The following is a 57,671-nucleotide window of genomic DNA, read 5'->3' on the forward strand; positions in this document are numbered from 1 at the left end:
CAGCGGCAAGTTGCTGACGCTGGACATCGTGGAGCTAAACCCGAAACTCGATAGCGATAACCGCACGGCCAAACTGGGCGCCTCCCTGCTTTACCATGTGGTGCAGCAGTGGAGCCAGGTATAAATATCCGTTGCCGCAGGTTTAGTATAGCCTAACTTGTGGCTGAAATTGATGCCAGCTTGCAACTGGCTTTCTGCGCGGGCAGAAAAGTATTTGTTGCCTGATCTATACTTTAAAAATGTCGCTACCAAAGTATAAACCAGTGCCTTCATATTTATACTTGCTTTTTCAAAGCAAAGCTGGTTAAGATCTTGCTGCCATGCACAGCCACAAGCTACGCTAAAGCTTGTCTTACGGCAGGAAAACACAGCGGCCTTGCTCAGGTGGAGCAAGGCCGCTGTGTTTTCTTTTACTTTCCAATCTTAAACTTGGTCCAGTAGGTGGTGTCGCTGGTTTTCACTTCGATCAGGTACGTGTCGGGCTTTAGCTTGCCGAGCTGGTAGCGCCACGCGCTGCGGTTGTTCTCCACGCTGACGGGTTTCTGGTACACCATCTTTCCAACTGAGTTCTTCACCTCCAGCACGGCATTCTCGTCCAGCGCCTGCGAGAAATCAAGCTGAAAGGTGCCTTTGCCGCTAGGGGTCATGTTGATGCCGGAAAGGGTTTCTTTACGGGCGGTAGAATCATCGGCTTTCACAAGGATATGGCTTTTCTCCTGCGCTGGCAGCGGCGAAGTTTGCGCGTTGGAAGTGGCGGTGGTGAGGCCAGCCAGAGGCAGGCACAGGGCCAGTGCTAGGGCGTATGTTTGTTTCAGTTTCATGAGCATGCTGCTTAAAGTATAAGTATAACACATGCTATTGCATTTTTAATGCCAAACCTTTTTAGCCGTTCCTGCGGAGAGCGCTTTTCTCATAGTCGAAGCAGTAGGGGCAGCTTCCGTTCACTTCCACTCCGCCCAGCCAGCGATGCTTCGGCGTGAAGGAGGCGTAGCCCTCCAGCACACGTTCCCCGAAAAAACTCAGCGACAGCGGCTCCTTTGCCTGCACCAGGTCGGGTTGCAGCCGGGACAGGATATGCTGCAGCTGCACATCCCCAAAACCATAGCCCGGGTCCTGCTGCCAGAACTGCTGCATCAGCTCGTTTATACTGGTGGTACCGGAGTTTATAAGCTGCAGCAGCAGGCGCTCGGTTTGGCTCAGGCCATCGGCGCAGCCCGGGAAGCGGCGCAGGTGCAGCTGTAAAGCTCGTTCCAGGAAAGGCAGGGGCACCGGCACCGGCATCTGCTGGAGGTAGAGCTGCAGGTGCAGCAGGTCTGAGCCGGCGTAGAGCTGCCAGAGTTTCGCGGCCTCCTCCAGTTGCTCCCCGCTGAGTTGCTGCCTTCGGTCAAACAGTTGCCCGAGCTCCTCCGGCTTTAGGAGGCCAATGTTTTTGCCCCGTGCCGGGGTGCACACCGACAGCAGCCTGGGGTTGCTCTGGTGCAGGTGCTGCAGCAGGTAGAGCAGGTTCACCTGGCACATCAGGTCGGTATCAAACCAGAGCACCACCTCAAAAAAAGCCCCTGTCCCCTCAAGCTTCTGTACCTCGTCCAGCACTTTCGCTTTATACTTTTCCGGGACTTCGCCGTAGGTGGAGGTGATGAACTCCTGCCGCTTCTGCCAGAACTCGCGCGCAGGTAGCGCACAAAACACGGGGCCTTCTGACAGCACCTCGCGCCAGACCAGCACCTGGCCGGGCAACCCGGCGGCAGAGAAGGCGGCCACGGAGGCATCGCCGTTGAGGATATGGAGGGTGGGCAGTTTTTTCATCAGCCTGCAGTATGATACTCTGAAAATGAGAAGGCAACTAACACGTAACGGTGTAGCTGCCTTGCCTCAAACATTATAACGGTATAAGTAGCTAACGGATTTACCTGGCCCTTAGTCTATAAGCCACCACTCTATTATCCTTAAAAGTTGGCACGAGCAGCAAACCGGGCTGTGCGGCGTAGCTGATGTCGGCGGCGTTTACGTTCTTGCTCTTCGTGTCCAGAACGCGCCATTTCTTGCCCTCCTGGTTTACGTAGTATACTTCGCCGTCCCAGCTGGAGATCAGGTAATTGCCGTCCTCCAGCCTGGCTATGCCGTCGGCCGATTTGATGCCATCGGTCCAGTCGGTGAAGTCCTTGGTGCCGGGGTCAACCAGTCGAATTCTGCCGCTGCTGAAAAAGGCCACGATCATGCGGTCGCCATCTATAAAGATGCCGTTCGGTTTCTCGCGTTTGGTGTTCTCTATCCAGGTGCTGATGCGGCCGTTGCGCAGCTGGTAAATGCGCTTCTGCTCCGAGTCGGTGATGTATACCGTGCCGTCCTCGTCCACAGCCACATCGTTCAGGAATTTGGCCTTCTCGGCTTTGTACCTGCCCAGCACCGCCCCCGACTGCGTGGCAATGGCCACCACCTCCTCGGTATCGGCCACGTAGAGCACGTTGTTGTGCAGCGCCATGCCCGCCGGGTTGTTCAGGCCCGTTACCCAGTACAGTTCCTCAATATCCCCCTCCGTATCCAGCCTTGAGATAAAGCCGTCGCCGTCGTTATTCCCGGAAGTGCTGTTCATGTTGGTCACGTAAATGACGTTGCGTTGCGGATCAAAAAGGGCAGACTCCGGGGTTTTGAGCGTGTTGTCGGAGGCCCATGCCAGCTCCAGTTCCACGGGGCCACGGCTGGTGAACAGGCCGCTGCTGCAGCTGCCCAGGGTAAGTATAAAAAGTGCCGTGCAAGCACCTGTCCATATACTTCTTTTCATATAGATCGGGTTTGATTTATACTTAGTACGGGTAAGTGCACGGGCCGTTCGGGATTTATACTTAATCGGTGTGGAGACCCAGTTTTTGGAGGGTGCGCTGCCGCGATATTTTTCCGGTGGCCGTTTCGGAGAAGGCGCGGCTGTAGTATACTTCCTTGGGCATCTCGAATTTTCTGAGCAGGGGGCGCAGGCGCTCAAACAGCTGCTCCTCCTCTTCCTCCGGCAGTTTCTCGCCTTCCAGTACAAGTATGACCTTCTCGCCCAGCACCTCGTCGGGTTGCGGCGCCACGAAAAAGCGCGGGGAGTCGATGTTGTCGATAAACGTCTCGGCGATGGCCAGCTCTACCTTCTCGGTCTGCACCTTCACGCCGCCGGTGTTAATGGTGTTGTCGGCGCGGCCGATCCAGCGGAAGCGGGTAGGGGTAAGCAGTTCTACAATATCGTTGGTAACCAGCAGCTCGTTATTCGTCACGTCGCCTTTGATGGTGAGGCAGCCGCGCTTGTCCAGGCCCACGGCGATGTCCTCCAGCACGTCATAGTAATCGGCGGCATCAGGTCCGTTGAGTTTGCGCAGGGCAATGTGCGAGGCCGTTTCCGTCATGCCATATGTGTGGTAGATTGGCGCGAGGATCCGCTGCAACTCCCGCTGCTGGGTAGGGGTAACGGGCGCTCCGCCCACCAGGATGCCTTTCATGTGGTTGAGCTGCCCCACGCGCTCCGGCGCTTCCTGCAGGATGGTGTGCAGCTGCATGGGCACAAAGGAACTGAAGGCGATATTCTCCTCAGGGCTTACGAGCGTGAGCGGGTTGCTGATAGGCTCCACGATCATCATCTTCAGATCAGCCTCAAAACCGCGCACCAGCATCATCATACCGGCAATATACTCTGTGTTGAGGCACACCAGGGTACAGTCGCCAGGCTGCAGGTTTAGCATGTCTATAGTGCGGCGTGCGCTGGCCTCCAGTTGCCTGCGGGTTAAGGTGATGGTTTTCGGGACGCCGGTGGAGCCGGATGTCTGGATCGGGAACTCCTGCACGCCATTCAGCCAGCTGCGGCAGAATTCGAGCGTGTTGCTCTCGTAGCCATTCAGCGGGATGCTGTTGCGGAAGGAATAGGAGGCGATTTCGTCGTAGTAGAACTTTTTGCCGTTCAGGCTCAGGGACTTGTCTGTCATGTAGCAATTATCGTTGTGCTTTCCCGGGTTCACGTTGCCCAGAAGAGGCGGTGCCCCATCGGTTTATACGTTAGCACGTACGTGCTGCTGCAAAATTGGGGCAAAGCGCCATTAAAACAAACAAGGTGGGCAAAGGTTTTTCCGGCTGCTGCCGCTTTTGGGCATTAGCCTGGGGCAGGGCATACTTAAGGCAGGAGCCCGTGACACACAGCGCCCGTTTTTTTAATAGAGCCAGTCTCTTTCCGGCTTTCGGATAAGTTGATCCACGGAGAAGCGGCCTGAGCCGAAAACGAGGAAGAAGATAAGCAGCAGCAGCACCACGATGGAGGACCAGAGCTCGGTGTTCTCCGAGTAAAATCCCCTATTGGGGTTGATGAAGAAAACGGCCCCGATCAGGATCGGTAACTGGAACAGGATGGCTACCCGTGTTACCAGGCCCATTGCGATCAGCAGGCCGCCTACCAGGTGGGCAAAGGCCACATAATGCGCCAGGCCGACGGTGACCCACGCAAACTGGCTTTTCTGCATAATGCTGAACAGCGCGGCAGTATCCTGGATGAACATGAAGCCCTTCACCATCAGGAATACACCCAGGCCAATCCTGAGGAAATCGAGCCACATGGGGTGATGCGTATCAGCCCAGTGCTCCACGCGGTACATGTCGTTAGTAAGGTTCATGGCTTTGCAGATTTAAAGTGAAACATATTGATTCTCACTTTATTAAACGTAATTCGCCACGTACCGGATAATTTTGAGTACAAATTACATTATTGCCTTTTCCTCCGGTTCCAGAAAGTATAAAGCAGGCCGCTGAAACCTGTTCTATTTCTGGTTTCGCAGTACCTTGTTGTCAACGGAATAGCGGCCGGGGCCTACGATCATGAAGAACAACAGCAGCCCCACCACTGCCCCGGACATCCAAAGCTCGGTGTTGCTGAGGTTTATGCCTTGTTGCGGGTTCACGATGAGCAGGGCGCCCAGCATGACGGGGAACTGCAGCAGCAGCGCCAGCCGGGTAAGGAAACCGAAGGCGATCATCAACCCGCCAATAATGTGTACCGCACTGGTAAACATCGAGGCTTTGTGCATGCCGATAAAGTCCTGGCTCTGGCTGAAAACATAGAAAAGGTCGCTGCTGTGCTCCAGAAACAGGATGCCTTTGATGAAGAGGAACAAGCCGAGCAGGATCCGAAGACCATCCATCCAAACGGGGTTGCTGGCGCTGTTCCGGGGAGTGGCGTGGTTTAATTCGTGTGCAACGTTCATGGCGCAGAAGGTTTAGGTAAAACATGCTTCTTTTTATATATACGCCCTGGTATCTTTATCGGACAAGAATGAGGAAAGTAAATGGCAAAAGGGCCGCGGTTCTGGCTGGCACAGATAGACGTTTCGCGGTAATCGGAACACGATTCAACCCATGTTCCAGGTCTGAGTTGTTTAGTTTACTTTATGCCGATGTCCGGCTGGCGCAGGAAGTTTTAAGTCCGGTTTAAACCTATGTTAGCTACATACTTGCGGTACGCCCACCACAAGCCGGAAGCCTGCGGAAATCCTATAAACTTTGGCAGGCAGAAGTGATGCGTAACGCTTTATACTTGAACCAGCCTCTGGTAAATCTCAAATCAAATAAGTCGGAGACTCAACATGACGAAAAGGCACGAATCAGGAGATTCGCGGCAGCTTTGATGAAAGTTATACTTTACAACAACTTTAGCCCGCGTACCGCTTGCCTGTACTTTTCAAACGCCTCGGCATTGGCCGTGCTGTCGGTAAAGATTTCCAGGATGCCTGCCCCAGCCTCCGCGGCGAAAAAGCCTGGAAGCGCCGCCTCCAACTCCTCCATAAGTTGCACGGAAGTATAAGCCATGCCAAAATCCCGGGCTGTGTTCTCCGCGTTCAGCGCCTGGTGCGTCTCAAAGTATGGCGCCAGCTCGGGTTGTTGCCTTGGCCCATCTAACAGCCGGAAGATGCCGCCGGCGTGGTTGTTGAGCAGCACGATGCGCAGGTTCTGCGGCAGGTAGTTGTGCCAAAGGCCGTTGCGGTCGTAGAAAAAGGCCAGATCGCCGGTGAGCAAGGTAGTGATGCCGGGGCTGGTGAGGGCGCAGCCAACGGCCGTGCTGGTGCTGCCGTCTATGCCGCTGGTGCCGCGGTTGGCGTAAACCTCCACCTGCTGCCTGGGCTGCAGGCCGGTGATGTTGGCGTAGCGCACCGACATAGAGTTGGCCAGGTGCAGGCTGCTCTGGCGCGGCAGCTGCTGCAGCACCCGCGCCACGATCGGCAGTTCGCTGTAAGGAGCCTCTGAAGTATACTTTTGCAGGAAAACCGAGGCAGCTTTAGTAGCGGCAGTCCAGGCGGACGCAAAGTCGTTGTCGGACCGCGTGCTGCCGGCCATGGCGGTAAAAAAGCTGTGCGGCGCGCAGCGCACGATCTTCGTCAGGGACTGGAACGTATCCGCTACCTGGCCGGCGGGCTGCAGGTGCCAGTGGGCCTTTGGTTTATACTTGCGCAGGTATAGTTTCAGGGCCTTGGAGATGGTGGACTTCCCGCAGGTGATGAGCAGGTCGGGCTGCAGTCTGGCCAGTTGCTCCAGGTCGGCGTTCGCGAAAATCACATCCTGGTGGCGCACCGCCTTAGGCAACGTATGGATGTTGCTGATGATGTCGCCTACAATGACAGCACCGGTGGTATCGGCAAAGGATCCTATACTTTTGAGGAGGGCCTCGTGGCGCTGCGCGTGGCCGGCCAGCACCAGCACCTTTCTATACTTGAGGATCTCCTGCTGCAGCTTCAGCGCCTGCCCCTCACTCAGGGCATAGGTTGGCGCCTCCTCCTCTATCACTTTTACCTTGCCGTACGTCAGTTCCTCGCCGGGAGCCGGGTAGAAGGGCTCGCGCAGCGGCACATTAATGTGCACCGGTCCGGCAGGGAAGCTTGCCGCTTCGTTCAGTGCCTCGGATACCATGCGCTCGCTGTGCCACACGGCATCGGGGTGGGAGAAATCAGCCGGAAAAGTATAGCTGTGCTTGATGTGGTTGCCGTAAATATGCTGCTGCCGTATCGTCTGCCCGTCCAGTTGGTCGATCCACTCGGGTGGCCGGTCGGCGCTGAGAATGAGCAGCGGCACCTGCTGAAAGTAGGCCTCGGCCACGGCAGGCGCGTAGTTGAGCGCGGCCGTGCCCGAAGTACACACGAGGACCGTTGGCTTGCCGGTTGTCAGCGCAATGCCCAGCGCGATGAAGGCGGCCGCGCGCTCGTCGCTCACGGTGTGCACCTTAATCCTGGGGTGTCGGGCAAAGGCTATGGTCAGCGGCGCACAGCGCGAGCCCGGCGACACAACTACCTGCTCTACCCCCTTCCGGGCGCAGATCTCAGCAATATTTACAACAGGCGCTAAAATCATAATGAGTGAGTTAGTGAATGAGCGGATGAGTGAATGAGGAATGAAAGAGTAAAAATTCACTCAATCACGCATTCACTCAATCAAAATTAAAAATCCGACAGGATTTTCCCCATCGTCTGCATTTTGTGCTGAGTTTCCTGCCACTCCTTTTGCGGGTCGGAGCCCTCGGTAACGCCGGCGCCTGCGTAAAGAATGGCATCATGCCGGAGCAGCTGCATGCAGCGCAGGTTCACGTACAGGTGCGAGCCGCCCGTTCCGTTCACCGGACCTAAAAAGCCGCTATAGTAGCTGCGGTTATAGCCTTCGTGGGCAAGTATGAAAGCAAGCGCCGGCTCCTTGGGCAGGCCGCAAACGGCCGAGGTCGGGTGCAGCAGCTCCAGCATGTCGGTGCCCAGCGTCGGGAAGTGCACCTCCCGCAGGTTTACCTTAAAGTCAGTACGCAGGTGCATCAGGTTGCCGGCCACGATGGTTCTGGGGCCCACCTCGGTGTACTCGCGAAGGCGCAGTTTCTTAAAGCAGCTCAGGATATAACGCTCCACCATGGCCTGCTCCTCGATCTCCTTCTGCCGCCAGATGGCATCGGCCATGTTCTCCACGGCCGTTTGCGTGCCGGCCAGCGCCACCGTATGGAACACCTGCTGCTCGTTTATACTTACCAGGATCTCAGGTGAGGCACCCATCCAGGTTCCCACACCCGGCACCGACACCAGCGACACGAACGCCCGCGGGTAGGCGGCTGCCATTGCCCGGAAAGCGGCGACCGGCGAGAAGTTCTCCGGCAGCGGCTCCCGGCTGTTCCGCGACAGCACCACCTTCTCCATTTCCTCCGCCTTTATCCGTTCCACCGCCATTTTTACTGCGGATGTAAAACCCGCTTCGGTCTGGAAAGTATGAGTGACAGTGTTTGCAGAAGTATGCCAGCTGTTCATGCTTTGTGGCTCCTGCAGCAACGTATAAAACGCCTGCACCTGTGGCTGCGGCGCATCGGGTGCACTTGCCAGGTTTTTCCCGTCGAAGTATAAATCGCCTTTTATAAAGAGGTTCCGGTCCTGGGCTGACACCTGAAAAGGGCAGCAGAAAAAGCCGAAGGGGCTGGTCTCCAGTTGCGGTTGGCCGGTGGTGAACTGCTGCCCCAGCTGCACGCAGGCCTGCAGTTCGTCGGAAAGGGGCAGGCGCCAGACAGCCACCGCCTTTTGCCCGGCGATGGCTGCCCCTACGATCTGCTCTAAAGTATAATCCTGGGTTTGCTCACCCGTCATAGTCGCTCCTTTTGGCAAGTATAGCCAGTTTTATTTCTTATCGATCACGGCCACGGTCATGCGGCTGATGCACACAAGCGCACCATCCTCATCCGTTATCCTGGTTTCCCATACCTGCGTGCTGCGGCCTACATGGATCGGGGTGGCCCTGCCGTACACCCAGCCGCCGCGGGCGCTGCGCAGGTGGTTGGCGTTTATCTCTAAACCAACGCAGGCCTTTTTTGTTAGATCCACCTGCAGGGCCGCCCCCATACTTGCCAGCGACTCGGCCAGCACCACAGAGGCCCCGCCGTGCAGCAGGCCCATCGGCTGGTGCGTGCGCTGGTCCACAGGCATTTTGCCGCCCACAAAATCGGGGCCCGCCTCGGTTATTTCGATGCCCAGGTGGTCGATCATGGTGTTTTTGCACCACTGTTTTAGCTGCTCTACCGTATCTGTATTTTTATCCATACGCCACAATGCCTAAATTCGCGCTGATTTATGTAAGAAGGCAAAAGTAGAAGAATTTTGAGTATTAAGAAAGTATACCTTATCCGCCACGGGCAGACAGATTATAACCTGCAGAGTATCGTGCAGGGCAGCGGCGTGGACTCGGTGCTGAATGCGGAGGGGCAGCGGCAGGCAGACCTGTTTTTTGACAAGTATAAGGACGTGGCGTTCGACAGGGTGTATACCTCCACGCTGCAGCGCAGCATCCAATCGGTGCAGGGTTTTCTGGACCTGGGCTTACCGCACGAGCAGCACGCCGGTCTGAACGAGATAAACTGGGGCACCCGCGAAGGCACCCGCATCACGCCCGAGGAAGACGCCTACTACCACGGCATCCTGCAAACCTGGAGCGAGGGCAACACCGGCATCTGCATAGAAGGAGGGGAGAGCCCCCAGTTGGTATACGAGCGGCAGAAGCCCTTTATAGAGTTAATGCTGAGCCGCCCGGAGGAGGAAACCATCCTGGTGTGCATGCATGGCCGGGCCATGCGCATCCTGCTGTGCCAGCTGCTGCGCTACCCGCTGCGCTGCATGGACGAGTTCAGGCACCAGAACCTCTGCCTCTACCGGCTGGACTACACCGGCAGCATGTTTGCCGTTAAAAAGTACTGCGACGTGGCACACCTGCAGCAGCCCGCCGAAGACATAAAGCAGAAGTAGGGGACGAAACTTTAGATATTAAGCTTGTTTGCGTAACTTGCTTCCCGGAGCGGCAGGCAGACAAAAAATGGGACAGATAAAATAGTCTGTGGCCGTATAATCATTTGTATGCCTACTTAGTTTGAATAAAATATTTTTAAATCTAATTTTGGGCGGATCATACAAGACCTATTGGGCGAATAAACAACACGAAATTTATGGCTGAAGTTATAAAAATGCCCAAGATGAGCGACACGATGACGGAGGGGGTGATTGCATCTTGGTTGAAGAAAGAGGGCGATAAGGTAAGCGCCGGCGATATTCTGGCAGAAGTGGAGACCGACAAGGCCACTATGGAGCTGGAGTCCTACGAAGACGGAACACTGCTGTACATCGGCCCCAAAAAGGGTGACTCTGTACCGGTAAATGCCGTTATCGCTATTATTGGCAAGGAAGGCGAGGACATCTCCGGCCTGCTGAGCGAGGTAAAGGGCGGAGGCGCACCGGCTGCAAAAGCGGAGGTGAAAGAGGAAAAACCTGAGCCGAAGAAAGAGGAAGCCAAGCCTGCAGCTGCCAAAGCAGAGGCACCCGCCAAAACCGCTGTTGACACGAGCAACATCAAGGCTTCTGTTATCCGCATGCCCAAAATGAGCGACACCATGACCGAGGGGGTACTGGTGAGCTGGCTGAAAAAGCAGGGCGACAAAGTAAAGTCGGGCGATGTGCTGGCAGAAGTGGAGACCGACAAGGCCACCATGGAGCTGGAGTCCTACGAAGACGGCACGCTGTTGTACACAGGCGTGAAGGAAGGCGACTCCGTGGCCATCGACGCCATCATCGCCATTATCGGAGAGGAAGGCGCAGACTACAAGGCGCTGTTGGAAGCGTCTTCATCCAACACGGAAGTGCGCGAGGAGAACGCCCAGACAGACGAGGCCATTGAAGCCAGCGTCGACGCCACTACCTCAGAGAAAGTACAGGAAACAAAAGTAACCGATACAGCCGGCCAGGAAACTGCCGCTGGCTCTGAGAATGGCCGTATCAAGGCCTCGCCGCTGGCTAAGCGCGTGGCCAAAGAGAAGGGCTTTAACCTGAGCCAGATCAAGGGCTCTGGTGAGGGTGGCCGCATTGTGCTGCGCGACGTGGAGAACTTCACGCCGTCTGCCGCACCGCAGAAAGCCGCTTCGCCACAGGCTGCACCTGCTTCATCTGCTATCCCAGGCGCACCAGCCGAGGCTTACGAAGAAGTAGCTGTGTCGCAGATGCGCAAAGTGATTGCCCGCCGTCTGGCCGAGAGCAAGTTTTCCGCACCGCACTTCTACCTGACCATGGAAATCGACATGGACAAGGCCATTGAGGCGCGTGCAAGTATAAATGAGGTATCCCCGGTGAAGGTATCGTTTAACGACCTGGTGATCAAGGCAGCTGCTGCGGCGCTGCGTCAGCACCCGGCGGTTAACTCCTCCTGGCTGGGCGATAAGATCCGCTATAACAAGCACATCAACATTGGCGTGGCCGTGGCGGTTGAGGAAGGCCTGCTGGTGCCGGTTGTCCGTAACGCGGATTACAAGTCGCTTTCTGCTATCGCTGCTGAGGTGAAAGACCTGGGTGGCAGAGCAAAGAGCAAAAAGCTGCAGCCAGCGGAGTGGGAGGGCAACACCTTCACTGTCTCCAACCTGGGCATGTTCGGCATCGAGGAGTTTACGGCCATCATCAACCCGCCGGATGCCTGCATCATGGCGGTAGGTGGCATCAAGCAGACGCCTGTTGTGAAGAACGGCAACATCCAGATCGGCAACGTGATGAAAGTAACCCTGTCCTGCGACCACCGCGTAGTGGACGGCGCGGTAGGCTCGGCTTTCCTGCAGACGTTCAAGAACCTGCTGGAGAACCCGGTGAGAATCCTGGTGTAGCCACACAAAGTATAGCGTATAAAAAAAGCCCTTCCGGAAACGGAGGGGCTTTTCTTTTTTTCAGGGACTCAAGAGTGCCTTATAAACTTACGAGCATCTAAATATTACAGGAGATCCCCTTCTGAGAAACATAATGTGAGAAAATACGCTCCCGGATCATTGCCCTCGCTCGCCTCTGGCGAGTGTGTGCTATGAAGTGGCGTCCCGCCATGTTACGCACAAGTAGTTCTACATAACAAGTATAAAACAAAAGTTGTGATCAACCCACCAAGACAATAAACTAAGTTACAAAGTATAAACCGAGGAGGCCAGAGGCCGTGGCATAACGCACACTCGCCAGAGGCGAGCGAGGGCGGCGCTATACTTTCATCGGTTGAAAGCATGCCCCATATACGCCTCGATCTTTCAGCTCGCGGCTTTGCCAGACTCAGTTACTACTCCTGCACCAGCTTCTCTGCCCTAAATAAATCATCCGCAGCCTGCAGGATCTTCGCTTTCAATTTGGGGTTGTAGTCTGGGTTTGCAGCCAGAAAATTCCTGACAACTTCTGCCGCCTCGGCTGTCTGGTAGGAGCCAAAGGTGGCGCGGAGCCAGTTAAAAGGAAAAAAGATATCGCCGGTGCGCTGGATTTCGGCCAGCAGCTCCAGGCTTTGTGGCAGGTAATCCGCAGATGTCTGGGCCCGCAGCGGGTGGTGCAGGTAACCCAGGGCTGAGGCTACCCAGGCCTCTTTCTCACGGTTCTCCGCCTCCTTTAAGGAAGCAAAAAAAGCATTACGCACCTGCGCATCAGAAGATAATGCCGGCATCAGGAATTCCAGCCTTTTTTTACGGTCCGGGTTTTGGATGCGGGTTAGCTGCTCCCCAAGTATACGTTGGTCGGGATAATCTCTGACGGCCAGGGCAAGCGCCAGCGAAGTATAATCGTCCTCGTTCAGCTTTACACCGGTTGGTGGCTGTTGCTTTTGCCATACCTGGTAGAGCCTGTCCTGCGCATCTTTGGAGGTGGCTATACTTTGGTAGGTTTTAAAGAGCAGCTTTTTTACGTTTGGTGCCTGCTGCTGCTGCAGTGCCTGCCATACTTCCTGCTCCAGTTGCGCGGCCAGCTGCCGGCGCTGCGCCGGGGAGATAAACGTCCAGTAAACATCGCTTAGTTGGCCTGATATCAGCTTGATGTTCAGTTCTTCCTGCTCCTGTGCCAGCCCTTTTTGATAGAAACGGATGAGTTGCGCCGGTGTCAGGTTGCGGCCGTTTAGCATGTTCTCGTAAAGGTTGATGTAGGCTGAGGCGCGCTGCACTGGGTCCTGCAAGGTATACAGCCGCTCCAACATCGCCTCCTCCACCGGAAACACGCCGTAGCCCTGCCCCGTGGAATTGAAAAGTATAAACTGCGGCACCTCCTTGCTAGCGGCCTTCCCGACCACTACCTCTTTGTTGGTCATGTCCACGGTAAGTTCCTCCAGCCGGTCCGGGTATACCAGGGCAATCTCAAAAAACTGAGACCACACTCGCTCAGAGCCGTCTTCGCCTTGCTGCATTACGCGCAGCTGCTCTATTTTTCCGTTACTGGTTTTTAGCTCATGCGAGAACACCGGGCGGCCCGGTTCGTTCACCCACACCTGGTTCCATTCTTCCAGGTCCACAGGCGTGCGGGCATCGAGAATGTTGATCAGATCGGGCCAGGTGGCGTTTTGGTAGGCGTAGGCTTTCAGGTATTCCTGCAGCCCTTTTCGCAGTTCTTCCTCGCCCATCAGCCGCTCCAACTGGCGCATCATAATGGGCGCCTTGTGGTAGATGATGCTGCCGTAAAGCGAGCCGGCGTCCTGCAGGTTGTCGAGCGGCTGTCGGATGGGGTTGGCCCCGGTGGTGCGGTCGATGCTATAGGCGGCGGGGAAGTGGTCCACCAAAAACTTCATGTCGTAATTGGTGTTCTCCAGGGCCACCTGCGTCACCTTATCGGCCATGAAGTTGGCAAATACCTCTTTCATCCATACATCGTCAAACCACTGCATCGTCACCAGGTCGCCAAACCACATGTGCGCCGTTTCGTGGGCGATGAGGTTGGAGCGGGAAATCTTCTCGTCTTTGGTGGCCGTTTCGTCCAGGAACAGGGTAGAGGCTTTGTACTGGATCGCGCCCACGTGCTCCATGCCGCCATATTGGAAATCCGGGATCGCCACGAAATCGAACTTCTGGAACGGGTAGGGGATCTGTGTATACGCCTCCATAAACCGGAGCGCGTCGCTGTGGAGCTGGAAGATCGGGTTTATACTTTCGCGGATCTTGGCCGGGTCGGTTTCGCGGTGGTAGAAGTGCATGGTAGTGCCCTTCATGTCGCGCTGCACGTGCTTGAACTTTCCTGCCGCAAAGGAAAAGAGGTAGGTTGGAATCGTATCAGAAGTAGCGAACGTATAGCTTTTGCTGTTCTCTGTTACAGCAGAGTCTACCAAGCTGCCATTGGCTAGGGCCTTCCAATCTTTAGGCAAAGTTAAGCTGAGTTTGAAAGTGGCCTTCAGGTTGGGCTGATCGAAAACGGGCAGCACGGTGCGCGCGCGGTCGGGCACCAGCAAGGTATACAGGTACTCTTCGTTTCTGTTCAGTGACAGGTCGCCGGCGATGAACTCCAGCCTCACTTCATTTTCCCCAACTATAAGCTCCTTGGCCGGAAGGAGGATATGCTCGTTTTCCAGCCTGACCTCCAGTTGCTTGCCGTTCAGCCATACTTGCTTCAGGTGATCAGGCGCTTCTTTAAAGTCGAGCTGCATGGGGCGACTGTTATCCGAAAGGCGGAAGGTGATGGTTTCTTCACCAAGTATAGGTTGCTGCTTCTGCTCCGGAATCTGCAGGCTGATGTCGTAGGCGATGTGGCTGAGCACCTGCTTGCGGTAGTCGGCCAGCTCTTTGGAAACGCCGGTTTCTACTGGTATGGCCTCGGAAGTGGCTGGTGCAGAACTGCTGCAGGAGGCCAGTGTGCCGGCGCTGAGCAGCGCTATACTTGCTAAGAGTAGGTTTCTGTTTCTCTTTTTCATACTTTTCAAATATACTTATTAAAGTAAGAGAGTTTTGGAGTTAGAAAGTTAGAAGGTTAAAAAGTTGGGGAGTAGAGAAGTATAGAAGAATGAATTCCCCTCCTCAGTGTATGGCCGTTAAGTTCTAGCTACACCGCTGTTAAAACCTCTGTCATTCTGTTAAGAATCTTGGTGGCAGGTAGGTTAAGCCGTTGCTACTGGCCAACAAGATCCTTTCAGGATGACAAAAAACGAAAACGTAACAGCCCTGCCTCCTGGGAGGGGTAGAAGTGGGTTCTTCGAAACTTGAAAAGAAACTATAAACGGAATTATAAATTCCCCACTGGGCTTAGGTGGAATCCCAATCCACACTTTAAATTGATAATGGAACACAAAACATACAAGGTCATTATCGCCTCTAAAAACCCGGTGAAGGTAAATGCCGCGCTGGACGGGCTGCAGCGCATGTTCCCGGAAGCGGAGTTTATACTTGAGTCGGTCAGCGTGCCCTCCGGCGTTGCCGACCAGCCCATGACCGAGCAGGAGACGCTGCAGGGGGCGCTGAACCGTGTGGCCAACGCCAAAGTGTTGTACCCGGAGGCGGATTTCTGGGTCGGGATAGAAGGCGGTGTGGAGATGATCGGGGGCGAGCTGGCGACCTTCGCCTGGGTGGTGGTGCAGGACAAGGAGCAGCTGGGTAGGGCCCGCTCGGGCACGTTTTTCCTGCCGCCAAAGGTACGGGAACTGGTGGAGCAGGGCGTAGAGTTGGGCGTGGCCAACGACCGGATCTTCGGGCACGCAAACTCCAAGCAAAAGGGCGGTGCCATTGGCATCCTGACCCACAACGTGGTGGACCGGCGCGAGCTGTACGGGCAGGCGGTGGTGCTGGCCCTGGTGCCGTTGAACAACAAAAGTCTCTTCCTGAACCCGCAGCCGTAGCGCCAAGTATAAAGTCCTATGCCTGAGCTCATCCAAAATCCGCCGCTTCTCCTGTGCCCCGTCGGCGATAATGCCGTGGCGCTGCTGTTCGGGGAAACGATCAGCGCTGACATACATCGCCGCATTCTGGCCGTGGCGCAGGCATTGGAGCAGCAGCCTTTCGACGGGTTGGTGGAGTCAGTGCCGGCCTTTACCTCCCTCACTGTGTACTATGACCCTTGGGTGCTGAGCCGGCAGGGAACGCTGGACGCATACAGTGAGGCGGTGCGGCTACTGGGAAACCTGGTGGAGCAGGCGCAGGAGATGCAGCCTGAACCTGCCCGCGTGGTGGAACTGCCGGTGGTGTACGGCGGCACCTTTGGACCCGATCTGGAGGAGGTGGCGGCGCATGCCGGGCTAAGTGCGGAGGAAGTCATCCAAATCCATAGCAACGGCTCTTACCAGGTATACATGATCGGCTTTGCGCCCGGTTTCTCCTATTTAGGTGGCATGGATGAGCGCCTTGTCGCACCCCGGAAAGCCAAACCCAGAGAAAAGGTCCCGGCGGGCAGTGTGGGTATAGCCGGGACGCAAACCGGAGTGTATTCTGTCAGCACGCCCGGCGGCTGGCAACTGATCGGCCGCACGCCACTGCAACTCTTCAACCCAAACCGCAAAACACCGAGCCTGCTGCAGGCAGGGGATAGGGTACGTTTCGTCCCGATAACCCCGGAGGAGTTCCTGGCCATAGAGGAGGAGCAGGCATGGGGCTAAAAATAGGAAAGCCAGGCTTGCTCACGACCGTGCAGGACCTGGGCCGCTACGGCTATCAGCGGCAGGGCGTAGTGGTAGGTGGCGCCATGGATAAAGTAGCGCTGCGCATTGCAAATTTGCTGGTGGGGAACGTAGAAGGGGCGGCAGCGCTGGAGATAAGCATGCAGGGGCCGGAAATTCAGTTTGAGGAGGATACCGTTTTTGCCTTAGGAGGCGCCGATCTTTCGGCAAGTATAAACGGCAAGCCCGTGCGCCTGTGGCGGCCCGTGCTGGTGAAGTCCGGAAGTATACTTCGGTTCGGCAAGCCCAGGTATGGCAACTATACGTATCTGGCCGTGGCCGGAGGAATTAACGTGCCGGTAGTGATGGGAAGCCGCGCAACGTACCTGCACGCCGGTCTTGGCGGTCTGGAGGGGCGGGCTTTGCGCAGCGGCGACAGGTTACCCCTTGGGGCATCATCAGAAACAAACAGACAGATACTGAGTGCGCTGCTCCTGCGGGATAAGAAAGAAGCTGATTTTGCCGAGGTGCAGTGGAGCCCGGAACCGGAGTTGCTGCCAGGTTATGCGCCAAACCCGGTGCTGCGTGCAAGGGGCCACCTGGAGTATAACTGGTTCTCGGAGAGCAGCCGCGAGTACATCTGGCATCAAAAGTATAAACTTCTGCCCCAGTCGGATAGGATGGGCTACCGCCTGCAAGGGACCACACTGGCGCTGGACGAGGAGCGGGAGATGCTCTCCACGGCCATGAGCTTTGGCACGGTGCAGGTGCCGCCGCAGGGAAATCCCATCATACTGATGGCCGATGCGCAGACCACGGGCGGTTACCCGCGCATGATCCAAATCATCACGGCAGACCTTCCGAGGCTGGCACAGGTGCAGCCCGGAGGCCTTATCCGATTTGAGGATGTTAGCCTGGAAGAGGCGCAGCGGTTATACTACCAACAGGAAAAACGAATGCTTGCTTTGCGGCAGGCCATCCACTACAAACTCACCCACGTATGAGGCATCTTTCTGTAGACCTGAACTGCGACATGGGCGAGGGCTTCGGCGCCTGGCACATGGGCAACGACGTCGAACTGCTCCACCATGTCACTTCGGTCAATATTGCCTGCGGCTTCCATGCCGGCGACCCTTCCACCATGAAAAAGACGGTGCGGCTGGCGCTGGAGAAAGGCGTGGCCATCGGCGCGCATCCGGGCCTGCCCGATCTGGCTGGTTTTGGCAGAAGGGAGATGGCCGTGTCGGCGGAGGAAGTATACGACATGGTGGTATACCAGGTGGGCGCCCTGATGGGGTTTGCCAGGGCGGAGGGTGCCAGGTTGCATCATGTTAAACCACACGGTGCGCTGTATAACATGGCTGCCACCAACGCTGCGCTGGCTGAGGCCATCGCCACGGCTGTTTCTAGGATAGATGCGGAACTTATACTTTACGGCCTGGCCGGAAGCGAGCTGCTGAAGGCCGGGGAGAAGTATAGCCTTAGAACCGCCAGCGAGGTGTTTGCCGACCGCACCTACCAGCCCGATGGCACGCTCACGCCCCGCCGCCAGCTCAATGCGCTCATCACCAACCAGGAAGAGGCGGTGCAGCAGGTGCTGCGGATGGTAAAGGAAGGCAAGGTGCAGCCGCAACAGGGCACGGAGCTTAGTATAAAGGCTGATACCATCTGCCTTCACGGCGACGGCCAGCACGCCCTGTCGTTTGCCAAACTTATTCGCGAGCGCCTCACCGCGGAGGGCATCCACTTCGCAGCTATCTAAGCAACGCATGAAAAACAAGAACTGGAGCGTTTTGCTCGGCGCGGCCTTCCTGATGGCGACCTCTGCCGTTGGCCCCGGCTTCCTGACGCAGACCACCGTTTTCACGCAGCAACTAGCGGCCAGTTTCGGCTTCGTTATACTTATTTCCATTATCCTGGACATTGGCGTGCAGCTGAATGTGTGGCGGGTGATCGCGGTGTCGGAGCGCCGGGCGCAGGATATTGCCAACCTCGTGTTGCCTGGGTTGGGCGCGTTCATCTCCTTTCTGATCGTGCTGGGCGGACTGGCCTTTAACATCGGCAATGTGGGCGGCGCCGGGCTCGGCTTTAACGTGCTGCTGGGCATTTCCGCGGAGGCGGGTGCTATGCTGGCCGCAGCCATGGCCGTCGGGGTTTTCCTGGTGCGCGAGGCCGGTAAGGTGATGGACCGCTTTGCACAAGTCATGGGTTTGCTGATGATCCTGCTCATCGTGTACGTAGCCATTACCTCCGCACCGCCTGTCGGCGAGGCCATCACCAAGACGTTTCTGCCCGACGAGGTGGATGTGCTGGCTGTCGTGACGCTGGTGGGCGGCTACATTACCTTTGCCGGTGGCCACCGCCTGCTCGACGCCGGCGTGAAAGGCAAAGAATCGCTGCGCCAGGTAAATACCAGCGCGGTGTCGGGCATCGCGGTAGCCTCGGTCATCCGTATTTTCCTGTTCCTGGCGGCGCTGGGCGTGGTGAGCAAGGGCCTGGTGCTGGACGCGGCGAATCCGCCTGCCTCCGTTTTCCGGCTGGCAGCAGGTGAGGTGGGCTACAGGCTTTTCGGCGTGGTGATGCTCTCCGCGGCGGTTACCTCCATTGTAGGCTCGGCTTATACTTCCGTGTCCTTTGTAAAGTCCTTCAGCGGCACTATACAAAAGTATGAGAACTGGGTGATCATCGGGTTTATACTTGTCTCCACGGCTATTTTCGTCACTATCGGCCAGCCGGTGCGCCTGCTCATACTTGCCGGCGCCCTTAACGGGCTGATCCTGCCACTCACGCTCGGGCTTATACTTGTTGCCGCCTACAAACCGGCCATTGTAGGAGCCTATCGCCACCCGCCACTGCTCACCGTTTTTGGCCTGCTGGTGGTGCTGGTGATGGCTTGCCTTGGCGGTTATACTTTATGGCAGCAGCTGCCGAAGCTGCTCGAGTAGTTGCTCGTTATTAGTTGCTCGTTATTGGTTGTTATTTGATGTGACCGTTCGAACGGATGGGGCTTTTCAGGAAGCGGGGGTTTTATTCGCCGTTGCTAAGCCTGCCATACTTTATACTTTAGGCTACAATGGTTCAGCACCAACAACGAACAACTATCAGCCAGCCTGACGTAAACCAAAGTATGAGTAAACTGCCAGAGCATGCCGCCACTTTCCGGTTCTACGGTGTTCTAAACGACTTTCTCAGGAAGCACCGCAAAGGCAAGGCCATACGTTATACTTTCCGGGGTACGCCTGCCATCAAAGATGCGATAGAAGCCATCGGCGTGCCACACCCGGAGGTGGAGGTGTTGCTGGTAAATACAAAGCGGGTTTCCTTTTCATACTTGCTTCAGCCCGGCGATGCAGTAGAAGTATTCCCGGTGAGGGTCGGAAAGGATTGGCCGGCAGGCTATACCTTCGGGGAGCAAACCCCGCCGCCGCACCGCTTTATACTGGACGTGCACCTGGGCACGCTGGCCAAAAGCATGCGCCTGCTCGGCCTCGATACCCTCTATCAGACAGACTTTTCGGATAAGGAGATTGCAGGCATCGCCGCCGACCAGCAGCGGGTAGTACTGACGCGCGACGTGGGGCTACTGAAGCAGAAAAGCATTATCTGGGGCTACTGGCTGCGCTCGCAGCACACCGGGGAGCAGTTGGAGGAGGTGATCCGGCGCTTTGGCCTGCAGGATAGCTTCCGCCCGTTCAAGCGCTGCCTGGCTTGCAACGTGCCGGTGCAGGAAGTGGCGAAAGACGCGGTCATTGACGAGTTACCCCCGAAAACACGGTTATACTTCCATGAGTTCTTCCGCTGCCCCTCCTGCAGGCGTGTGTACTGGAAGGGCTCCCACTACGAGCGCATGCTTCAGTTTGTCGAGAAGGTAAAGCAACGTGGCTGAGGTATCGGTACACTATAACTGGCCCTGCTTGTGGCTCCAAACAGGCCGAGTTACACTGTATTCCCGTTTGCTTGCCGGCTTTTACCCTGAAATAGTAATTTGGCTACTACCTATTGCCGGTGAGCTACTGCGCTTTCCAAGGTTTCAGGCACATGCCAGCTTTGGATTCACCCAACGCTAATCCTTTGTGAAATAGTTTAAAGCTAATTTTTGAGCCCGTTTTTTTGGACTGATTGGGGCGCCGCTACTGTCCATACTATACGCATACGTTTGTGTATTGAGATTTTCTGTATGCATGTAATTGGACTTTTCTGTTGTTGAAACATTGAGTGAGTGCTTCTTTATGCTATGTTACAAAAGGTTGTTTTTTATACTTTAAAACGAGCGAATGCACGGCCTGACCGATGAAGGGCTCAAATCGTAGCCCATTTGATATATTATGAACACACTTCCGGGAGGGTGATGGCATACTCATTCCAAGCACTAAAATCGATGTTATAGTAACAATTTACATATTCTATTATTATGGAATATAAAATTTTATATATCTTGGCCCCCTAATAACAACCTATCATAAACATGAAGAACTTTTTACGATGTATTCTGTGGGGGCTGTGTATGCTCCTGCTACATGCAGAGGGTTTTGCCCAAAGCAAAACTGTAAGTGGAACAGTAACTTCCGCGGAGGACCAAATCACGCTCCCGGGGGTATCTGTGACCGTTAAAGGCAAACAGCGTGGCTCAGTGACAGACGCTAGAGGCCAATATACCATCAGTAATGTGGAGCCAACTGATGTGCTGATATTCTCCTTTATTGGTATGAAGCCCATTGAGCGTAAGGTGGGCAACAGCGCAACTATAGACGTGGCGCTGCAGACAGACAACGAGACGCTTGAAGAGGTAGTGGTAACTGCACTTGGTATCAAGCAGGAGAAAAAAGCGCTAGGTTACGCGGTAACCGAGGTGAAGGGTACCACTATTGCCCAGACGCAGCGCGAGAACTTTGTAAACGGCCTTGCCGGTCGTGTGGCTGGTGTGGATGTGAACACTACCTCTGGTATGCCGGGTGCCTCTACCTCTATCATGATCCGCGGTGTATCCTCTCTTAGCGGAAGCAACCAGCCGCTCTTCGTAGTAGACGGTTTACCAATCAGCAACAGCACATTCAACACTTCTGCTTTTGCTTCTACCGCTAACTCCGCTACCTCTCTGAACAACAGGTCAACTGACTTCACAAACCGTGCTGCTGACATCAACCCTGAGGATATCGAGAGCATCACGATCCTGAAAGGGCCAGAGGCCTCGGCGCTTTACGGTATCGACGCAGCATCTGGTGCTGTGGTGATCACCACCAAAAGAGGCAAGTCTGGTGCGCCGCGCATCGACTATAGCAACAGCTTCAGATTAGAGCGCATCAACAAGTTTCCTGAAGTACAGCATGTTTACGACCGTGGAAATAATGGCGTAACGGATCCTTCCGATGAGGCTACCTCATACTTTGGCGGGCGCTATCCGGAAGGAACCCAATTCCACGACAACATCGATAACTTCTTCCAGAATGGCTTCACGCAGAAACACAACCTCTCTTTAAGCGGTGGGTCTGAGAAAGCTACTTACCGTATTTCAGCAGGATACACTGACCAGGAAGGCTTTGTGCCAGGCACAGACCTGACAAAGTTTAACCTCACATCTGCGGTAACAGCAGAGATGAACAAGTATATCTCGGCTGACCTGACGTTCTCTTACACCAATACAGATAACAACTCTGCCTTCAAGGGTGCAGGTGGTCCGCTGCTGGGTTTGCTGACATGGCCAGGAACTGATGATGCCAGCGTGTACCTAACGCCAAATGGTGAGCGTAGATTCTACTCTACCGGAGATAACGAGATTGAGAACCCGTTCTTCAACGTAAACAAGAACACGATCAACAACATCAACAACCGCTACATCACTAATGCCCGATTGATGATCGAGCCATTGGAGTGGCTGCGTTTTGTAGGTAATGCCGGTTTTGACTACTCATCTGGCAAAATAACCATGGTTCGTCACCCAGAGTCAGCTTACGGTTTCTCCCGTGGTGGTATTTTTGACCAATCGCTGGATAACAACGGAAACTTTAACCTGCAGTACTACGGTGAGGTTGACCGCTCTTTCTTCGGCAGCAAACTAAATACCAACCTGAAAGTAGGTAGTGCGGTGTACTCGCAGGAAACTTATACGCAAGCCGTAACCGGTGAGCGCTTCCTGGCCCCTGGGCTTTTCTCTATTGAGAACACCGACAATACCACGCACCGCGGTCGTAACCGCTTATCGGAGCGCCGTCGTATCGGTGTTTTCGGTAACCTGACCTTGGATTACGACAACATTTTCTTCCTGACGCTGACTGGCCGTAACGACTGGAGCTCTACCCTGCCGCTGGAGAACAGATCATTCTTCTACCCGTCGGTAGGTGGTAGCTTTATCTTCACTGAGCTGGAGCCTCTTCGTGGTATCAGCAATGTGTTGAGCTATGGTAAGCTGCGTGGCTCATGGGCCCAAGTAGGTAAAGACGCAAACCCTTATAGCATCCGCGCTTTCCTGGAGCCTAAGGGCACAACAGGTGGTGGATTCGGATATGGCTTTACGGGCCCAAGCCCGAACCTCCGCCCAGAGATGACGACTTCTTACGAGTTCGGTACCGAACTGAAGTTCTTCAATAACCGAATTGGTATTGACGCGACTTACTTCAACAAACTTTCTGAGGACCAGATTGTACAGGACATGCGTCTGAGCTATGCAACAGGCTTCGTGCTGCAGGCCTTTAATGCCGGTAAGATGAGAACAGAGGGCATTGAGATGCAGTTTAATGCTACGCCAGTTGTAAGCTCTAGTTTTACCTGGGATGTGTTAGCGAACTTCACGCACCTGTGGAGCGAGTTGATATCGTTGCCAACTGGTGTAAATGAATTCTATATGTCAGACACTTGGCTGTACGGCAACGTGCGTAACGGTTCTGTGATCAATGGTCCCCTTACTACGCTTACTGGTTTCGACTATCAGCGCAATGAGGCTGGTCAGTTGCTGATCGACCCGAACACTGGTTACCCGCTTCGTGACCTTACTGAGTGGGTAGTGGTAGGTGACAGGCAGCCAGACTTTACTGTTGGCCTGACAAACAGCTTCGCTTACAAGAACCTGTCGCTGAGCTTCCTGCTCGATTTCAGAAAAGGTGGCGATATCTACAACGGTACAGAACACTTCCTAACGGCACGCGGTCTGAGCATGAGAACAATGGATCGTGAAAACCCGGTGGTGTACGACGGTGTGCTGAAAGACGGAAACGAGAACTCAGCCAATCCAACGCCGAACACAAAGGTGATAGACCCATCCCGTGACGCGAACTTCTGGTCTACTTCTTACGGCCTGCCAGAGGTTGACTTCATTGAGAAGGATATTAACTGGATGCGCCTTCGTGACGTGACCCTGAACTATAACTTCGACTCGAACCTGCTGAGCCGTGCCAAGTTCATCAAATCCGGTAGCGTGTTCGTTACAGCCACTGACCTGTTTATCATCACTAACTACTCTGGCCTAGACCCTGTAGTTAACGGTAACTCTGCGGCAGTTGGTGGTAGTGGTGGCGTTGGCTTCGACTACGGTAACTTTCCAATGCCTATCGGTGTGAACTTTGGTGTAAGATTAGGCTTCTAACATAGACTTATCATGAGAACGAAATACAATTATTTTAAAAAGATAGTGTGTGCCTCTCTGTTTGCAGCGGGCACACTGGCTACTACGAGCTGTGACAGCTACCTTGATGTGAACACAAACCCGAACGGGCCTGACCAGGTGGTGGCACCGCAGTTTTACCTGCCAGCCATTCAGTCTGAGCTTGCCCTGGGGATTCAGTTCGATGCTCGTTACCTGGGCCGCTATATCCAGAACTGGAACTTGCGAGACGAGGATAACACATGGGACCGCCACGGTTATGTATCGGGTAGCGATGCCGCCGGCCAGTTATGGCGCTCCGTGTACTGGACCATGGGCGAGAACCTGACGGACATGATCAGCAAGGCTGAGGAAGAAGAGCGTTGGGACTTTGTTGGTGTGGGCTACGTGCTGCGTGCGTTCGGATGGCAGTTGCTGACTGATTACCATGGAGAGATTATCGTGAAGCAGGCATTTGAGCCGGGGCGCACGACCTTTGACTACGACTCCCAGGAGTATGTGTATGAGGAAGTGAGACGCCTTACCATGCTGGCGATCGAGAACCTGGAGCGTACGGACGGTAAAGTTGGCAGCTCTACACTGGCGCAAGGCGATCTTATCTACAACGGCGACCGTGAGAAGTGGCTGCGCTTTGCCTATGGCTTGTTGGCTGTTAACGAGAGCCGCCTGACAAATAAGTCATCATTCAATCCTGACAAGGTGATTGAGTATGTGGACAAGGCATTGCAAAGCAACGCTGATGATGCTTCAGTTCGTTTTGAGGGCGCTGTAAGTACGGATACTAACTTCTTTGGCCCACGTCGCGGTAACCTGAACCCTTACCGCCAGTCTAAGTTTATCGTGAGCCTGCTAGACGGCACAAACCCAGCGCTGAATGATCCGGCCTTGCAGGGGGAAGACCCGGTGTTTACCAGCGAGCACCTGAAAGACCCTCGCCTTCCGGTAATGCTGGCGCCTGCTAACGACGGCAAGTACCGCGGTGTAACACCAGGGGTTGGTGTTACAGAGTATACTGTGGCTAATGAGCGTCCGCGTAACCCTTGGGCTACCGCCTCTGATGTGGTGCCAGCCACCACTCCAAACAAGTACCTGTTTGGTAACAACGCGCGTTTCCCGCTGATGACTTATGCTCAGCTGCAGTTCATTAAGGCAGAGGCAGCTTATATCAAAGGCGACCAGAGTACAGCGTTGGATGCTTACACTGAAGGTGTGAATGCGCACATGGACTTTGTGCGCACATTTGTCACAAACGATGCCTCAACAGAGATTGATGAAGTGGCTGTATTCGAAGAGCGCCGTGCTGAATATGTAGCTAGCGAGGAACTGATGCCTAAAACGGCAGCAGAACTGACGCTGCAAAAAATCATGCTGCAGAAGTACATCGCTCAGTGGGGCTGGGGCTTTATCGAGACGTGGTCTGACCTGAGAAGATACGACTATATCGCCAATCCTGACGGTACCATCGATGATAACCCAGCAAACAATGTGTTCGCAGGGTTTGAATTGCCTAGCCCACTTTTCGGTCTGAACCAAGGTAAGCCAGCGTATCGCTTCCGCCCACGCTACAACTCCGAGTATATGTGGAACGTGGCTTCTTTAGAGAAAATAGGTGGTATGGAGCAGGACTACCATACTGTTGAAATGTGGTTTAGCAAGTAATAATCAGACGTATCTATATGAAGAATATACTGTATAAATCTTTTGTTGTGCTGGCAGCGGGCCTAATGTTGGGCTCCTGTGAAGAGAATGCCATCGAGGACCATAACGAGCCAGTGAACAGTGGGGCTTTTATCAAATTTGCCCATACTGCGCCTTCGGCTCCAGCTGTTAATTTTTACCTGGGCAATACCAAGATATCTGCTCTGTCTGCTAACGCAGCAGGTGAAGTGCAGGGTCTAGGCTATGCCAGCAACTCTGTTTTCCCGGCCAGCTATGGTTACGCTAACGTGCCTTCTGGTGCTCATACGCTGCAAGCGATCAGCCCGGCAACGGCTGCAGCAGGCGAGGTGGCAAGTGCTTCAGTTACTCTGAACGAGGGGGAGCATTATACTTCCTTCCTTATCGGGGAAGCAGAATCCTACGAGGCTTTTTTAGTGGAAGATGCCCTTCCGGAGAATAACTACTCTAAAAGCTATATCCGTTTTGTGAACGTAGCTATAAATGCTCCGTCAGGGGTTGATGTTGAGGTTGTTCGCACAGCCACTTCAGAAACTCCTGAAACAAGAACAGCTGTAGGCTCTGACGTGGTCCGAAAAGGCAATACACCGTATGTGGCCATTGATGCACAAGGTTCTTACGTGGTAGAGTACAAGACGGAGAACGCGGAGGGAGCAGTTATAACTTCGAAATCTACAAGCTTCTCACCAATTGCCGGCCGTGTTTATACCTTTATCATACGTGGTGATTTTGCCGATAATACGGTAAGCTCGCTTCTGATTAGAGACAGATAACCTGCTAAAGCGCCATGAATTGCAAGAGCCGCCCGGAAGGAGCGGCTCTTGTTTTTTTATCCTTCTATGTATTCCATTCTTAAATAAATGTGAACTCGGGAATGATACCACAATTGAATGAGTTGTACGCCTGTCTTGTTTTAGGGGTATAGCACGAATAGATTATCCCACTCTTATCAGAGAAGAAGTTTGTGAGCTGCTCCGCGTAGAGAAAGAGCAGCAGCGGGTCCTTATCCGGGACCGGGTATGGTTTCTGCGCCTGCTTAAAGAAGGCACGGCCCAGACCCAGCTTCACCGGGCCGTCGGTCCCGCTGCCCGGTGAAACTGGGCTACGAGTGGGCCTACCTCTACGTGGCGCTTTGTCCCTTCACCGGGATGTGTTCGCCATGCTGCTGCCGCGCCTGGACAAGGCCGGCTGGTTCTTTGGCCTCAAGCTGCACCTGGTCACCAACGGGCATCAGGAGTTGGTGCGCTTCCTGATCACCCCGGCCAACGTGGCCGACAACAACCCCCGCGTGCTCTCCTTGCTGCTCTCCGGCCTAAAGGGCAAGTGCTACGGCGACAAGGGTTATCTTACCTCCCTTTTCGAGGCGTTGCTGGAAGAAGGCCAGCACTTGGTCACCAAGGTGCGGCGCAACATGAAAAACATGCTCCTCACCCTGCAGGATAAAGTCAACCTACTCAAGCGGGGCAGCATCGAGGCGGGTAATGACATCCTGATGGCGGTGTGTGATAGCGATCATACCCGCCACTGCAATCCAATGAACGCCCTGGCTCAGATCTTCTCCGGCCTCACCGCCTATACCTTTCTGGACCAGAACAGCAGATTTAAACCGGCCAGATTAAATGCTTAATTGCCGAGTTCACGTTAAACTCTTCTTGCTGAAGAATCGAGAACAGGCCTGGTTTGCTTGGCCAGTCGATGTTGCTGATCACAGTGGCAATCCAAACGGCTCGAAATTTCCGTTTCAGCGAAGTAGGTTGGGCGTATGCGCATAGGACCAAAAAGTTCAGCAACAGGGGATTAATGAACGTAAGTTTCTTCATGCGTAATAAGAGGCTGTTTAGTGAAGTTATTAGGTATAACTTTTTGAAGCATGGCTTGTGGCTAGGCGGTGTGTTGTTTGGTTGCAGAAAATTGCAACAGTAGAATCAACGTTTAATTACTAACATATATATTAGTAATAGTATATTAGCAATTATATAGTGCTCAGACTCAGCATTTTTATGGCTAAGCTATAAATGTATTTGCCGAGAAGCATCTGCCTCAAAAACTACCTTTACCATGAAACAGGCTTCCCTTTTCTTCGCATGTGTCCTTTTATTGCTGCCTTCCTGCCAGCGCCCAGCCACGCAACAGCCCGTCCCCAACGGAATGAGCTTCCTGTCGCGTGAGGCATGGGGTGCGAAAGCGGCCGTGCTGCCCATGCGCAGCCATACCATACACCGGCTCACCATCCACCACACGGCCACCAGGCAGGCAACTGATAGGACCTTAACAGACAAGATGCGGGCGCTTCAGAAGTTCTCTCAGGAAGAAAGTGCCCTTGCGAGCGGCAAAACAAAGCCTGTGTGGGCAGACATTCCTTACCACCTGTATGTAGACTGCAACGGGGAGGTAGCGGAAGGCAGGGAACTCGGGTATGCAGGAGACTCCAATACGGCCTACGACCCGGCAGGCCACCTTTTGGTAGTAGTAGAAGGCAATTTTGAGGTGGAGGAAATAACAGCGAAGCAGCTGGCGACGCTCGAACGTTTGATACCAGCCTTGGCAAGGCAGTACAGCATACCGGCCGACAGTATTGGCGGCCACCTGGACTTCGCCCAAACGCAATGCCCGGGGAAGCTGCTTTACGAGAGACTGCCCCACTTTTAGGAACTGGTGGCAAATAAAAGGTAATCCATATTTTCCGATTTTATACTTTAAACCGGGGTTAAATTTATACATGATGTTCCAAAAGAAAAATCTACGAGCACTGGCGCTGGCAGCACTTATTTCGGCGTCTGGCGGGCTGGGGCTGATGGGCTGCGCGCAGACAAAGTATAAAGGCGCCAATGCTGCCACCTCAGAGGAGCCAAGCGCCTGGGTGCGCATCAACCAGCTGGGGTATACGCCCTCCGGCATAAAAGTAGCGGTGTGGGTGAGCAAGGAGCAGAAAAAGCTGCGCCGGTTTGAGCTGGTAGACGCTGCTACGGATCGGGTGGTGTTCACAGGCGAGGCCGGCAACGCCTTCGGCGCCTATGGCCCTTTCTCGGAATCCTACCGGTTGCACTTCACCCAGTTCACGGAGCCGGGCAGCTACTACATTAAGGCGGGCAAGGTAAAGTCCCCCACCTTCCGGATCGATGCCGAGGTATACAGCGGCACTGCGGATTTCGCGCTCCGCTACATGCGCCAGCAGCGCAGCGGCTACAACCCATACTTGCAGGACTCCTGCCACGTGCACGATGGCTACACCATGTATGGCCCTATGCCCGACAGTACCCTCATCGATGTGTCGGGTGGCTGGCATGATGCCTCTGATTACCTGCAGTACGCTACCACTTCCGCAAACGCCACCTACCACCTGCTGGCCGCTTACCGCGACTTCCCGGAGGTGTTCTCTGACCAGCACCAAGACAATGGCCTGGCGGGGAGCAACGGCCAGGCCGACGTGCTGGATGAGGCAAAGTGGGGACTGACCTGGCTTTCCAAAATGCACCCGCGCGAGGACTGGCTGTTCAACCAGCTGGCCGATGACCGCGACCACCAAGGACTGCGCCTGCCTACCAAGGATGACGTGGACTATGGCATGGGAAAAGGGAAAGCGCGCCCGGTATACTTTGCAACCGGCGAGCCGCAGGGATTGGGCAAGTATAAAAACAGGGCCACGGGCGTAGCCTCTACGGCAGGAAAGTTCGCCAGCGCCTTTGCCCTGGCCGCGCAGCTTTACCGGGAGCAGGAGGATGATCTGGCAAACTTCTACAGCAAAAAAGCACTTTCAGCCTACAAGCTGGGCCTGGCAAAGCCGGGAGTAGCACAAACGGCCCCAAACCGCGCCCCATACTTTTATGAAGAAGATAACTGGGTGGATGACATGCAGCTGGGCGCCGCGGCCCTGCACCAGCTGACAGGAGAGCAGCGTTTCTTTGAGCAGGCGTACGCGTATGGCCTGCAGGAGAAGGTAACGCCCTGGATGGGAGCAGACACGGCACGCCATTACCAGTGGTACCCGTTCCACAACTTCGGGCACTATGAACTGGCCAAAAATGCAGCGGCAGATAAAAAAGCAGCGCTTATCGGATTCTATAAGGAGGGGATCGAGAAAGTATACGCCAAGGCTAAGAAGAATGCTTTTTACCGTGGCGTCCCTTTCATCTGGTGCTCCAACAATCTCACGACTTCCTTTGCCATTCAAAATCATCTGTACCGGGAGCTTTCCGGAGATGAGTCCTACGCCGAGTTGGAGCAGGCCAACATAGATTGGCTTTTCGGTGTGAACCCCTGGGGAACAAGTATGGTGTACGGCTTACCGTCCCACGGCGATACCCCAGTCGACCCGCATTCCTCTTTAACCTACCTGCACCAGATGCCGCTCGACGGTGGGTTGGTGGATGGGCCGGTTTATGGCAGCATCTTTAAGAATCTGAAGGGCATCCAGCTGACAAAGCCTGATGAATACGCCGCGTTCCAGTCGGACCTGGTGGTGTACCACGACGACTTCGGAGACTACAGCACCAACGAGCCAACCATGGACGGTACCGCCTCGCTGATTTATCTGCTGGCGGCAAAAGAGCACAGCGCACGGGAGGGGGCGCAGGCAAAAAAGTAATCACCGATGGTTACGGAGCCATCGTCCGGGGTGATACGGCAGTTAAAAGTATAGCCCTGGTTTTTACGGGGGATGAATATGGGGACGGAGGGGAGGTGATTCGGCAGAAGCTGGAGAGGCATGACACCAGGGCCTCCTTTTTTCTGACCGGACACTTTTACAGGAATCCTGAATTTGCGCCGCTGGTAAAGCAATTGGTTGAAGAAGGCCATTACATGGGCGCCCATTCCGACGAGCACCTCCTTTACTGCGACTGGGCCAGGCGCGACAGCCTGCTGGTTTCGCAGAAGCAGTTTAGCCAGGACCTGCAAATGAATTACCAGCGCATGGCGGGCTTTGGGATAGCGAAAGCGGATGCGCCATACTTTCTGCCGCCTTACGAGTGGTACAATCAGCGTATAGCTGCCTGGACAAAGCAGGAGGGCCTGCAGCTCGTAAACTTTACCCCGGGCACCCGCTCCACCGCCGACTATACCTGGCCGGAGATGGGAAATCGCTATGTGAGCTCGGAGGAGGTTTACCAGTCCATCATGAAGTATGAGCAGCAGGACCCGCACGGGTTAAACGGATTCATACTTCTGGTACATATCGGTACGGACCCGCGGCGCACCGATAAGTTTTACAACCGGCTGAACGAGCTGCTGACAGCGCTTAAAGGCAAGGGATACACGTTTGTTACCATCGATGAGCTGTTATAAGCAGTCTGCTGCTTAAGTTTTGCTTGCTGAAAGACAGCGGGCAAGTATAAATTTTGGACAACACACCACTACACATAAAATGAGAATAATGAGAAGCTTTTGGCTGCTGGCGTTCCTGCTAACAACTCTTTACGGGAAGGCCCAGTCGTTTAAATTTGCCTTTGTAACAGACACCCACATTGGAGGCAACACCGCCGAAGAGGACCTGAGGCGCACCGTTAACGATATCAATACCAACGACTCCATCAGCTTTGCTGTGATCACGGGCGATATAACTGAGTTTGGATCGGACCAGGAACTGAAACTGGCGAAACAGGTGCTGGACGGCCTGAACAAGCCATGGTACATCATTGCAGGCAACCATGATTCCAACTGGTCGGAGAGTGGGAGCAACAGCTTCAGAACCGTGTTTGGCGCCGAGACTTTTTCTTTTACCCACAACGGCTTCCTCTTTGCCGGTACAAGCTCCGGCCCCAACATGCGCATGGGGCCAGGGCAGGTGCCCCGCGAAAACATGGTTTGGCTCGACTCGGTGCTCACGCACATGCAGGACCCCCAAATGCCGGTGATTTACCTGAATCATTATCCGCAGGACTCCTCCCTGAACAACTGGTACGAGGCGATCGACTTGCTGAAGAAACGAAACGTGCATCTGATCATGCATGGTCATGGTCATGGCAACCGCCGGTTCACCTATGATGGCATCCCGGCTGTGATGGGGCGCTCGAACCTTCGGGCCAAAGCCAGCGTGGGCGGCTACAATATCGTGACTTTAGCGGATGGCGTGGCAAGTTTTGAGGTGCGGAATCCGGTGGAGCAAACGCAGGAGCAGTGGCTGGAGGTACCCCTGGAAAACCATCACTTCGAAAACGAAACGACACAGTACCACCGGCCATCCTATGCCGTAAACAAGAAATATCCCAATGTGAAGGTCGTATGGGAGTACCAGGACGACAGCGATGTGGGAGCCGGCACCGCAAGCTACAAGAACCTGGTGTACGCAACCAACACCAGCGGCTGGATCTATGCGCTGGATAAAGCGACGGGGGAGAAAAAATGGGCTTATCAAACGGGCGGAAAGATCTACTCTACCCCGGCGGCGGCAAAAGGGTACGTTGTGGTGGGCTCCTCCGACAACCATATTTATTGCCTGAATGCAGCTACCGGAGCGCTCGTTTGGAAACACGAAACCCTCCGGCCAGTCCTGGGCGCTCCAACCATCAAAAATAAGGCCGTGTACATTGGTGGTTCCGATGGCCATTTCAGAGCCCTCAACCTGAAGAATGGCAAAAAGCTGTGGGAGTTCGACCAGGTAAAGGACTTTGTGGTGACCAAACCGCTGTTCTACAATAACAAAGTATACTTCGGAAGCTGGGGGAATGACTTTTACGCGCTAAATGCGGCTACCGGTAAGCTGGAGTGGAAATGGAACAACGGCTCCCCGAACCGGATGTTCTCCCCGGCCGCCTGCTACCCTGTGGCAACTGGCGGCAAGGTGTTTATCGTGGCCCCGGACCGCTACATGACATCCCTGGACGCGAACACCGGGGCGGAAGTATGGCGCAAGCAAATGAAGGATGTGCGGGTGCGCGAGTCCATGGGCCTGTCGGAGGACAAGGCGCTGGTGTACGCAAAAACAATGGACGGGGAGTTAGTAGGTGTTTCCACAACGGCTGATTCGATGCAGATTGCGTGGAGGTCGTCGCTTAACCTGCCTTACGAGCTTGCCCCATCAGCCATCGTGGAACATAAGGGGGTGATCTACGTGCCTAGCCACTCGGGCATGGCCAGCGCGGTAGACAGGAAAACCGGCCAGGTGATTTGGCAGCACAAGGTGTCCAACGGCCTCATGAACCCCATCATGCCGCTGGATAAGAAGCGGGTGGTGGTGAGCACGATGGATGGAAAAGTGGCTTGCCTGGAGTTCACGGAATAGTTGCACTTCACCGTATGCATTGAGCGAAGCCATACTTTCACCTACTAATACAGGTGGTAGTATGGCTTCGAATATTTCAGCAAAGCCTCAGCTTCCTGGTATCAGGAGGAAAGTATAAACAGATCAGATTTATACCTTAGCCAGGAGGTTGTGGCGTCAGTGCTTTGTAATGTCTAAGCCCTCATACTTTCCCCTAAAACAGGAACAGCCGCCCGGATAGGCGGCTGTTCCTGTTTTAGGGGAAAGCAAAGTATAAATCAATACTTATACTTTACTGTGGCAGGGTGGGAGGGGGCGCTTTCGTTTTGCTGCCGGTCCAGCGCCGTCACAACGTAGATATATTTTCCGCTCTCCAAAGGCGTTTCATCTATAAAGGCGGTGTTGGTGCCGAAGACCTTGGCCACGATACTAACCGGGCTGCTCAGGTCCGGGTCGAGTGGCTGCCATTTGCGCTCTTCCCAGAAGGCGCGCTTCCAGAAAGGCGTTTCCCAAAAGCTTTCCTTCACAAAACGGTAAATAACATAATAGCGCACCTCCTGGTCGTGCTGCCAGTGCAGGCGCACGCCGCTGTCGGTCTGGCGAACTTTCAGGGAGAAGGGCGGCTCCAGTTCCGCGTTCTTTTTCCAGTCCATCACAGGCAGCAGGGCCGGGTACTTGTAGTAGGAGTTGCGCAGGGAGTCCTGCAGGTTATTGGGGTTGCTCATTACGGATTTGGAGCTGAAGAACACGCTGCCGCCCACGTTGGGCGTTGCCCTGGCCAGTTGCAGCTGGCGCGGCATCTCGTTCGGGTCGTGCCACTCGCGGTAGGTAGGGTCGGAGGCTACTTTATAGGCTCCCAGCCCAACGTAGAGGTGGCGCTGGAAAGCGTTCTGGGCCCACCACTCCAGCACGGTCTTATAGTCAGCGGCCGGGTTGCCGATGTGCCAGTATACTTGCGGTACCAGGTAATCAATCCAGCCCACCTGCATCCACTTGCGGGTGTCGGCATACAAGGCGGTGTAGCTGGGAGCCCCGGCGCGCGTGGCGGATCCGTCAGGCCCATCGGCCAGGTTTTTCCATACCCCGAACGGGCTGATGCCGAACTTTACCCAGGGCTTTACATGGTTTATACTATCCGACACTCCCTTGATCAGCTCGTCCACGTTATAGCGGCGCCAGTCGTCCTTGTTGGTGAAGAGGCCCTGGTAGGCAGCGTAGGTCTGCTCATCCGGGAACGGCTTTTTAGGGACTGGGTAGGGATAGAAATAGTCATCGAAGTGCACGCCGTCTATGTCATAGCGGTTCACCACGTCCATCACCACACTGGTAATATATTGGCGCACCTCCGGAATGCCGGGGTTAAAGAGCAGCTTCCCCTCATACTTTATGAACCACTCCGGCCTGCGTTTGGTAATGTGGTTGGGGGCAACCTCGGCCTTTGCATCGAACGTGGCGCGGTAAGGGTTAAACCAGGCGTGAAACTCCATGCCGCGCTTGTGCGCCTCCTCCAGCATAAACTGCAGCGGGTCGTAGGGCGGGTTCATGGCCTGGCCCTGCTTGCCGGTCAGGAACTCCGACCAGGGCTCCAGGTTGCTGCGGTAGAGTGCGTCGGCGGCGGGCCTTACTTGCACAATGACGGCATTCATCCCGTTTTTCTGGTGCTCATCCAAAATATACTTAAACTCCTGCTGCTGCACCGCTGGCGAGAGGCCTTTCTGCCCCGGCCAGTCGATGTTGGCGACCGTGGCGATCCAGACAGCGCGGAATTCCCGCTTGAGCGGCTGCTCTTGTGCCTGTGCCAGGGAAGCAGAGGCCATTGCCAAAGTTAGCAGAAGGTACTGTAGTAGAGATTTATGCATGTGTGGTCATGGATTTGAAGGATACTGTACTTTTAGAAGCTGTTCTGTGGCTAAAACCAGTTTTAAAGTATAAAGGAGTTCTATACCGAAATATAGCAATAGGATGTTATGAAGGAAAGGGGAGGGTGAAAATAAAGAAGTGAATTTGCACTATATTTTCTGAGCGGCAGGGGGATTGGAAGAATTCACCGCAACATAGAACTCCTTTCTCATAAAAAACTTAAATTTACCCTTTATCAAACGCTACTCACTAATCTTTCATCACGTTGGAAAAAAGATCCTTTCTTTTGCTCACCCTTGTTGCCTTGTTTTTGTTTGGGGCAACTGACGCGGATGCGCAGCGGCGCACTTCCAAGACGCGCAGCAGCACTGCTCAGAAAGCGGTTGCCAAGACCTTCAACCCAGCCACCGACCCGCCCTTCCTAAACGCGGACCAGGCCTGGGTAGACTCTGTGTTCAGCACCCTGACGCCGGAAGAGCGCATCGCGCAGCTCATCATGATCCCGGTATACTCTAACAAGGACCAGGCGCACATCGACTCGGTGAGCAAACTGGTGACCAAGTATAAGGTAGGCGGGCTGATCTTTTTCCAGGGCGGGCCGGTACGCCAGGCCCACATGACCAACCGGTACCAGCGCGAAAGCAAGGTGCCTTTGATGGTCAGTATAGACGGGGAGTGGGGCCTGGCCATGCGCCTGGACAGCACGATAAAGTTCCCGTACCAGATGGCCCTGGGCGGCATAGAGGATGAGCAGCTGATCTATGAGATGGGCGCCGAGATTGCCCGCCAGTGCCGCCGGCTGGGCATCCACGTTAACTTCGCCCCGGTGGTGGACGTGAACAACAACGCCAACAACCCTGTGATCGGCTTCCGCTCTTTTGGCGAGGACAAGTATAACGTAACGCGCAAAGCGATGGCCTACATGCGCGGCATGCAGGACGAGAAGGTGCTGGCCAACGCCAAGCACTTCCCGGGCCACGGCGATACCAACGTGGACTCACATTACGGACTGCCGGTCATCCATTTCTCCAAGCTTCGCCTCGACTCCGTGGAACTCTACCCGTTCCGCCAGCTCATGAAGAACGGCCTGGGCAGTTTGATGGTAGCCCACATGAACATCCCCGCGTTGGATAACACCGACAGCCTGGCTTCCACGCTTTCCAAGCCGATCGTGACGGACCTGCTGAAGAAAGAGATGGGCTACAAAGGCCTGGTTTTTACCGATGCCCTGAACATGGACGGCGTGGCGAAATTCTATCCTCCGGGCATTGTGGACGTGAAGGCCCTGCTGGCCGGCAACGACATGCTGCTGAACACGATGGACGTGAAAACCACGATCGAGGAGATCAAAAAAGCCATCGCCAACGGAGAGATCACGCAGGAAGAGGTAGATGCCCGCGCCCGAAAGGTGCTGGCCGCCAAGCAATGGCTGGGGCTGGATAAGTATAAGCCGATCGAGACGGAGAACCTGATCGAAGACCTGAATAATCCGCACGCTAAATATCTCAACCAGCAACTGGTGGAAGCCTCGCTCACGCTGCTACGCAACAAGCAGAGCATCCTGCCCATCCAGAATATCGATACTTTAAAAGTAGCGGCGCTGGCCATCGGCACGAAGCAGGAAACGGACTTTCAACGTGGCTTGGCCCGTTATACCAAGGTGGATACGTTCTTTCTGCAGCCAACTGCCTCGCTGGCGGAGCTGATGGCCCTGAAGGAGAAGCTGCAGGAGTATAACCTGATTGTGGCCGGCATGCACAAACTGAACCTGAAGGCCGGAGGCAGCAATTTCGGAATCACTGCCGAGATGAACCTGTTCCTGAAGGACCTTATCCGCTCCAAGCCAACGATTGTGGGCGTGTTCGGCAACGTATACAGCCTGGCGGAGATGGAGAGCCTGGAGAAGGCGGATGCCGTGATTGCTGCCTACCAGGAAACGCCGCAAACGCAGGACCTGACCGCGCAGATGATCTTTGGCGGCATCGGGGCAAAAGGAAAACTGCCGGTGACGATCAACAATGCCTTTAAAATAGATGACGGGCTTCGCACAAACGGTGGCCTGCGCTTTGCCTATACCATGCCCGAGGCGGTGGGCCTGAAGACCCAGGACTTCGAAGGGATAGACTCGCTGGTGGCGCAGGCCATGGAGCAGAAGGCAACGCCCGGCGCGCAAGTGCTCGTGGCCAAGGATGGCAAGGTGATCTACCACAAAGCCTATGGTTTCCATACCTACGACAACGAGCAGCCGGTGCAGGTAACCGACCTCTACGACCTGGCCTCCGTAACGAAGATAAGCACCTCGCTGGCCGCCTTTATGAAACTGAGCGGCGAGGGCCGCTTTGACGTGGACCGCACGCTGGGAGAATACCTGCCAATAGTGGAGGGCTCTAACAAAGAGAACCTGAAGTACCGCGACATCCTGACGCACCAGGCGGGGCTGAAGTCCTGGATCCCGTTCTGGAAAGAGACGGTGAAGAAGAACGGTAAGTTTAAGTGGGCCACCTTCAAGGCAGACTCCTCGCGCCGTTTCCCGATCAAAGTGGCGGATAACCTGTACATTCACCGCAGGTACTGCAACAAGATCTACAAGGCCATCGTGAAGTCGCCGCTGAACGAGAAGCCGGGCTATGTGTACAGTGACCTCTCGTTTATACTTGCCCCGCTGGTGGTGCAGAACATCACCGGAGAGAAATTTGAGACTTACCTGAAGGAGAACATTTACCAGCCGATCGGCGCGACCTCCCTGACATTTAACCCATACAAGTACTACAGGCCGGAGCAGATCGTGCCGACGGAGTATGAGCCGCACTTCCGCAAGCAGCTGCTGCACGGCACAGTGCACGACGAGGGAGCTGCCATGCTCGGCGGCGTTAGCGGCCATGCCGGCCTGTTCGGCAACTCCAACGACGTGGCTAAACTGATGCAGTTATACTTGCAGGACGGAAAGTATGCCGGGGAAACCTACATTAGCGGCAACACCGTGAGTGAGTTCAGCAAGTGCCAGTTCTGCGACCAGGGCAACTACCGCGCCCTCGGTTTCGACCGTCCGGCCAAGCCGGGAGCGCAGAACAGCAACGCGGCGCCAAGTGCCCCTGCGGAGAGCTTCGGCCACTCCGGCTTTACGGGCACCTATACCTGGATAGACCCCGTGAACAACCTGGTGTACGTGTTCCTGTCGAACCGCGTGAACCCAACCCGCGAGAACCCGAGGCTGAGCCAACTGAACACCCGCACCAACGTGCTGCAGGTGGTGTACGATGCCATTGAAAAGAGCAAGCTGGCACAGCGCACCAATCCGTAAACAGCTGATTTATACTTTACCGAAAAGAGGCGCCTGTAAGGGTGCCTCTTTTTTGTTACTGTACTTTTGATAGCTTGCTAAAGGGGCTTGTGAAGAGGAAGAGAAACTAAAGTAAAGGTCCTGCCTGGGAAAGATGTATTCCAGTTTCGAAGCCTTATTCAAGATTCACACAACCCGGCGCGCGGTAAACCAGTAAGTATAGCAGTTCTAAAATATAACCATCATCTAATACTATTACCATGATCAAACGTTTACTTGCAGTGCTCACTTTAGCGCTTTGTACTACGGCTGCACTTGCCCAAACCACCACCGAAGCAGACACGCTATGGCGCCGTTCCTTTGCCGCTGGCATCAACTTGAATCAGTCTGCCTTCAGCGACAACTGGAAAGCTGGTGGTGTCAGCTCTGTGGCTTTTAACACCCATTTGGATGCCCGCGCTGACTACAAACTGGCTAAGATAAGCTGGGACAACGCCGTGCAGCTGCAGTATGGCCTGATCAAAAACAAGGGGGAGGAGCAGCGCAAAAGTATAGACCGCATCTACCTCGACACCAAGTATGGCTATGCCATTTCCTCGGATTGGAACACCTTTGTCTCCGCCAACTTCCTGTCGCAGTTTACGAAGGGCTATGAGTACGACGTGGACGCTGACGGCACTGACAGGCTGATCTCTAATTTCCTGGCGCCCGGCTTCCTGACGTTTGCCCTGGGTGCGGAGTATAAGCCCAAACCACACTTTTCCCTGCGCCTGAGCCCGTTTGCCCCACGCTTTACTTTTTTAGCGGACGAGGCCGTGGGAGTGAACGAGCGGTACGGTGTGCCGGAGGGAAAGAAGGTGCGGACTGAGTGGCTGGCCGCCATGATACAGGCCGCCTATGACCGGGACATCATGCAGAACCTGAACCTGAGGGCCAACTACATGTCCTATATAAACTACAAAGAGCTTTCCGGGAAAAAAATCGACCACCTGCTGAACGCAACGCTTACAGCCAAGGTAAACCGCTACATTAACGTAAGCCTGACGGGCAACTTCGTGTACGACTACGACCAGGACACAGAAGTACAGTATAACCAGTCGCTGGCCTTGGGTATACTCTATACCGTGCAGGGATTTTCGGTTAGATGATCAGACTACAGCTTAGGAAAAAGTATAAGTATAAGTAAGTATGGGGACAGAATTAAATTGAAGTATTAAAGAGAGCTGTCATTCTGGAAGAAACTTGGTAGAAGGGAAGTTAAGCTTATGCGGCTTGCCCACAAGATCCTTTCAGGATGACAATATAATATAAACTAATTCTGTTCTCCTATTTATGAAGTATGAAGTATAAGTATGAAGTATAAGTATGAAGTATAAGTATGAAGTATAAGTATGAAGTATAAGTATGAAGTATAAGTATGAAGTATAAGTATGAAGTATAAGTATGAAGTGACAACTTATACCACTATAAAACATAAAGCCCGCTCAGAAACTGAGCGGGCTTTCTCGTAGCTTTAAAACCTATGTGTTCCTATGTGTGTGTCCTCTGAGAGAGGGAGGTTTAGTAATTGTAGCGTACGAATGCTTCCATGGCCTCATAGTCGGCAAGGCCAAGTTTATGGTATCTTTCAGCGGTCTCGCGGTTGCGCTCCTCGGCGCGAACCCAGAACTCGCGGGAGTCGTCGCCCGGGAATACCGGCGTGTCTTTCTGTGACTGGTGTTTGAAGATAGCCTGGCGCTTGCGCAGCACCTCCTGCGGCGACAGCGGCACGGCCATTTCGATCTCATGTGTCTCGAACTCGTGCCAGGCGCCGCGGTACATCCACAGCCAGCAGTCGTTCACCCACTCCTCGCCAGCTTCACGCAGGCGCTGCAGGGCATCCACTATAATCTTAAAGCAAACAATGTGCGTTCCGTGCGGGTCGGCAAAATCACCAGCGGCAAATACCTGCTGGGGCTTCACGCGCTGCAGCAGTTTCATGGTCAGCTCAATGTCCTTATCAGAAACCGAGTTCTTCTTATGCTTGCCCGTCTCGTAGAAGGGCAGGGCCATAAAGTGAATGTTCTCGTCCTCCAGGCCAGCATAGCGGGCACCAGCCAGCGCCTCGCTCTTGCGGATAAAGCCCTTCACGTTCAGGATCTCTTTCGTGTCTACCTGGTTGGGGTGCTTCTCCTCGATAAAGCCGCGCATGTCGTCGTATATCTGCTGCAACCTGGCAGTATCGTTGCCAATGCTTGTGTTAAAGTCGATGGCGAATTCCACGTAACGCAGCACGTCATCATCCCAAACGGCCGTGTTGCCGGAGGTCTGGTAGGCCACATGCACGTCGTGGCCCTGGTCCACTAAACGAATGAAGGTACCGCCCATCGAGATCACGTCATCGTCCGGGTGAGGGGAGAAGATAACCACGCGCTTGTGGGCAGGCTCGGCACGTTCCGGGCGCTGCGAATCGTCGGCGTTTGGCTTACCACCCGGCCACCCGGTAATGGTATGCTGCATCTTGTTAAAGATGTCGATGTTGATGTTATAGGCGGGGCCAAACTCGGTGGCCAGCTGCGCCATGCCGTTGTTGTTGTAGTCCTCCTCCGTCAGCTTCAGGATAGGCTTGTTCAGGGTCTGCGACAGCCAGATCACGGCTTTCTTGCGCATCTGGATGTCCCACACGCAATCCTTCACCAGCCACGGCGTGTTAAAGCGGGTCAGTTCCGAGGCCGCGGCCTCGTCCAGCACAAACTCCACGCTGTCGGACAGCTGCAGGTAGGTAGCCGGCACCTCGCTCGACATCTCTCCCTCCACGGCTTTCTTGAGAATGGAGGCCTTCTTCTGGCTCCACGCCATCAGGATGATCTCACGGGCCTTAAAGATGGTGCCGATACCCATGGTGATGGCCTTGGTCGGCACGTTCTCCTTACCACCGAAGTCGCGGGCTGCGTCGCGGCGGGTCAGGTCGTCGAGTGTTACCAGGCGCGTGCCGGAGTTTGGCGCAGAGCCCGGCTCGTTGAAACCGATGTGGCCGGTACGTCCGATACCCAGGATCTGCAGGTCCAGTCCACCCATTTCCTCGATGCGGCGCTCATAGCTCAGGCAATATTCGTGTATTTCCTCCTTGGGCAGTGTGCCGTCCGGAATGTGCACGTTCTCCTTCTGTATATCGATGTGATTGAAGAGGTTCTCGTTCATGAACGTGACGTAGCTTTGGGCCGCGTCAGGCTGCATCGGGTAGTACTCATCAAGGTTAAAGGTGATTACGTTGCGGAAGCTCAGACCTTCCTCGCGGTGCATTCTCACCAACTCCGCATACACCCCCACCGGCGTGGCGCCGGTCGCCAGGCCAAGTACGGCCTGCTCGCCCTTGTCCTGCTTGCTCCTGATGAGGTCGGCAATGCGCTGTGCCACCTTTACAGAGGCAATATGCTGGTCAGGGAATACGGTTACCGGCAGTTTCTCAAACCTGGTTTCCTCCAGCAGGTTTAGCCTGGGCGAAGTGCGTTGCCTGTTATAGGCAGCGTTGTTTTTAAGTGGATGCATCATGCTTTATACGTTGATTTACCTCAGTTTTATTTTGATTAGCGAGCCTGTTCCAGCTGCTGTTCCAATATGCTTTCGAGTACGGTGGCCGTGGCCCCCATCATACTTGCCTGCTGCCCCAGCGTAGAAAGCGCGATGCTGGCAGACTCGCGCAGCTGCGCCATGCAATACGTGTTGATGGACTGCTGGATAGGCGTGGTGATGAGTTGGCCGGCCTCTGCCATCTTCCCTCCAAGTATAACCAGTTCGGGGTTAAACAGCTGTATGAGTATGGCAATGCCCTTGCCCAGGTTCGCCCCGGTCTCGGAGAGCAGGCTTATGGCAAACTGGTCTCCCTGGTGCGCGGCATCTATAATGTGCTGCGGCTCCAGCTGCTCCAGTTCCTCTTCGGTCAGTTTGCTTAAGATTGATTTCTGGCCGGCTTGTATCCCTTCGCGCGCTGCGCGGGCCAGCGCCACGCCAGAGGCCCTCGTTTCGAGGCAGCCGCGCTTGCCGCAGTGGCAAAGGGTGCCGTTCTCCTCCAGGGGGATGTGGCCGAACTCCCCGGCAAAGCCCAAGGCCCCGCCGCGCAGCCTGCCGTCCATGATAACGCCCGTGCCGACGCCCCAGTCGATGGAAATCACCAGCACGTCCTGCTTGCCATGGGCTTGCCCGAACCGGAGCTCGGCCAGCGCGGCGCTTTTCACGTCGTTCTGAATGAACACCGGCTTGCCTAGTTTGTGTCGCAGCACCTCCTGCAGCGACTCCTCCAGCACATCGGTTCTCAAATAGGTGCGGGAGTCTCCCTCCTTGCTGGCTACCAGGCCCGGCATGCTTACGCCAATTCCCACCAGTCGCTGCTGGTCTATCCCGGAGGACGTGATAAGCTCCTGCACCCAGGTACAGAAGGTATCGAGTCCGCTAAGATCTTCCGGCAAAGTATAGCTGTACGTGCGGATGGGGGTAACCTGGTTGTTGTTATTGTCCATGATCGCCATGCGGGTGCTAAAGCGGTCCATGTCGATGCTAAGGACGTAGAGGGAGTGGTTGCGGAGTCCGTAGAGATCAGGTTTGCGTCCACCTACTGATTTGCCGAGCCCCTGCTTCTCCACCAGCCCCTCCGAGATTAATTCACCTAATAACCCCATAGAAGTAGGGGAGCTGATGTTGAAGCGAGAGCAAATATCGGCATTCGTGCGGGCGCCTTTCACATACAGATGCCTGATTATCTTTACTTTCTGTAAAAATTTCTTCTTCTCAACGTTGTTGAGGGTCTCCAGGTAATCGGTATGGGAAGTTAAGGTGCTCATGCACGTAGCGCGTAAAACCTATCACTACAATATTAGCAAATACTTTGTGTAAGGCAAAAACTTTAATAAAATATTTTCAGTAAGTATAAATGTAACGTAAAATAAGTACTCAAAGTTCTTTTTATTGGATTTTCTGCCCGTAGTTTATACTTGCTGCTAAAAAAGAAAGGCGCTCTTCAACCGAAGAGTGCCTTTTCTGCTATTTAAGACTGTCTGTTACTTATCCCACCAAAGCTGCCCGTAAAGGCCATCGGTGCCACCAAATTGGCGCTGCACGGCCTCATTGTAGTTCGCTGTGTTGTTAAACTGCTCCTCAGTAGGGTAACCCTGACGCGTCGGCACCTGCTTTCCTCCGGAAGCGGCGGATAGATCAGGGTATCCTGTTCTTCTCCACTCTGCCCAGGCTTCGTAGCCGTTCATGAACAAGTGTATCCATCGTTGTGTGGCAATTTGCTCTATAGCTTTTGCTGGTTCAAAGGCTACCCCGGGTTGCGTCAGTAATTCGCTTACTCCAGTTGTGGTGCCTGTCCATTGCAGCACAGACAGGGAAATAGCTTCCTTGTAGAAATCTGCTGCTGCTACATCTCCCCCAGGGATCCAGCCGCGTTTAGCTGCCTCTGCTTTGGCAAAAAGCACCTGGGCGTACGTTACCAGGTAAACAGGTGCGTCCTGCTTCCAGATGGCAGTGCCCAGTAAGGAGTATTTAGACTCATTGGAAGCCTCCGCCTTGCCATACTCCAGCCCTACATAATAGCCTTCCTCGTTTTTATTGCCGAAAACAGGTAAGCGGGGGTCTTCCACTGGCTTCATATGATCCACCAGGTTCTCACTCAACGCCCACCAAAGGCGCTTTTGTCTGCCTACTTGGCTGTACCAGTAGTTCTCATTTACTTCTTCAGGCAAATGCTTGTAAACAAAATTATCCCCGTTGGAGGTCATGGTCCCCGCTTCCAGTGCTTTGTTAAACTCTGCCTGCGCTTTTGTAGCATCCACTTCGGACAGGCGCAAGGCCATGAGCAGGCGGAGTGTGTTGGCTAGTTTCTGCCACTTGCCTGCGTCGCCCCCATACACAATGTCGTTACTGATTTTGCCAGGCACCACCATCGAATTGGCTTCCTCCAGTAGCTGGAAGAGATTGTTGTAGATTGCCTCCTGCGTGTCATACTTGGGAGTAAAGTTGTCATCCCCTTTCAACGCCTCGCTGTAGGGAACATCGCCCCAACGGTCCGTGATATTCCAGAAAAAGTATGCCTTGAGAATCTTGGCAACTGCCAGCTGGTTGTTCACGGGGCCCTCTTTGGCGTCCAGGTCATCCGTGTTCAGAACCGTTTCCAGGTTCATGAGGGGACCCGAGTATAAGCCGTAATAATTGAAATTAACGGTATTGTACAACGAGGCACCAGGATACAACGTCTCAGCTAAGTGCTGGGAGAAGAACTCGCCCTGTGGTGCAGAGTTTAGGCCCGGAAGGTAAAACTCCGCATTAGCAATCAGTTGCGTGCCTGAGGCTACGCTGGGTTTGTTGGGGTTTACGTTGATGTCGTCGGCAAAGTCATTGCATCCTCCGAAGAGTAAGCCTGCCAGCATTAAAACATATATCTTCTTCATGATATTGCTTGTTTAGAAGGTGATATTAAGATTGACGCCATAGGAGCGTGTCGTGATTAATTGGCCTGTTTCCAGCCAACTGATAGATGAACTGCCAGTAGAAAGCTCCGACGGATCCAGACCTTTCGGTGCTTTCTGCCAGATCGTGGCCGGGTTGCGGCTGATCAGGGACAGGTTTACACTATTGAAAGGCAGCCAGGCGAGGGTGCTCTTTTCGAAAGTATAGCCTAGGCGCACCTCTCTCAGTTTAATGTAGGAAGCATCATACAGCCACTCCTCGTAGATGTTCTTGCCAATATTGTTTCGGAAGTATGATTTTGCATCTACATAAGCAGTAACAGGCTGTCCGCTCACATCCACGTCATCGATAATGGTGCCCGGTGCATAGATACCTTCCACTTTCACGCCACCACCTTCGCTTAAAGGGTCACGCACGTTTTTGCCCTTGTCGTTCATGGCAGCTGTTTCGGCATGCTGCCCCGACTTTACAGCCAGCATGCGTGACCAGCTAAAGAACTGACCGCCAAGCTGATAGTCTACCATGGCCCCTAGATTAAATTTGCCGATCTTGAAGTTGTTCTGCAGACCACCGGTTAAATCCGGAAGCACGCTGCCAAAGTTATGGTTCGTTTCAAAAACCGGCATGTTATCTTTTCCAATCAGCTTCTTACCTGTTTCCGGGTCTCGCTTATAGGCATTTCCTACTAGGCTTCCGAAGGGCTCTCCCACCTCAGAGTTCAGGTAAATCGTAACGCCGGAGTATGTGTTGTTGTCTAGTGGATACACATCGATATCGGAGTAGAGTTCCTTCACCATACTTCTGTTTCTGTTCAAGTTAAAGGTGGCATCCCAGGTGAAGTTCTCTGATTGCACGGGTGTTCCTGTCAGCGTCAGTTCCACCCCTTTGTTCTCGATCAGGCCTGCATTGATGCGGGCAGAAGTATAGCCACTGGTACCTGGCACTCTCAGGTTGATGATCTGGTTCTTGTTTCGCTGCTGGTAATAGGTGAAGTCTACCCCGAAGCGGTTGTTAAAGAACCTCAGGTCCAGGCCGGCCTCATACGCGTTGGAGAAGGAAGGCTTAATATCCGAGTTGTTCAGCACATCTGGCACATATAAAGTATTAACGCCGTCATAAATACCGCCCACTTCATAGGTAGGAAGGATGCCGTAAGGGCTCAGGTCGGAACCAGCCTTCGCATAGCTTAGCCTCATTTTACCGTAGGAAAGCGGCTGCCACTGGAGTAGCTCGCTGAAGACAAGGCTACCTGATACCGAAGGATACCAATACGAATTGTTGTCAGCTGGCAACGTAGAAGAGTTGTCATTGCGGAGCGAGGCATCGATATAGTAGGTATCCTTGTAGCCAAGTGACATCAAAGCGTACCCGCTGCGTATCTCTTTGCGCTGCAGGTAAGAGGATGTTGTGGGGCGCTCTCTGGATGCCTCTATACTATAAAAGCCCGGGCTGGACAGGCCGCCCACCGTTGCCTGACTTACATATGTGTACCGCCTGGAGTACAGGTTTGCCCCTAAGCTGGCATTCAGCGAGAAGTCACCCCACTCTTTAGTATATTGCCCTAGAAATTCGTAATTCATTTCCTTGTTCTGGTACTTGCCCACTGAGTAACCATCATCATATCTGCCACCCGCAGCCTCTTTGTGCTCCAGGTTCTGCGTAAACATATCAGAACGTACAAAGCTGCTCAGCTTCAGTGAAGGCAGTACCTCCCAGGTCAATCCTACATCCCCGAAGAAACGGTCTCTGCTGTCGAGGTTGCTGTTTTCGTAAGCTTCGAAGTATGGGTTGTTCCAATCACCCGGTTCAAAGCTGCTTAGCACACCTTGTGCGTTTGGCCTGTTGATGTTCCACTGGTAGTAAGTGCCATCCGGATACTTGTAGTCGCGGAGGCGATCCATGCTCAGGCTGCGCTGAAACCACTGCACCATGTTAGTTGCGCCTTCGTAATATCCCTGTGAGGGGCGACGGGCATTATTGGTAGCGTAGTTCACGTTCGTCGAAACTGTCAGTTTCTTCGAAAGGTCCAGCGAGGCGCTCAGGCCAAGGTTGTTGCGCTTTAGCCAGGAGTTAGGTTCAATGCCTTCTATGCTGGTGTTGTTGTAGCTGAACCGGATAGCCGTGTTCTCGTTGCCTCCGGCTATCGATATGCCATTGTTAAGGCTGTGCCCGGTTTCGTAGTAGTCCTTAATGTTGTCTGGCTGCGGTACAAAAGGGGTGAGCTTTTCATACTCAGGATCCTGCGGATAGAAGCTGTGTATCATGCGTACAGGTGTGCCATCCATCTTTGGGCCCCAGCTTTCGTCAGTGCCGTCCACATATGGCTGCCCGTTGGCCAGTGTTCGGAAAGTTTGCGTGGAACCGCCGCCATAATGGTTCTGTAGTGGCATGAAGTTACTTGCCTTTTCAACCGAGAACGCGGAATTCAACTGCACATCTACTTTTTTAGCACCCCGCTTACCCTTTTTGGTTGTAATCATGATGACACCGTATTGGCCGCGGATGCCGTACAGAGCTGAGGCAGCGGGTCCTTTCAGCACGTTTACCGACTCTACATCCTCTGAGTTGATGTCCTGAGCCAGGTTGCCATAGTCAGCGCCGCTTCTTCCTGCAAAGTTGGCATTCGAGATGGGCGTGCCATCCACCACAATCAGCGGCTCTCCGCTTCCTGTTAGTGAGTTAACGCCACGGATCTTGATCTTTTGGGTACCGCCCATACTTGCGCCGGAGGCACCGGTTACCTGCACACCGGCCACTTTACCGGCCAGCGATCCGAGCACGTTCTGCTCTTTCGTTAGGGTTAGGTCTTCTCCTTTTACCTCCTGCGTGGCGTAGCCCAGCGAACGCTCCTCGCGCTGAATGCCCAGTGCCGTTACGACCACCTCCTGCAGTTGCTTGTTGTCAAGGTTCAGGCGCACGTTAAACACGCGCTGATTGCCTACTTTTACTTCCTGTACTTCATAGCCCAGAAAGCGGAACATCAGTACCGACTCGGGTGCTGGCACGTTCACCTGAAAGGTGCCATCGGCAGCAGTGGTTACGCCCGTGGCCGTTCCTTTTACAATTACACTGACACCGGGTAACGGAATGCCGTTATCAGCGCCTGTTACCGTGCCGCTAACGCTGGTTTGCTGGGCAAATGCAGTGCCGCACCAGCAGACCAACAGCAACAGTAAAGTTGACAGGTACAATTTTCTCATGAGTGTGTTAGGTTAGTTAGAATTTAGATTAGCCTTCTAATTTACCGATATAATGTATATAGCCAAATTTCTATAGATGAATTTGGTAGTTAAATAAGATATTCTGACCTTGAATAAGGGGAAGTGTTATTATCTTGATAGAGCATTGAATTTTAAGCTGCAATCGGAAGAATTTAAGCGGCTTGTTGGAGTGGCGCTGCCAAACCTGTTTGATTATATAGCACATTTTGCTTATTTAACCCTTTCAACGAAAAGCGCCAGAAGGTATGAGCCCGCTAAACCAGTTTTACAGATACGGAGTGCTTTGCTGCCTGCTCCTGACGATGGCCTGCAGCAGCAAGGTGCCTATCGCCTCGCCCGAAGCAGCCCGCTTTGGCCCTGCTGAGATCAGGAAAGAGGTGACCGAGTCGCAGGTGCTGCGGCAGAGTTTTGTGGGCTTTGCCTTGTACGACCCGGAACTGGGGCAGATGGTGGTGGAGCATAACGCCGACAAGTACTTTGTGCCCGCCTCTAACACCAAGCTGTTTACGTTCTATGCCAGCCATAAAATGCTCGGCGACTCCATCCCGGCGCTGAAGTATGTGAGCCGTGGCGACTCACTTATTTTCTGGGGTACCGGCGACCCCACCTTCACCCACATGGACCTGAAGAACACGCTGGCCTATGACTTCCTGAAAAACCGCCCGGAGAAGAAGCTATACTATGTGGAGGCTCCTTTCACCAGCACGCCCTTTGCCACCAACTGGGATTGGGATGATTACAACTACTATTATCAGCCGGAGCGAAACGTGTTCCCGATCCATGGCAACGTGATCAAGTTCTACAAAGAGGAAACAGCGCCTTTCACCACCACACCGTCATACTTTAAGAAGAATGTCGTGGTAGATACTGCTGCGTCACGGTCAAACGCAGCCTTTGTGAGGGGCTGGCGCACCAACCACATCACCTATCGCCCGAGGTACGCCGCGGAGAAGTTCTCCACCGAGGTGCCCTACATCACCTCACCCGAGATGACCGTGGCGCTGCTGGCGGATACCCTGAAGCGGGAGGTGGAGCTTTTGAAAGCCGCCGTGCCGCAAGGGGGAAAGATTTTCTATGGACTGCCGACAGACACCGTGCTCAGGCGCATGCTGCAGGTGAGCGACAACCTGATGGCCGAGCAACTGATGGCCCTCTGCTCCGGCACCCTCTCCGATACCCTTTCTGTGGAGCGGGCGATCAGGCACATAAAAGAAACTTACCTGGCAGATTTGCCGGACGAGCCGGTGTGGATCGATGGCTCAGGCCTTTCCAGCATGAACATGTTCACGCCCCGAAGCATCATTGCGCTGCTGCAGAAGCTGATGCAGGAACGCCCCCGTGAGAAACTGCTCCCGATGCTGGCGGTGGGCGGCAGACCCGGCACATTCCGTAACATCTATAAGGCCGACGTGCCGTTCGTTTTCGGCAAGTCCGGTACGCTGGCGCATGTGCACAACCAGAGTGGCTATATCATGACCAAAAGCGGGAAGCTGCTGCTCTATAGCTTTATGAACAACAACTATAAAGTATCTACCTCCGATATCCGCAACGAGATGGAGCGCATCATGACGGAGGTGCACCACCGCTACTAACACAAAGTATAAATAGCCCTAAGTATAAACTGACAGACGCTTTCTAACACGAACAAACATCTACCTAAACATACTACCATGAAACTAACCATCCGGTCTTTCGACCTGCCGCTGAGATATACGTTTACCATTTCCTACGACTCGCGCGACGTGCAGCCTACCATGATCGTGGAGCTGGAGCAGAACGGGCACAAAGGCTATGGCGAGGCCACCAGCAACCCCTACTATGGCTTCACGATAGAAAGTATGACGGCGGCGCTGGAGGGCATCCGCACCCAGATTGAGGCGACAGAGCTGGAGAAGCCGGAGGATTTCTGGGCCCAGATGCAGCCGCACCTTTCCAACAACCCCTTTGCCCTTTGCGCCCTGGACCTGGCCGCTAACGACCTGTATGGCAAAATGCAGGGCCAGCCGCTCTACAAACTGTGGGGCCTTAGCACAGACCATAACCCGCTTACCAACTACACCATCGGCATCGACACGATTGAGAACATGGTGAAGAAACTGAAGGAAATGCCCTGGCCGCTCTACAAGATAAAGCTGGGCACGAAAGAGGATGTTGCCATTATAAAAGAGCTGCGCAGGCATACCGATGCCGTGTTCCGGGTGGATGCCAACTGCGCCTGGGGTGTGGAGGAAACCATCGAGAACGCGAAGCAGCTGAAGCCGCTGGGTGTGGAGTTTATAGAGCAGCCGATGCGCGCCGATGACATGGACGGCATGAAGAAAGTATACCAGCAGTCGGTGCTGCCGCTGATTGCCGACGAGAGCTGCATTACCGAGAGCGACGTGGCCAAGTGCGTGGGCCATTTCCATGGCGTGAACGTGAAGCTGGTGAAGTGCGGCGGCCTGACGCCCGCCCGCCGTATGCTAAAGGAAGCCCGCGAACTCGGGCTGAAGACGATGGTGGGCTGTATGACGGAATCGACGGTAGGTATCTCGGCCATCGCGCAGCTGCTGCCCATGCTGGATTATGTGGACATGGACGGCCCGTTGCTCATCAGCAAGGACATTGCCCGTGGCATCACCATCGATAATGGAAAAGTATACTACAGCAGTGTGAACGGAACCGGCGCCGAACTGATCGCTTAATGATCAGCCCTGCCTACACCGACCACCTGCCTGGCCGCACTGTAATCCTCAACGGCGAGGAGTTTCTGTATTGCAGTGGCACCTCTTACCTGGGCATGGCCTGCAACACGGCTTTCCAGGAGCTGGTGGTGGAGGGAATACGCCGCTACGGCACCAATTACTCTAGCTCGCGCCGCTCTAACCTGCGGTTGCAGGTATACGGGCAGGTAGAGGAGCAGCTGGCGCGTATGAGCGGTGCCGAGGCGGCCGTTACCATGTCGTCGGGCTTTCTGATGGGGCAGACGCTGGTGCAGGTGCTGCGCAGCCGGGGCAGGTTTTTGTATGCCCCCGGCGCACACCCGGCCCTTTGGGAAAACGACTCTGCTGCCGCCCAGGCCAATGCCGATAGCAGCTTTGAGGAGTGGACGAAGCAGGTGGTAGAAGAAGTGCAGGCATCCGAAGAGAAACGGTTTATACTTATCTGCAACGCACTGGACCCGCTGAAGGCCAGGAGCTATACTTTTGATTGGGTGGCGCAGCTGCCAGCGCAGAAACACATTATACTTGTGGTGGACGACTCGCACGGATTTGGCGTGACCGGACCCGGTGGCGTGGGCATTTACCCGGAGCTACTTCAATATAAAAACGTGGAAGTGGTGGTGGGAAGCTCGTTTGGCAAGGCGCTGGGCATCCCGGCCGGGTTTATACTTGGTTCCCGCCAGCTGGTGGAGCAGGTGAAGGCAAGCCCCTACTTTGGCGGGGCCTCTCCGGCCATTCCGGCCTACCTGCACGCCTACCTGCAGGCAGGGGAGGTGATACGGGAGGCGCAGGAGCGGCTGCAACAGAACATCCATACTTTTCGGGGGCAGCTGCAGCGGCAGGAACTGTTCAGCGCCATTCCGGGATATCCGGTGTTCAGCACCCCGCAGGAAAGTATGGCGCAGCACCTGCACCTGCACCGGATCCTGATCTCCAACTTCCGTTACCCCACCGCCGAGAGTGCGCCCATCGTACGGGTTATCCTGAGCAGCCTGCATACGCCGGAGGACCTGCAGCGTTTGGCGGCGGCAGTAAACCAATTCTCTCCGGATTTTGTCGTAACTTAGAGAGATGGCCCTATCCGGGGCTCATACTTTCAATTCCAACACCAACATAACCTGGCGCGCCAAAGTGGCGCGGCACCTTAAAACATGATGAAAAAGAACTACCTCATACTTGCCCTTGGCCTCCTGATGGCCTGTACGACCGGAAAGGAAACCGCCACCACCACTGCCGTTACCACGACAGCCGATGCCACCATGGCCCCGCACATTGAAGCCGTGCGCCAGGAATACGCACCTGATAAGCGCGTGGCGCTCTTTAAGGTGGAGCAGCGCGGCAACGTGCTGGCCGGCGAAACCAACATGCCGGAGGCAAAGCAGGTGTTGCTGGAGAAACTGAAGGCGGAGAATATTGCCTACGTGGATAGCATTGAGGTGCTCCCGGAGGCGGAGCTGGAAGGCAAGGAGTATGGCGTGATCACGATATCGGTGGCCAACATCCGCTCGGAGCCCAAGCACCCGGCCGAACTGGCCACGCAGGCGACCATGGGCACGCCGGTAAACGTGCTGAAGCATCAGCGCGGCTGGTTCCTGGTGCAGACCCCGGACAAGTACCTGGCCTGGGTGGACGAGAAAGGCGTGAGCCTAATGGACAAAGCCACGTTTGATGCCTGGCAGAAAAGCCCGAAGCTGCTCTACACCAAACCCTATGGCTTTGCCTACGCATCGGCCAGCACTGACGCAGGAACTGTTTCTGATTTAGTTTACGGCGACGTGCTGGCACTGCAGCAGAAGCAGGGCGATTTCTACGCGGTAACCTTCCCGGATGGCAGAAAGGGCTTTGTGCCTGCGGCGGAGTCGGTGAAGTATGAGGAGTGGCTGGCCAGCCGCAAGCCCAGCGGCGAGAACCTGGTAAGCTCCAGCAAACAGCTGATGGGCCTGCCCTACTTGTGGGGCGGCACCTCGTTTAAAGGCGTGGACTGCAGCGGCTTCACTAAAACCGTGTACTTCATGAACGGCCTGGTGCTGCCGCGCGACGCCTCGCAGCAGGTGCACGTGGGCGAGTTAGTGGATACCTCTAACGGCTGGGATCAGCTACAGCCCGGCGACCTGCTGTTCTTCGGTGTGCCTGCCAGAGATGGCAAATCGGAGCGGGTGGTGCACGTGGGCATGTGGATCGGCGGAGATCAGGAGTTCATCCACTCGGCGGGCCGGGTACGCATCAGCAGCATGAACCCTAAGGCGGCGAATTTTGATGAGCCCGAGCTCAAGCGCTTCCTTCGCGCCAAGCGCATTACCCCGGATGATGTGGTGGTAGACCTTCGCAAGACGGCTTTGTATCAGTAATGACTCTTTTTTCCCCTTCCTAAATGCAGAAAGGGGGAAAAAATACCTGAAGAGGCGCCTACATTAGGCGCCTCTTTTTATTTGCCTGATTTAGAGGTGCGGGTGGCAGGTTCTCAAAGTATAAATAACTTCCTTAATGAAGAATTTATACATATAATCCCAGTCAAGCTACCGCGTCAGCTCCTGCAGGTGGTGCACGAGTTCAGATCTTGGACTGAATTCAGGGAACTGCTTCAGCTCCTGCAGCAGGTCTTTTAGGAAAGTATGGTTGTGGGCGATGTTGGAGAAGCAGGCAATAAGGACATTGTGTTGTGGCAAACGGATGACCAGGTTGGTAAATCCAGAGGTGTCGCCGCTGTGGAAGAGCTCCGGGTGGCCGCTCCCATACGTTGCCATAAACCAGCCCATGCTGTAAAACCATTTCCGGTCTGCCTTTATACTTGCCGGGTAGCTGCCGAGTGCGTTATTTATGTTAAATAGAGGGCTGTTGCTCAAGGCCCGCTGCCACTTCAGGAAATCCTGCGCCGATGTATAAATGCAGCCGTCGCCGCAGGTGGCGGTGCCAACGTTCTGGTCGGAAAGTATAAACTGGCCAGCCGCATCCCTGCTGTAGCCCAACGCCCGGTTCGGTATCGCAGCACCCGCCCCATAAAGTATGGAATGATGCATCTGCAGCGGCTGAAAGATGTTTTCCTGCAGAAAAATTGCATAGTTTATACGTGTTACGCGCTCTACCAGCAGCCCCAAAAGTATAAAAGCGGTGTTGCTGTAACGGTACTGCGTGCCGGGGCAGAAGAGGGTGCTTTCCTGTGCAGCGGTTATCCGCAGGACATCCTCATCACTGAGTTGGGTCGTTTGGTTTTCAGGTATAAACTCCTCAAAATCGGGGAGGCCCGACGTATGGTTGAGCAGGTGCAGCAGCTGTATGTTTTTGAAGTGCGTCAGCTCCGGAAAGTATACGCTAAGCTTATCGCTTAACCCTAGCTTCTGCTGCTGCGCCAGCAGGTGCACGCACATGGCGGTAAACTGCTTCGAAACAGAGGCCATCCGGAAGGTAGTTTCCGGGGTAATGGCGGCGCCTGTTTCCAGATTCGCCAGACCGGCACCGCGCGAGTAAATCACCTCGTCTCCCTTGGCTACCAGCACCATTGCACCAGGCGTTTGGAACGTGTAGTGGCGGCTGAGCAGGCGATCGAGCGCTTGGGGTAGAGTAAGCATGGCGTTAGGCTGGCTTTAGGCGTGCGTGATGGTCAAATTTAGAAAACTGAAAGTATAAACCGACAGCGGCTATACTTTATCAGCGCCAAAATAGCGTAAAGTATAGAAAAATCTCTATTAAAACGGCCGTAGGTTTTGTGTTTGGAGGATACTCGTTCTAACTTTAAAGTTTTAGGATCAGGCAGCTCCGGAGCAACAGCCTGTTCACCATCCAAATCGGAACTTCACCCTTAACCATCAAACACTACTCCAACCCATGACCGAAACTAGCGCACCGCTGATCACCAACGAGGCCGTGGTGCTGGGCATTTTGCTCGTCATCCTGGCCGCTGTTTTCCATACCTCATCCAGCACCAATAGGTTCTGGATGAAGTTTTACAAATTGATTCCCTCGCTGCTGCTGTGCTATTTTTTGCCGGCGCTGCTCAATACGTTCAACATCATTTCCGGCGACAGCTCGCAGTTATACTTTGTGGCGTCGCGTTTCTTCCTGCCAGCCTCTCTAATCCTGCTCACCATCAGCATCGACTTTAAGTCGCTGCGCATGCTGGGCAGCAAGGCCGTGATCATGTTCTTTGCCGGTACGCTGGGGGTTATACTGGGCGGGCCCTTGGCCTTGTTTCTGGTTGGCTCCATTTTCCCGGATGTGCTCTACACCGGCGACGATGAAGTATGGAAGGGCCTTTCCACGATTGCAGGCAGCTGGATTGGCGGCGGCGCGAACCAGGCGGCCATGCTGGAGGTGTTCGGGGCGAGCAAGGATGCCTTTGGGCAGATGATCGCCGTGGATGTGCTGGTGGCGAACGTGTGGATGGGCTTCCTGCTGTACTTCTCGCAGAAACCGGAGAAAATTGACAAGCTGCTGAACGCCGACAGCCGCCCGATCAGGGAGTTGGAGGAGCGGCTGGAGGGGCTGCAGGCCGGCAAGCACAAGATGCCCACCGTTACCTCCACGATGGTGATACTGGGCGTAGCGTTCGGCTTCACCGGCCTTTCGCACTTCCTGGCCGATATCATTGCGCCCTACTTTGCCGAGAACTTCCCGGAACTGGAGACATACTCCATAACCAGCGGCTTCTTCTGGCTCGTGATCATTGCCACCACGGCTGGCCTGTTGCTCTCGTTCACCAAGGCCCGCGACCTGGAAGGCTTCGGCGCCTCCCGCTTTGGGTCCATTTTCCTGTACTTCCTGGTGGCCACCATCGGTATGAGTATGGACTTAGGCGCGGTGCTGGATAACCCGAAACTGTTCCTGGTGGGCGCCTTCTGGATTACCTTCCACATCCTTTTTATGCTGGTGGTGGCGCGTATGATACGGGCTCCGTTCTTCTATGTGGCGGTGGGCAGCCAGGCTAATATTGGGGGTGCGGCCTCTGCGCCGATCGTAGCGGCGGCGTTTAACCGCTACCTGGCCCCGGTGGGCGTGCTGCTGGCCGTGCTAGGCTATGCGGTGGGTACCTACGGCGCCTACATTTCCGGACTGATACTGCGGTATGTGTGGAACCTGCTGGCCTAGAGAGTTTAGGAGTTAGAAAGTTAGAGAGTTAGAAAGTTAGAAAATTAGAAAGTATGGCTGGCTAACTTCTCTCGAGTATAAAGTATGAAGTATAAAAGCAGCCGGCCACGGTGGGAGAGTGGTTCTCCTGCCAGGGCCGGCTTTATACTTTATAGCTCAAGTTGCGGTCTACTGGTTTGTAAAAGAGGGGATCCACCACTATCCCTTCAAGAAGGTGAATTCCTACAAGTACAATTTGATTCCCCTCTCGGGAGGGTAGGGGTGGGTTAATCGCAACGCAGATTTTATACTTGATTGAGGCTTAGCCTACAGGTATTTCTGGTACAGGTTGTAAAGTATGATCTTGTCTTTTTCTGTCAACTCCATGTTCACCTCCTCCTGGATAAAGTGCAGCTTAAAGGCGCGGATGGCGGCGGGCATGTCGCGGGTGTCGTACCCGATGATGCGGAGTGCCTCTTTGGGGTTAAAGTGCGGCGGAATGGTAGAGACGGAGTCCAGGGGCTGAAGTATAAGTACGGGCGCTGTGCCGGTGCTGTCGAGCACCGTTATCGGGGCGGCCGGCTGTAGGTACTGCTCCACCACGCCCTCATCGTACCACAGGCCAAAGCCATGCGCTGCCAGCTGCTTCCACGGAAACGTTTCGTTCGGGTCTACCTTGCGCACCGGCGCGATGTCGGAGTGACCGATAAAGTTCTCGGCAGGGATGTTGTGCTTTTCCTTCAGCATCGCTAAAACTTCCAGCAGGCTGCTGATCTGCGCCTCGGCAAAAGGCTCAGCCCCGTTGTTATCCAGCTCAATGCCGATGGAGGAGGAGTTAAGGTCGGTGTTGTTGCCCCAGCGGCTGTTGCCCCCATGCCAGGCGCGCAGGTTGTCGTTGAGCATGTGGTATACCTTGCCGTCACGCCCGATCACGTAGTGCGCGCTTACCTGCGTCTTTGGCAAAGTGAAGGTCCTCAAAGTATGCTCTGTGGAGTTCTGGGCCGTGTGGTGTATAACAACGTAGTTGGCTTTGCGCATGCTGAAGTTGGTGGTGCCCACCCAGTGCTCGCCGAGTGGCAGCATAGACTCCTTTGGGTTGATGGCGGGTACGGTGCGCAGCTCTTTGGCATAGGCTTTCAGCTGTTTTTTATGCGCGCGGTTGGTGCTGGCGTAAGGGTTGGGGGAGCAGCTGTAGAGGCTGGCGCTGGCCAGGAGCAGCGCGGAAAAGGCAGTAGCGGTAAACTTCATGTGATCTGTCAGGGATAGTAGGTTACGAAGTATAAACTTGTAGGAAATTAACTTCAGATGCAAGTTCTAACACTGAACTATCAGAATTAGAAGTATAAACTTTAGGAGAACTTCCCCTCTGGGTTTGATTTAATAGCCTTGCTGGCTTTACCTTTGCAGCATCTTTATGCAAGATTTATAAAGAAGAGGGGAGAGAGCAGGCTCAGCGAACCTCTAGCAACCACGGCCCCGGCCGTAAAGGTGCTAACACCTGCCCAATTTGGGACCTATAAATTTAACTTCATGCGCTTACTACATCAGCTTCCCGATCTTATTTCCCGCGTATTCCCTGTACAACCAAGGCTAAGGCGTGTCTGTTGTTATTGCTGTTGTTAGAAACACTGCGTCGCTACACAGCTGCCTGAGTGCAGGCTCCTCATTAACAAAGACAATTATTTCCATTTTAAGGGCGTAAGAGGCTAAAATTGCCGTAAAGCATTTCGAGCCTGCTTCCCGCTCTACCGTTTACATGCAACATATTCAAAAAACTGGCGGTTGGGCCCTGGTGCCTTTCCTGGTGTTTGTGCTTACGTTTTTAGGCGCGGGCATTGTTTTAAATGACTTCTATGCCCTGCCGGCTCCTGTGGCAGTGGTGCTGGGCATCATTTCCGCCTTCTTTCTACTTCGGGGCTCCACAGAGGCCAAGGTAGCAGCGCTTATCAGGGGGTGCGGCGATTCCAAGATCATCACCATGTGCCTGATCTACCTGCTTGCCGGGGCTTTTGCCACGGTAACAAAGGCTGTGGGCGGCGTGGATGCTACCGTAAACCTGGGACTGAGCGTGCTGCCGGTACAGTACCTGGGCCTTGGCGTATTTCTGCTGGCGGCCTTCCTGTCAACGGCCACGGGAACGTCGGTAGGGGCTATTGTGGCTCTAGCGCCTATCGCGGTGGGGCTGGCAGAGCAAAGCCAAACGTCCATGCCCTTGCTGCTGGGCGCGCTATTGGGAGGCGCCATGTTTGGCGATAACCTCTCCTTTATTTCCGATACCACC

The 57,671-nt window shown here is 54.4% G+C and carries 42 protein-coding genes, 1 pseudogene and 1 riboswitch (2 of these 44 only partly in view); of the genes and pseudogenes, 25 read left to right on the forward strand and 18 right to left on the reverse strand.

Translation table 11 applies throughout. The features are described 5' to 3' along the window. Positions 1-124: the final stretch of a formimidoylglutamase gene (hutG, locus tag A3841_RS11715; protein WP_073852471.1), read on the forward strand. Its footprint begins 851 nt before the window's first position; 124 of the gene's 975 nt are visible here — the last part of the coding sequence; its start codon lies beyond the left edge, outside the window; its stop codon occupies positions 122-124. 286 nt (positions 125-410) lie between these two features. Here the strand turns inward: hutG and A3841_RS11720 are convergent, their stop codons facing one another. From A3841_RS11720 to A3841_RS11760, 9 genes are all read right to left on the reverse strand, one after another. Beyond that, positions 411-821, reverse strand: a complete 411-nt coding sequence (locus A3841_RS11720) for a hypothetical protein (protein WP_073852684.1) — start codon at positions 819-821, stop codon at positions 411-413. 61 nt (positions 822-882) lie between these two features. Continuing rightward, entirely contained in the window at positions 883-1,806 is a 924-nt protein-coding gene (locus tag A3841_RS11725; protein WP_073852472.1) for a DUF1835 domain-containing protein, read from the reverse strand. 100 nt (positions 1,807-1,906) lie between these two features. Beyond that, positions 1,907-2,782, reverse strand: coding sequence for an SMP-30/gluconolactonase/LRE family protein (locus A3841_RS11730; protein WP_073852473.1), 876 nt, complete (start codon positions 2,780-2,782; stop codon positions 1,907-1,909). Positions 2,783-2,843: 61 nt separating this feature from the next. Next, the gene (locus A3841_RS11735; protein ID WP_073852685.1) at positions 2,844-3,956 is read right to left on the reverse strand and encodes an AMP-binding protein; all 1,113 of its coding nucleotides are present in this window, start codon (positions 3,954-3,956) and stop codon (positions 2,844-2,846) included. A gap of 222 nt (positions 3,957-4,178) precedes the next feature. Next, positions 4,179-4,634, reverse strand: coding sequence for a DoxX family protein (locus A3841_RS11740; RefSeq protein ID WP_073852474.1), 456 nt, complete (start codon positions 4,632-4,634; stop codon positions 4,179-4,181). Positions 4,635-4,778: 144 nt separating this feature from the next. Then, positions 4,779-5,222 carry a DoxX family protein gene (locus A3841_RS11745; protein WP_073852475.1) on the reverse strand — a complete coding sequence of 148 codons (444 nt, stop codon included), beginning with the start codon at positions 5,220-5,222 and terminating at the stop codon, positions 4,779-4,781. 433 nt (positions 5,223-5,655) lie between these two features. Beyond that, positions 5,656-7,356 (reverse strand): 2-succinyl-5-enolpyruvyl-6-hydroxy-3-cyclohexene-1-carboxylic-acid synthase, encoded by a 1,701-nt coding sequence (menD, locus tag A3841_RS11750; protein ID WP_073852476.1) that lies wholly within the window; start codon positions 7,354-7,356, stop codon positions 5,656-5,658. A gap of 86 nt (positions 7,357-7,442) precedes the next feature. Next, complete coding sequence (locus A3841_RS11755) at positions 7,443-8,633, reverse strand: isochorismate synthase (protein ID WP_235861376.1); 1,191 nt, start codon at positions 8,631-8,633, stop codon at positions 7,443-7,445. A gap of 12 nt (positions 8,634-8,645) precedes the next feature. Further along, a complete protein-coding gene (locus A3841_RS11760) occupies positions 8,646-9,065 on the reverse strand; it encodes a PaaI family thioesterase (protein WP_073852478.1) in 420 nt (139 codons plus the stop codon). A 57-nt stretch (positions 9,066-9,122) separates the two neighbouring features. Between A3841_RS11760 and A3841_RS11765 the strand changes: the two genes are divergently transcribed. Then, on the forward strand, positions 9,123-9,764 hold the full coding sequence (locus A3841_RS11765) for a histidine phosphatase family protein (protein WP_073852479.1): 642 nt from the start codon (positions 9,123-9,125) through the stop codon (positions 9,762-9,764). 197 nt (positions 9,765-9,961) lie between these two features. Beyond that, a complete protein-coding gene (locus A3841_RS11770; RefSeq protein ID WP_073852480.1) occupies positions 9,962-11,656 on the forward strand; it encodes a pyruvate dehydrogenase complex dihydrolipoamide acetyltransferase in 1,695 nt (564 codons plus the stop codon). Positions 11,657-12,090: 434 nt separating this feature from the next. Here the strand turns inward: A3841_RS11770 and A3841_RS11775 are convergent, their stop codons facing one another. Then, a complete protein-coding gene (locus A3841_RS11775; RefSeq protein ID WP_073852481.1) occupies positions 12,091-14,682 on the reverse strand; it encodes a M1 family metallopeptidase in 2,592 nt (863 codons plus the stop codon). Between the two features lie 363 nt (positions 14,683-15,045). Here A3841_RS11775 and yjjX point away from each other — a divergent pair, with 363 nt between their 5' ends. From yjjX to A3841_RS11855, 14 genes and pseudogenes are all read left to right on the forward strand, one after another. Then, positions 15,046-15,600 (forward strand): inosine/xanthosine triphosphatase, encoded by a 555-nt coding sequence (gene yjjX / locus A3841_RS11780; RefSeq protein ID WP_073852482.1) that lies wholly within the window; start codon positions 15,046-15,048, stop codon positions 15,598-15,600. Between the two features lie 18 nt (positions 15,601-15,618). Further along, positions 15,619-16,353 (forward strand): 5-oxoprolinase subunit PxpB, encoded by a 735-nt coding sequence (gene pxpB / locus A3841_RS11785; RefSeq protein WP_073852483.1) that lies wholly within the window; start codon positions 15,619-15,621, stop codon positions 16,351-16,353. Then, on the forward strand, positions 16,344-17,357 hold the full coding sequence (locus A3841_RS11790; RefSeq protein WP_073852484.1) for a 5-oxoprolinase subunit C family protein: 1,014 nt from the start codon (positions 16,344-16,346) through the stop codon (positions 17,355-17,357). The genes pxpB and A3841_RS11790 overlap by 10 nt, the downstream gene beginning before the upstream one ends. Next, positions 17,354-18,115: a LamB/YcsF family protein gene (locus A3841_RS11795; RefSeq protein WP_073852485.1), complete on the forward strand. Its 762-nt coding sequence runs from the start codon at positions 17,354-17,356 to the stop codon at positions 18,113-18,115. The genes A3841_RS11790 and A3841_RS11795 overlap by 4 nt, the downstream gene beginning before the upstream one ends. Positions 18,116-18,122: 7 nt before the next feature. Then, the gene (locus tag A3841_RS11800; RefSeq protein WP_073852486.1) at positions 18,123-19,298 is read left to right on the forward strand and encodes an NRAMP family divalent metal transporter; all 1,176 of its coding nucleotides are present in this window, start codon (positions 18,123-18,125) and stop codon (positions 19,296-19,298) included. 182 nt (positions 19,299-19,480) lie between these two features. Further along, complete coding sequence (locus tag A3841_RS11805; RefSeq protein ID WP_073852487.1) at positions 19,481-20,239, forward strand: Mut7-C RNAse domain-containing protein; 759 nt, start codon at positions 19,481-19,483, stop codon at positions 20,237-20,239. Positions 20,240-20,857: 618 nt separating this feature from the next. After that, positions 20,858-23,929, forward strand: a complete 3,072-nt coding sequence (locus A3841_RS11810; RefSeq protein WP_235861395.1) for a SusC/RagA family TonB-linked outer membrane protein — start codon at positions 20,858-20,860, stop codon at positions 23,927-23,929. A 12-nt stretch (positions 23,930-23,941) separates the two neighbouring features. Further along, positions 23,942-25,606: a SusD/RagB family nutrient-binding outer membrane lipoprotein gene (locus A3841_RS11815; RefSeq protein ID WP_083610318.1), complete on the forward strand. Its 1,665-nt coding sequence runs from the start codon at positions 23,942-23,944 to the stop codon at positions 25,604-25,606. A 17-nt stretch (positions 25,607-25,623) separates the two neighbouring features. Further along, positions 25,624-26,397: a DUF4397 domain-containing protein gene (locus tag A3841_RS11820; RefSeq protein ID WP_073852489.1), complete on the forward strand. Its 774-nt coding sequence runs from the start codon at positions 25,624-25,626 to the stop codon at positions 26,395-26,397. A 413-nt stretch (positions 26,398-26,810) separates the two neighbouring features. Further along, positions 26,811-27,251, forward strand: a pseudogene (locus A3841_RS11830) (transposase); the annotation flags it as partial. 431 nt (positions 27,252-27,682) lie between these two features. Continuing rightward, positions 27,683-28,273: a peptidoglycan recognition protein family protein gene (locus A3841_RS11840; protein ID WP_073852492.1), complete on the forward strand. Its 591-nt coding sequence runs from the start codon at positions 27,683-27,685 to the stop codon at positions 28,271-28,273. A 70-nt stretch (positions 28,274-28,343) separates the two neighbouring features. Further along, a complete protein-coding gene (locus A3841_RS11845) occupies positions 28,344-30,209 on the forward strand; it encodes a glycoside hydrolase family 9 protein (RefSeq protein WP_235861378.1) in 1,866 nt (621 codons plus the stop codon). Between the two features lie 95 nt (positions 30,210-30,304). After that, positions 30,305-30,907: a polysaccharide deacetylase family protein gene (locus A3841_RS20615; protein ID WP_235861379.1), complete on the forward strand. Its 603-nt coding sequence runs from the start codon at positions 30,305-30,307 to the stop codon at positions 30,905-30,907. Positions 30,908-30,995: 88 nt separating this feature from the next. Then, complete coding sequence (locus A3841_RS11855) at positions 30,996-32,843, forward strand: outer membrane protein assembly factor BamB family protein (RefSeq protein ID WP_139307941.1); 1,848 nt, start codon at positions 30,996-30,998, stop codon at positions 32,841-32,843. A gap of 257 nt (positions 32,844-33,100) precedes the next feature. Here A3841_RS11855 and A3841_RS11860 read toward each other — a convergent pair whose 3' ends face one another. After that, positions 33,101-34,639 (reverse strand): glycoside hydrolase family 10 protein, encoded by a 1,539-nt coding sequence (locus A3841_RS11860; RefSeq protein WP_235861380.1) that lies wholly within the window; start codon positions 34,637-34,639, stop codon positions 33,101-33,103. Positions 34,640-34,968: 329 nt separating this feature from the next. On the opposite strand from A3841_RS11860, the gene A3841_RS11865 reads away from it, so the two are divergent. Beyond that, positions 34,969-37,983 (forward strand): glycoside hydrolase family 3 N-terminal domain-containing protein, encoded by a 3,015-nt coding sequence (locus A3841_RS11865; RefSeq protein WP_262502582.1) that lies wholly within the window; start codon positions 34,969-34,971, stop codon positions 37,981-37,983. A gap of 239 nt (positions 37,984-38,222) precedes the next feature. Further along, entirely contained in the window at positions 38,223-39,110 is an 888-nt protein-coding gene (locus A3841_RS11870) for a DUF3078 domain-containing protein (protein ID WP_073852497.1), read from the forward strand. Between the two features lie 178 nt (positions 39,111-39,288). Here the strand turns inward: A3841_RS11870 and A3841_RS20715 are convergent, their stop codons facing one another. The 5 genes from A3841_RS20715 to A3841_RS11890 all read right to left on the reverse strand — a co-directional run bounded on the left by A3841_RS20715 (position 39,289) and on the right by A3841_RS11890 (position 47,606). Beyond that, positions 39,289-39,417: a hypothetical protein gene (locus A3841_RS20715; RefSeq protein ID WP_262502583.1), complete on the reverse strand. Its 129-nt coding sequence runs from the start codon at positions 39,415-39,417 to the stop codon at positions 39,289-39,291. A gap of 105 nt (positions 39,418-39,522) precedes the next feature. Continuing rightward, entirely contained in the window at positions 39,523-41,493 is a 1,971-nt protein-coding gene (gene nagB, locus A3841_RS11875; protein WP_394332892.1) for a glucosamine-6-phosphate deaminase, read from the reverse strand. A 35-nt stretch (positions 41,494-41,528) separates the two neighbouring features. After that, positions 41,529-42,779 (reverse strand): ROK family transcriptional regulator, encoded by a 1,251-nt coding sequence (locus A3841_RS11880; RefSeq protein ID WP_073852498.1) that lies wholly within the window; start codon positions 42,777-42,779, stop codon positions 41,529-41,531. Between the two features lie 216 nt (positions 42,780-42,995). Beyond that, positions 42,996-44,387: a SusD/RagB family nutrient-binding outer membrane lipoprotein gene (locus A3841_RS11885; protein WP_073852499.1), complete on the reverse strand. Its 1,392-nt coding sequence runs from the start codon at positions 44,385-44,387 to the stop codon at positions 42,996-42,998. 12 nt (positions 44,388-44,399) lie between these two features. After that, a complete protein-coding gene (locus tag A3841_RS11890; RefSeq protein WP_073852500.1) occupies positions 44,400-47,606 on the reverse strand; it encodes a SusC/RagA family TonB-linked outer membrane protein in 3,207 nt (1,068 codons plus the stop codon). A 266-nt stretch (positions 47,607-47,872) separates the two neighbouring features. Here A3841_RS11890 and A3841_RS11895 point away from each other — a divergent pair, with 266 nt between their 5' ends. From A3841_RS11895 to A3841_RS11910, 4 genes are all read left to right on the forward strand, one after another. Further along, positions 47,873-49,219, forward strand: coding sequence for a D-alanyl-D-alanine carboxypeptidase/D-alanyl-D-alanine-endopeptidase (locus tag A3841_RS11895; RefSeq protein WP_139307942.1), 1,347 nt, complete (start codon positions 47,873-47,875; stop codon positions 49,217-49,219). Positions 49,220-49,297: 78 nt separating this feature from the next. Further along, positions 49,298-50,311 (forward strand): dipeptide epimerase, encoded by a 1,014-nt coding sequence (locus A3841_RS11900; protein WP_073852501.1) that lies wholly within the window; start codon positions 49,298-49,300, stop codon positions 50,309-50,311. Continuing rightward, positions 50,311-51,396 carry an aminotransferase class I/II-fold pyridoxal phosphate-dependent enzyme gene (locus tag A3841_RS11905; protein WP_073852502.1) on the forward strand — a complete coding sequence of 362 codons (1,086 nt, stop codon included), beginning with the start codon at positions 50,311-50,313 and terminating at the stop codon, positions 51,394-51,396. Before A3841_RS11900 ends, A3841_RS11905 begins: the two co-directional genes overlap by 1 nt. Before the next feature lie 84 nt (positions 51,397-51,480). Next, positions 51,481-52,677: a C40 family peptidase gene (locus tag A3841_RS11910; protein WP_073852503.1), complete on the forward strand. Its 1,197-nt coding sequence runs from the start codon at positions 51,481-51,483 to the stop codon at positions 52,675-52,677. 168 nt (positions 52,678-52,845) lie between these two features. Here the strand turns inward: A3841_RS11910 and A3841_RS11915 are convergent, their stop codons facing one another. Beyond that, the gene (locus A3841_RS11915; RefSeq protein ID WP_073852504.1) at positions 52,846-53,895 is read right to left on the reverse strand and encodes a serine hydrolase domain-containing protein; all 1,050 of its coding nucleotides are present in this window, start codon (positions 53,893-53,895) and stop codon (positions 52,846-52,848) included. A 256-nt stretch (positions 53,896-54,151) separates the two neighbouring features. Between A3841_RS11915 and A3841_RS11920 the strand changes: the two genes are divergently transcribed. After that, a complete protein-coding gene (locus A3841_RS11920; RefSeq protein WP_073852505.1) occupies positions 54,152-55,411 on the forward strand; it encodes a DUF819 family protein in 1,260 nt (419 codons plus the stop codon). Between the two features lie 306 nt (positions 55,412-55,717). On the opposite strand, the gene A3841_RS11925 is transcribed toward A3841_RS11920, so the two are convergent. After that, complete coding sequence (locus tag A3841_RS11925; RefSeq protein WP_235861381.1) at positions 55,718-56,701, reverse strand: N-acetylmuramoyl-L-alanine amidase; 984 nt, start codon at positions 56,699-56,701, stop codon at positions 55,718-55,720. 109 nt (positions 56,702-56,810) lie between these two features. Beyond that, positions 56,811-56,913, forward strand: a riboswitch (SAM riboswitch). Positions 56,914-57,146: 233 nt separating this feature from the next. Here A3841_RS11925 and A3841_RS11930 point away from each other — a divergent pair. Further along, on the forward strand, positions 57,147-57,671 hold the 5' end (the start) of the coding sequence (locus tag A3841_RS11930) for a Na+/H+ antiporter NhaC family protein (RefSeq protein ID WP_073852507.1). 816 nt of this gene lie beyond the right edge of the window; 525 of the gene's 1,341 nt are visible here — the first part of the coding sequence; its start codon is at positions 57,147-57,149; its stop codon lies beyond the right edge, outside the window.

This window comes from Pontibacter flavimaris (genome assembly GCF_001907195.1).
In the GTDB taxonomy this organism is placed as follows: Bacteria; Bacteroidota; Bacteroidia; order Cytophagales; family Hymenobacteraceae; genus Pontibacter; species Pontibacter flavimaris.

Coding starts and splice junctions, on each gene's coding strand:
- A3841_RS11720 (WP_073852684.1), bottom strand. CDS start 821: ATGAAACTGAAACAAACATACGCCCTAGCACTGGCCCTGTGCCTGCCT.
- A3841_RS11725 (WP_073852472.1), bottom strand. CDS start 1,806: ATGAAAAAACTGCCCACCCTCCATATCCTCAACGGCGATGCCTCCGTG.
- A3841_RS11730 (WP_073852473.1), bottom strand. CDS start 2,782: ATGAAAAGAAGTATATGGACAGGTGCTTGCACGGCACTTTTTATACTT.
- A3841_RS11735 (WP_073852685.1), bottom strand. CDS start 3,956: ATGACAGACAAGTCCCTGAGCCTGAACGGCAAAAAGTTCTACTACGAC.
- A3841_RS11740 (WP_073852474.1), bottom strand. CDS start 4,634: ATGAACCTTACTAACGACATGTACCGCGTGGAGCACTGGGCTGATACG.
- A3841_RS11745 (WP_073852475.1), bottom strand. CDS start 5,222: ATGAACGTTGCACACGAATTAAACCACGCCACTCCCCGGAACAGCGCC.
- menD (WP_073852476.1), bottom strand. CDS start 7,356: ATGATTTTAGCGCCTGTTGTAAATATTGCTGAGATCTGCGCCCGGAAG.
- A3841_RS11760 (WP_073852478.1), bottom strand. CDS start 9,065: ATGGATAAAAATACAGATACGGTAGAGCAGCTAAAACAGTGGTGCAAA.
- A3841_RS11770 (WP_073852480.1), top strand. CDS start 9,962: ATGGCTGAAGTTATAAAAATGCCCAAGATGAGCGACACGATGACGGAG.
- A3841_RS11775 (WP_073852481.1), bottom strand. CDS start 14,682: ATGAAAAAGAGAAACAGAAACCTACTCTTAGCAAGTATAGCGCTGCTC.
- yjjX (WP_073852482.1), top strand. CDS start 15,046: ATGGAACACAAAACATACAAGGTCATTATCGCCTCTAAAAACCCGGTG.
- pxpB (WP_073852483.1), top strand. CDS start 15,619: ATGCCTGAGCTCATCCAAAATCCGCCGCTTCTCCTGTGCCCCGTCGGC.
- A3841_RS11790 (WP_073852484.1), top strand. CDS start 16,344: ATGGGGCTAAAAATAGGAAAGCCAGGCTTGCTCACGACCGTGCAGGAC.
- A3841_RS11795 (WP_073852485.1), top strand. CDS start 17,354: ATGAGGCATCTTTCTGTAGACCTGAACTGCGACATGGGCGAGGGCTTC.
- A3841_RS11800 (WP_073852486.1), top strand. CDS start 18,123: ATGAAAAACAAGAACTGGAGCGTTTTGCTCGGCGCGGCCTTCCTGATG.
- A3841_RS11805 (WP_073852487.1), top strand. CDS start 19,481: ATGAGTAAACTGCCAGAGCATGCCGCCACTTTCCGGTTCTACGGTGTT.
- A3841_RS11810 (WP_235861395.1), top strand. CDS start 20,858: ATGCTCCTGCTACATGCAGAGGGTTTTGCCCAAAGCAAAACTGTAAGT.
- A3841_RS11815 (WP_083610318.1), top strand. CDS start 23,942: ATGAGAACGAAATACAATTATTTTAAAAAGATAGTGTGTGCCTCTCTG.
- A3841_RS11820 (WP_073852489.1), top strand. CDS start 25,624: ATGAAGAATATACTGTATAAATCTTTTGTTGTGCTGGCAGCGGGCCTA.
- A3841_RS11840 (WP_073852492.1), top strand. CDS start 27,683: ATGAAACAGGCTTCCCTTTTCTTCGCATGTGTCCTTTTATTGCTGCCT.
- A3841_RS11845 (WP_235861378.1), top strand. CDS start 28,344: ATGATGTTCCAAAAGAAAAATCTACGAGCACTGGCGCTGGCAGCACTT.
- A3841_RS11855 (WP_139307941.1), top strand. CDS start 30,996: ATGAGAAGCTTTTGGCTGCTGGCGTTCCTGCTAACAACTCTTTACGGG.
- A3841_RS11860 (WP_235861380.1), bottom strand. CDS start 34,639: ATGGCCTCTGCTTCCCTGGCACAGGCACAAGAGCAGCCGCTCAAGCGG.
- A3841_RS11870 (WP_073852497.1), top strand. CDS start 38,223: ATGATCAAACGTTTACTTGCAGTGCTCACTTTAGCGCTTTGTACTACG.
- nagB (WP_394332892.1), bottom strand. CDS start 41,493: ATGATGCATCCACTTAAAAACAACGCTGCCTATAACAGGCAACGCACT.
- A3841_RS11880 (WP_073852498.1), bottom strand. CDS start 42,779: ATGAGCACCTTAACTTCCCATACCGATTACCTGGAGACCCTCAACAAC.
- A3841_RS11885 (WP_073852499.1), bottom strand. CDS start 44,387: ATGAAGAAGATATATGTTTTAATGCTGGCAGGCTTACTCTTCGGAGGA.
- A3841_RS11890 (WP_073852500.1), bottom strand. CDS start 47,606: ATGAGAAAATTGTACCTGTCAACTTTACTGTTGCTGTTGGTCTGCTGG.
- A3841_RS11895 (WP_139307942.1), top strand. CDS start 47,873: ATGAGCCCGCTAAACCAGTTTTACAGATACGGAGTGCTTTGCTGCCTG.
- A3841_RS11900 (WP_073852501.1), top strand. CDS start 49,298: ATGAAACTAACCATCCGGTCTTTCGACCTGCCGCTGAGATATACGTTT.
- A3841_RS11905 (WP_073852502.1), top strand. CDS start 50,311: ATGATCAGCCCTGCCTACACCGACCACCTGCCTGGCCGCACTGTAATC.
- A3841_RS11910 (WP_073852503.1), top strand. CDS start 51,481: ATGATGAAAAAGAACTACCTCATACTTGCCCTTGGCCTCCTGATGGCC.
- A3841_RS11915 (WP_073852504.1), bottom strand. CDS start 53,895: ATGCTTACTCTACCCCAAGCGCTCGATCGCCTGCTCAGCCGCCACTAC.
- A3841_RS11920 (WP_073852505.1), top strand. CDS start 54,152: ATGACCGAAACTAGCGCACCGCTGATCACCAACGAGGCCGTGGTGCTG.